The 56493-nt window shown below is 67.5% G+C and carries 51 protein-coding genes and 1 pseudogene (2 of these 52 running past the window's edge); 31 read left to right on the top strand and 21 right to left on the bottom strand.

All coding sequences use genetic code 11. The features are described from left to right. A protein-coding gene (locus AC1RRV_RS02855) for a hypothetical protein (protein WP_492858049.1) crosses the window boundary here: on the bottom strand, positions 1–590 show its 5' portion. It extends 79 nt beyond the left edge of the window; only the first 590 of its 669 coding nucleotides appear in the window; its start codon is at positions 588–590; the stop codon falls past the left edge of the window. Positions 591–702: 112 nt separating this feature from the next. Here AC1RRV_RS02855 and AC1RRV_RS02850 point away from each other — a divergent pair, with 112 nt between their 5' ends. The 4 genes from AC1RRV_RS02850 (at position 703) to AC1RRV_RS02835 (ending at position 6001) form a co-directional block, all read left to right on the top strand. Further along, complete coding sequence (locus AC1RRV_RS02850) at positions 703–1746, top strand: AraC family transcriptional regulator (RefSeq protein ID WP_492858048.1); 1044 nt, start codon at positions 703–705, stop codon at positions 1744–1746. A gap of 101 nt (positions 1747–1847) precedes the next feature. Continuing rightward, entirely contained in the window at positions 1848–2624 is a 777-nt protein-coding gene (locus tag AC1RRV_RS02845; RefSeq protein WP_492858047.1) for a hypothetical protein, read from the top strand. Positions 2625–2697: 73 nt separating this feature from the next. Further along, positions 2698–3042, top strand: coding sequence for a YciI family protein (locus tag AC1RRV_RS02840; protein WP_492858046.1), 345 nt, complete (start codon positions 2698–2700; stop codon positions 3040–3042). A gap of 283 nt (positions 3043–3325) precedes the next feature. Then, positions 3326–6001 carry a TonB-dependent receptor gene (locus tag AC1RRV_RS02835; RefSeq protein ID WP_492858045.1) on the top strand — a complete coding sequence of 892 codons (2676 nt, stop codon included), beginning with the start codon at positions 3326–3328 and terminating at the stop codon, positions 5999–6001. Between the two features lie 136 nt (positions 6002–6137). Here the strand turns inward: AC1RRV_RS02835 and AC1RRV_RS02830 are convergent, their stop codons facing one another. The 3 genes from AC1RRV_RS02830 to AC1RRV_RS02820 form a co-directional block, all read right to left on the bottom strand. Then, positions 6138–6359 carry an alkylphosphonate utilization protein gene (locus AC1RRV_RS02830; RefSeq protein ID WP_492858044.1) on the bottom strand — a complete coding sequence of 74 codons (222 nt, stop codon included), beginning with the start codon at positions 6357–6359 and terminating at the stop codon, positions 6138–6140. Between the two features lie 61 nt (positions 6360–6420). Beyond that, complete coding sequence (locus tag AC1RRV_RS02825; RefSeq protein WP_492858043.1) at positions 6421–7353, bottom strand: site-specific tyrosine recombinase XerD; 933 nt, start codon at positions 7351–7353, stop codon at positions 6421–6423. Further along, entirely contained in the window at positions 7350–8864 is a 1515-nt protein-coding gene (locus tag AC1RRV_RS02820; protein WP_492858042.1) for a hypothetical protein, read from the bottom strand. The genes AC1RRV_RS02825 and AC1RRV_RS02820 overlap by 4 nt, the downstream gene beginning before the upstream one ends. A gap of 60 nt (positions 8865–8924) precedes the next feature. On the opposite strand from AC1RRV_RS02820, the gene AC1RRV_RS02815 reads away from it, so the two are divergent. The 6 genes from AC1RRV_RS02815 (at position 8925) to AC1RRV_RS02790 (ending at position 17926) form a co-directional block, all read left to right on the top strand. After that, positions 8925–9515: a shikimate kinase gene (locus AC1RRV_RS02815; protein ID WP_492858041.1), complete on the top strand. Its 591-nt coding sequence runs from the start codon at positions 8925–8927 to the stop codon at positions 9513–9515. 11 nt (positions 9516–9526) lie between these two features. Then, positions 9527–10639: a 3-dehydroquinate synthase gene (gene aroB / locus AC1RRV_RS02810; RefSeq protein WP_492858040.1), complete on the top strand. Its 1113-nt coding sequence runs from the start codon at positions 9527–9529 to the stop codon at positions 10637–10639. A gap of 122 nt (positions 10640–10761) precedes the next feature. Next, positions 10762–12048 carry an HlyC/CorC family transporter gene (locus tag AC1RRV_RS02805; RefSeq protein ID WP_492858039.1) on the top strand — a complete coding sequence of 429 codons (1287 nt, stop codon included), beginning with the start codon at positions 10762–10764 and terminating at the stop codon, positions 12046–12048. Between the two features lie 91 nt (positions 12049–12139). Then, on the top strand, positions 12140–13735 hold the full coding sequence (locus tag AC1RRV_RS02800) for a sensor histidine kinase (protein ID WP_492858038.1): 1596 nt from the start codon (positions 12140–12142) through the stop codon (positions 13733–13735). A 3-nt stretch (positions 13736–13738) separates the two neighbouring features. Continuing rightward, positions 13739–14107, top strand: a complete 369-nt coding sequence (locus tag AC1RRV_RS02795) for a response regulator (RefSeq protein WP_492858037.1) — start codon at positions 13739–13741, stop codon at positions 14105–14107. Between the two features lie 537 nt (positions 14108–14644). Next, positions 14645–17926 carry a TonB-dependent receptor domain-containing protein gene (locus tag AC1RRV_RS02790; RefSeq protein ID WP_492858036.1) on the top strand — a complete coding sequence of 1094 codons (3282 nt, stop codon included), beginning with the start codon at positions 14645–14647 and terminating at the stop codon, positions 17924–17926. 132 nt (positions 17927–18058) lie between these two features. On the opposite strand, the gene cdd is transcribed toward AC1RRV_RS02790, so the two are convergent. Together cdd and AC1RRV_RS02780 are read right to left on the bottom strand one after the other, a co-directional pair. Then, a complete protein-coding gene (cdd, locus tag AC1RRV_RS02785; RefSeq protein ID WP_492858035.1) occupies positions 18059–18505 on the bottom strand; it encodes a cytidine deaminase in 447 nt (148 codons plus the stop codon). 108 nt (positions 18506–18613) lie between these two features. After that, a complete protein-coding gene (locus AC1RRV_RS02780) occupies positions 18614–18886 on the bottom strand; it encodes a BolA family protein (protein ID WP_492858034.1) in 273 nt (90 codons plus the stop codon). 58 nt (positions 18887–18944) lie between these two features. On the opposite strand from AC1RRV_RS02780, the gene AC1RRV_RS02775 reads away from it, so the two are divergent. Then, entirely contained in the window at positions 18945–19595 is a 651-nt protein-coding gene (locus AC1RRV_RS02775; RefSeq protein WP_492858033.1) for a J domain-containing protein, read from the top strand. A 281-nt stretch (positions 19596–19876) separates the two neighbouring features. On the opposite strand, the gene AC1RRV_RS02770 is transcribed toward AC1RRV_RS02775, so the two are convergent. After that, positions 19877–20395 (bottom strand): YybH family protein, encoded by a 519-nt coding sequence (locus AC1RRV_RS02770; RefSeq protein ID WP_492858032.1) that lies wholly within the window; start codon positions 20393–20395, stop codon positions 19877–19879. Between the two features lie 263 nt (positions 20396–20658). On the opposite strand from AC1RRV_RS02770, the gene AC1RRV_RS02765 reads away from it, so the two are divergent. After that, positions 20659–21114 carry a hypothetical protein gene (locus tag AC1RRV_RS02765; RefSeq protein WP_492858031.1) on the top strand — a complete coding sequence of 152 codons (456 nt, stop codon included), beginning with the start codon at positions 20659–20661 and terminating at the stop codon, positions 21112–21114. On the opposite strand, the gene AC1RRV_RS02760 is transcribed toward AC1RRV_RS02765, so the two are convergent. Then, the gene (locus AC1RRV_RS02760) at positions 21083–21817 is read right to left on the bottom strand and encodes a phosphatase PAP2 family protein (RefSeq protein ID WP_492858030.1); all 735 of its coding nucleotides are present in this window, start codon (positions 21815–21817) and stop codon (positions 21083–21085) included. The genes AC1RRV_RS02765 and AC1RRV_RS02760 overlap by 32 nt on opposite strands. A 135-nt stretch (positions 21818–21952) precedes the next feature. Between AC1RRV_RS02760 and AC1RRV_RS02755 the strand changes: the two genes are divergently transcribed. Both AC1RRV_RS02755 and cobS read left to right on the top strand, forming a co-directional pair. Next, positions 21953–22324: an RcnB family protein gene (locus AC1RRV_RS02755; protein ID WP_492858029.1), complete on the top strand. Its 372-nt coding sequence runs from the start codon at positions 21953–21955 to the stop codon at positions 22322–22324. Between the two features lie 77 nt (positions 22325–22401). After that, positions 22402–23412 carry a cobaltochelatase subunit CobS gene (gene cobS / locus AC1RRV_RS02750; RefSeq protein WP_492858028.1) on the top strand — a complete coding sequence of 337 codons (1011 nt, stop codon included), beginning with the start codon at positions 22402–22404 and terminating at the stop codon, positions 23410–23412. Positions 23413–23476: 64 nt separating this feature from the next. Here cobS and AC1RRV_RS02745 read toward each other — a convergent pair whose 3' ends face one another. Further along, positions 23477–23803, bottom strand: coding sequence for a HigA family addiction module antitoxin (locus AC1RRV_RS02745; RefSeq protein WP_492858027.1), 327 nt, complete (start codon positions 23801–23803; stop codon positions 23477–23479). Beyond that, positions 23778–24059 carry a type II toxin-antitoxin system RelE/ParE family toxin gene (locus AC1RRV_RS02740; RefSeq protein WP_492858026.1) on the bottom strand — a complete coding sequence of 94 codons (282 nt, stop codon included), beginning with the start codon at positions 24057–24059 and terminating at the stop codon, positions 23778–23780. Before AC1RRV_RS02740 ends, AC1RRV_RS02745 begins: the two co-directional genes overlap by 26 nt. Before the next feature lie 211 nt (positions 24060–24270). On the opposite strand from AC1RRV_RS02740, the gene AC1RRV_RS02735 reads away from it, so the two are divergent. The 3 genes from AC1RRV_RS02735 to AC1RRV_RS02725 all read left to right on the top strand — a co-directional run bounded on the left by AC1RRV_RS02735 (position 24271) and on the right by AC1RRV_RS02725 (position 25713). Beyond that, entirely contained in the window at positions 24271–24516 is a 246-nt protein-coding gene (locus AC1RRV_RS02735; protein ID WP_492858025.1) for a DUF2188 domain-containing protein, read from the top strand. 74 nt (positions 24517–24590) lie between these two features. Then, positions 24591–25262, top strand: coding sequence for a bactofilin family protein (locus AC1RRV_RS02730; protein WP_492858024.1), 672 nt, complete (start codon positions 24591–24593; stop codon positions 25260–25262). Positions 25263–25407: 145 nt separating this feature from the next. Further along, entirely contained in the window at positions 25408–25713 is a 306-nt protein-coding gene (locus tag AC1RRV_RS02725; RefSeq protein ID WP_492858023.1) for a hypothetical protein, read from the top strand. A 327-nt stretch (positions 25714–26040) separates the two neighbouring features. Here the strand turns inward: AC1RRV_RS02725 and AC1RRV_RS02720 are convergent, their stop codons facing one another. From AC1RRV_RS02720 to AC1RRV_RS02710, 3 genes are all read right to left on the bottom strand, one after another. Beyond that, positions 26041–26868: a hypothetical protein gene (locus tag AC1RRV_RS02720; protein WP_492858022.1), complete on the bottom strand. Its 828-nt coding sequence runs from the start codon at positions 26866–26868 to the stop codon at positions 26041–26043. A 208-nt stretch (positions 26869–27076) separates the two neighbouring features. Further along, positions 27077–27301 carry a hypothetical protein gene (locus tag AC1RRV_RS02715; RefSeq protein WP_492858021.1) on the bottom strand — a complete coding sequence of 75 codons (225 nt, stop codon included), beginning with the start codon at positions 27299–27301 and terminating at the stop codon, positions 27077–27079. A 204-nt stretch (positions 27302–27505) separates the two neighbouring features. Then, entirely contained in the window at positions 27506–27886 is a 381-nt protein-coding gene (locus AC1RRV_RS02710; RefSeq protein WP_492858020.1) for a hypothetical protein, read from the bottom strand. A gap of 194 nt (positions 27887–28080) precedes the next feature. Here AC1RRV_RS02710 and AC1RRV_RS02705 point away from each other — a divergent pair, with 194 nt between their 5' ends. Both AC1RRV_RS02705 and AC1RRV_RS02700 read left to right on the top strand, forming a co-directional pair. Next, the gene (locus tag AC1RRV_RS02705; protein ID WP_492858019.1) at positions 28081–28554 is read left to right on the top strand and encodes a chemotaxis protein CheW; all 474 of its coding nucleotides are present in this window, start codon (positions 28081–28083) and stop codon (positions 28552–28554) included. Positions 28555–28643: 89 nt separating this feature from the next. Continuing rightward, positions 28644–29744, top strand: coding sequence for a Zn-dependent alcohol dehydrogenase (locus AC1RRV_RS02700; RefSeq protein WP_492858018.1), 1101 nt, complete (start codon positions 28644–28646; stop codon positions 29742–29744). A 27-nt stretch (positions 29745–29771) separates the two neighbouring features. Here the strand turns inward: AC1RRV_RS02700 and AC1RRV_RS02695 are convergent. Continuing rightward, a pseudogene (locus AC1RRV_RS02695) lies at positions 29772–29868 on the bottom strand (hypothetical protein); the annotation flags it as partial. A 37-nt stretch (positions 29869–29905) separates the two neighbouring features. On the opposite strand from AC1RRV_RS02695, the gene AC1RRV_RS02690 reads away from it, so the two are divergent. Then, positions 29906–31216 (top strand): M20/M25/M40 family metallo-hydrolase, encoded by a 1311-nt coding sequence (locus AC1RRV_RS02690; RefSeq protein WP_492858017.1) that lies wholly within the window; start codon positions 29906–29908, stop codon positions 31214–31216. Positions 31217–31327: 111 nt separating this feature from the next. On the opposite strand, the gene AC1RRV_RS02685 is transcribed toward AC1RRV_RS02690, so the two are convergent. After that, complete coding sequence (locus tag AC1RRV_RS02685; RefSeq protein WP_492858106.1) at positions 31328–32194, bottom strand: DMT family transporter; 867 nt, start codon at positions 32192–32194, stop codon at positions 31328–31330. Between the two features lie 356 nt (positions 32195–32550). Here AC1RRV_RS02685 and AC1RRV_RS02680 point away from each other — a divergent pair, with 356 nt between their 5' ends. Continuing rightward, positions 32551–34113 (top strand): ATP-binding protein, encoded by a 1563-nt coding sequence (locus AC1RRV_RS02680; protein ID WP_492858016.1) that lies wholly within the window; start codon positions 32551–32553, stop codon positions 34111–34113. 6 nt (positions 34114–34119) lie between these two features. Here the strand turns inward: AC1RRV_RS02680 and AC1RRV_RS02675 are convergent, their stop codons facing one another. The 3 genes from AC1RRV_RS02675 to AC1RRV_RS02665 all read right to left on the bottom strand — a co-directional run bounded on the left by AC1RRV_RS02675 (position 34120) and on the right by AC1RRV_RS02665 (position 37659). Continuing rightward, positions 34120–35496 (bottom strand): M23 family metallopeptidase, encoded by a 1377-nt coding sequence (locus AC1RRV_RS02675; RefSeq protein WP_492858105.1) that lies wholly within the window; start codon positions 35494–35496, stop codon positions 34120–34122. Between the two features lie 259 nt (positions 35497–35755). Further along, positions 35756–36451 carry a response regulator transcription factor CtrA gene (gene ctrA, locus AC1RRV_RS02670; protein WP_047407858.1) on the bottom strand — a complete coding sequence of 232 codons (696 nt, stop codon included), beginning with the start codon at positions 36449–36451 and terminating at the stop codon, positions 35756–35758. A 374-nt stretch (positions 36452–36825) separates the two neighbouring features. Beyond that, positions 36826–37659 carry a LytTR family DNA-binding domain-containing protein gene (locus AC1RRV_RS02665; protein WP_492858015.1) on the bottom strand — a complete coding sequence of 278 codons (834 nt, stop codon included), beginning with the start codon at positions 37657–37659 and terminating at the stop codon, positions 36826–36828. Positions 37660–37816: 157 nt separating this feature from the next. On the opposite strand from AC1RRV_RS02665, the gene AC1RRV_RS02660 reads away from it, so the two are divergent. The 8 genes from AC1RRV_RS02660 (at position 37817) to AC1RRV_RS02625 (ending at position 47734) form a co-directional block, all read left to right on the top strand. Next, positions 37817–38842, top strand: coding sequence for an alpha/beta hydrolase family protein (locus AC1RRV_RS02660; RefSeq protein ID WP_492858014.1), 1026 nt, complete (start codon positions 37817–37819; stop codon positions 38840–38842). Between the two features lie 57 nt (positions 38843–38899). Next, the gene (gene fliI, locus AC1RRV_RS02655) at positions 38900–40234 is read left to right on the top strand and encodes a flagellar protein export ATPase FliI (RefSeq protein WP_492858013.1); all 1335 of its coding nucleotides are present in this window, start codon (positions 38900–38902) and stop codon (positions 40232–40234) included. After that, positions 40234–40653, top strand: a complete 420-nt coding sequence (locus tag AC1RRV_RS02650) for a flagellar export protein FliJ (protein WP_492858012.1) — start codon at positions 40234–40236, stop codon at positions 40651–40653. Before fliI ends, AC1RRV_RS02650 begins: the two co-directional genes overlap by 1 nt. Positions 40654–40692: 39 nt before the next feature. Further along, on the top strand, positions 40693–41772 hold the full coding sequence (locus tag AC1RRV_RS02645; protein ID WP_492858011.1) for an endo-1,4-beta-xylanase: 1080 nt from the start codon (positions 40693–40695) through the stop codon (positions 41770–41772). A 111-nt stretch (positions 41773–41883) separates the two neighbouring features. Continuing rightward, on the top strand, positions 41884–43932 hold the full coding sequence (locus AC1RRV_RS02640) for a hybrid sensor histidine kinase/response regulator (protein ID WP_492858010.1): 2049 nt from the start codon (positions 41884–41886) through the stop codon (positions 43930–43932). Positions 43933–44136: 204 nt separating this feature from the next. Further along, positions 44137–44643: a VOC family protein gene (locus AC1RRV_RS02635; RefSeq protein WP_492858009.1), complete on the top strand. Its 507-nt coding sequence runs from the start codon at positions 44137–44139 to the stop codon at positions 44641–44643. A 161-nt stretch (positions 44644–44804) separates the two neighbouring features. Beyond that, positions 44805–46103: a serine hydrolase domain-containing protein gene (locus tag AC1RRV_RS02630; RefSeq protein WP_492858008.1), complete on the top strand. Its 1299-nt coding sequence runs from the start codon at positions 44805–44807 to the stop codon at positions 46101–46103. Positions 46104–46171: 68 nt separating this feature from the next. Beyond that, positions 46172–47734, top strand: coding sequence for a long-chain-fatty-acid--CoA ligase (locus tag AC1RRV_RS02625; protein WP_492858007.1), 1563 nt, complete (start codon positions 46172–46174; stop codon positions 47732–47734). Positions 47735–47965: 231 nt separating this feature from the next. Here the strand turns inward: AC1RRV_RS02625 and rpoD are convergent, their stop codons facing one another. The 3 genes from rpoD to dnaG form a co-directional block, all read right to left on the bottom strand. Then, on the bottom strand, positions 47966–49921 hold the full coding sequence (rpoD, locus tag AC1RRV_RS02620; protein ID WP_492858006.1) for an RNA polymerase sigma factor RpoD: 1956 nt from the start codon (positions 49919–49921) through the stop codon (positions 47966–47968). 429 nt (positions 49922–50350) lie between these two features. Further along, positions 50351–51409: a glycoside hydrolase family 88/105 protein gene (locus AC1RRV_RS02615; protein WP_492858005.1), complete on the bottom strand. Its 1059-nt coding sequence runs from the start codon at positions 51407–51409 to the stop codon at positions 50351–50353. Between the two features lie 2 nt (positions 51410–51411). Further along, positions 51412–53340, bottom strand: a complete 1929-nt coding sequence (gene dnaG, locus AC1RRV_RS02610) for a DNA primase (RefSeq protein WP_492858004.1) — start codon at positions 53338–53340, stop codon at positions 51412–51414. A gap of 203 nt (positions 53341–53543) precedes the next feature. Between dnaG and AC1RRV_RS02605 the strand changes: the two genes are divergently transcribed. Together AC1RRV_RS02605 and AC1RRV_RS02600 are read left to right on the top strand one after the other, a co-directional pair. Beyond that, a complete protein-coding gene (locus AC1RRV_RS02605) occupies positions 53544–54503 on the top strand; it encodes a BON domain-containing protein (RefSeq protein ID WP_492858003.1) in 960 nt (319 codons plus the stop codon). A gap of 294 nt (positions 54504–54797) precedes the next feature. Next, positions 54798–56493, top strand: the 5' portion of a protein-coding gene (locus AC1RRV_RS02600) for a M61 family metallopeptidase (RefSeq protein WP_492858002.1). 248 nt of this gene lie beyond the right edge of the window; the window shows 1696 of its 1944 coding nt (coding positions 1–1696); the start codon lies at positions 54798–54800; its stop codon lies beyond the right edge, outside the window.

The following is a 56493-nucleotide window of genomic DNA, read 5'->3' as shown; positions in this document are numbered from 1 at the left end:
AGGACGGCCAGGGGCGGGATCGACAGGTGAGGCCCGCGCAGCGCGGCGGGGATCTCGTCGGCCTGGCCGACGAAGAACGACAGGGCGGCGATGGCCAGGGCGGCCAGCATGCGCCAGAGGTGACGCGCCAGGCGCGCGGAGCCCTCCAGGCCGCGACGACGCAGGAGGCGCAGATCGCACGCCGCGCCCAACCCGGCCAGGACGCCGAAGATCAGATAGAGCGGCGCCATGCCCACGCCGCGCCCCTCGGCGACGCGTCCCAGGGTCAGGGCCACGGCGCCGGCGGCGACCGCGCCGCCGAAGATCATCAGCAAGACCTCGATACGGCCGGACTGTCGCTCGGGGCGGCGAACCGTCATCCAGCCCGTCGCCACCAGATAGAAGGTCAGCGTGGCGGCCAGCACATTCAGCCTTTGCCCATTCTCGATCGCCATGACCGCCCCGCAGATCGTCATCAAGCTCATCGAGGCCGCGAAGACCGCGCCGGCGGCCCGGTGCAGCCGCTCGCCCTTGCGAAACGCCGAGGCCGCGAAGCCGGAAATGATCCCGAGTGCTCCGCCGAGGACATGGAGCCAAATCAAAAAACTCATCCAGGATCCCCTTGGCCCGCGCGTTGGTCCGCGCCTATGGCTAGGCTGGATGTCGGTGAGCGGCCATGACCGCCGGCGCCATCAACGTGATCCTTGGTGACAGGAGCGGCGCGTGCCTGACTTTACCGTAGCGGCCAGCCTGGCCAGGGGCTTGGTCGACTACGCCGTGAGCCAGGGCGCCGATCGGAGCGCGCTCCTCAATGGGGCCGCCATAGCCCCGGACAAGCTTGACGATCCCGATCTGCGGCTCGGCGGCGAGGCCTATATCCGCCTGATGAAGGCCGCCCAGGCCCTGACCGGCGATCCGGCCCTGGCGCTGCATTGGGCCAATGACGTCAATCTCTCGCGCCTCTCGATCGTCGGCCTTTTGAGCCAGGCCTCGCCGACCCTGATGGAGGCCTTCGCCCAGGTCCGCCGCTATGGCCGGCTCGTCACCGACCTGGGTCCCGACCGGCTGGGCCTGGAGATGCTGGACGGCCAGCTATGGGTCGTCGACCACCGCCCCGAGCCGAACGCCTTTCCGGAGCTGACCGAAACGACCTTCGGCTTCATGGTCTGCGGCTCCCGCGTCGCCGCGCCCTCATCCTGGCTGAAGGAGGTCCACGTCACCCACGCCGCGCCCAGCTACGCGGACGTCTACGAGCGGATATTCGGCGCGCCGGTCACCTTCGCCGCCCGGTGGAACGCGTTGCGGATCGATCCCGCCTTCCTGGCCATGCCGATCGAGGTGCAGCCTCGCTATGTGTTCGGGGTGCTCAGCCGCCACGCCGACCAGATGTTGGCCGCGCTGGAGAGCGCACAGACCACCCGCGCGCAGGTCGAAAGGCTAATCGCGCCGATGCTCCACACCGGCGAGACCTCGATGGACGCCGTGAGCGCGCGCATGGGCCTGTCGCGACGAACCCTGCAACGGCGGCTGAAGGACGAAGGCGTCACGTTCGAACAGGTCCTGGACAGCCTCCGCCATCGCCTCGCGCAGGCCTATCTGGAAGGCTCGAAGGTCTCGGTGAACGAGATCGCCTTCCTCGTCGGCTTCTCCGAACCGGCGGCCTTTTCCCGGGCCTACAAGCGCTGGACGGGGATCAGCCCCCGCGCCGCGCGGGTGCGGGGGCGACCGGACGAAGCGGTGGAGCCTAGCCCTGCTCGGCTAGGCTAGGCCTTCTTCGCCAAACGGCGCGCTCTACACCTATCCGGGGTAAATCCTCGTCACGCGCGCGTTCCCGCAGTATTGAGCCCGTAATGCGTGGGGGGCGTACGATGAACGCGGTCTGGTCGACGATATTGGAAAAGCTCTGGAGCAAGGACGGCCTCTTGCCGCCGCTCGAGCACAACCAGGGTCTGCTGACGCTGGTCGCGCTTCTCTTCGTGCTCGTCGCCTTCGCCCTGCAGGCCCGGCGCGCCAGGAAGGCCGAGCTTCGGGCGGAGAAGATCGAGCGTGATCGCAAACGCGACGCCGAAGCCGCCGAGGTCGTCCGCCGGCAGGAGGACGACGCCTTCCGCGCTCGCCACCAGGCCATCGCCGAGGAGGCCGAGCGGAACCGCCAGGCCAACCAGATGCGTCAGTTCGTCGGCGCGGCCGGCGGCATATTGAGCGCCATCCGCGCCGCCGTGATCGCCGACCAGCAACGCGCCGAGACCCACCGCGCCCTGGACCTGCCGCGCCCCTCCCAGGCCGTGAAGCGCCAGGCCATCGTCGCGGCCGCCAGCCTGAATTCCATCCTGCCCGCCGCCCCCATGAACCCCGCCCTGATCGCCTCGACCCGCGAGGTCGCGCTGATGCTGGAGACCCTGGCCAACACCCCGCCCACCCAGGGCGACAAGGCCGACACCCTGATGAGCGACTTCAGCCGCATCCTGACCGGGGCGCTGCACCATCTGAACGGCCAGCAGCAGCAGTTCCTGACCGGGCTTGGCCTGAGCAACGTCGACGCCGTGGTCCAGGCCCCGGTCGCTCAGCCCCCGGCGACCCAGGCCCCGGCGACCCAGGCCCTTGCGGACCAGCCCCCCGCGAACCAGGACGAGCTGACTTTCTAGGAACTCCGGCGCCTGCCGGTGACCCCGGAGGCGGTTTGCGAGAACCGCTGTCCGATCTCCGCGTTCAGGCCGCATGCCTAGGTTCATCACCATCGGTTATGGCGACAGGTCCGGCTACGACCGGACGGCGAAGGCGGTGCGGGACGCGGCGCACGCGGCCGACGCCGAACGGCTGCGCCAAGGCGACGTCATGGGCATTGCCGGCGAGCCCGTGCAGGTGCGCAATCACGACGCCGTCAGGGTGGAAGTGATGCAGGGGCCGTTCCTGTCCGCCGATCTGCCCCTTGCCGGCTTCGCCTTGATCGAAGCGCCCGACCTGGACGCCGCCATCGCCATCGCGGCCCGCAGCCCCTGCGCGGTGGCGCAAGGCGTCGTCGAGGTCTGGCCCCTTGATCCCGCGCCCGACGCCCAAAGCTAGACGCCCGAAGCCGGCGCTTTCAACACCCGCCACGGGTGGTTCGCGGCCCTTACTGCCGGCGGCGGTTTCGGACGACAGCGTCACCGCGCGATTCACTCGCCGAGGCGCCTTTCATAAAATATATTCCAATTATCTTGAAAGATAGAAAATTTGTTCCTAAGCTCCTCGGGACGCTGGGGGACATGGATGCCCCGGTGCGCTTCAGGGGGGTCCAATGGGAACATATGGTTTCGCTCGCGCCACACGACGCGTGCTACTTGGCGTGAGCACGGGGGCGCTGGCCTTGGCCTTGGCCAACCCGGCTTCGGCGCAAACTCAACCCGCCAAATCGGTGGATCCTTCTCAGGAAGTGTCCGAAATCGTCGTCACCAGCAGCCGGCCCATAGCTGAATCCGAAGCGGCGGCGCTCGCGGTGCAGTCGAGGTCGGACTCGCTCGTCAGCGTCGCCGCATCCGACTCGGTTGGACGCCTGCCTGACCAGAACATCGCGCAGGCCACGAGCCGGTTGCCGGGCGTCGCGGTGCAGCGCGACCAGGGTCAGGCGCGCTATATCAGTCTGCGTGGCGCGCCCATCAATTGGACGACCCTGTCGATCAACGAGATCACGATTGTCAGCCCCGAAGGGCGCGACACCCGTTACGACAGCATCCCTTCGGCCATCGCGGCGCAGATCATTGTCCAGAAGGCCGTGACGCCCGACATGACCGGCGAGACCGTTGCGGGCAACGTCAACGTCGTGACGCGCAGCTCCTTCGACTATCCCGGACTCCACATCGCCGGCAAACTTGGCGGCGGTTATGTCGAGCTGGGCGACCGCCGGGAATATGAAGGTCAGCTGGTGGTTTCCGACCGCTGGGACACCGGCATCGGCACGGTGGGCGTTGTGCTTTCCGCTAGCAACTACGTCCGCAACATGCTGACGGACAACTTCGAGAACGATTGGGAAGTCGTGCCTCAGGACGTCCAGCCCGGCGGCGCGAACCGGCTCTGGGCGCGTGAAAGCGAGAACAAGCTCTATCGCCTCAAGCGCCGCAACTACTCCTATTCCGGGCGCCTGGATTGGGAGCCGCGCCCTGGCCATCGACTCTTCGCGGAGACCATCACGACGGCGTTCCTCGACCGGGAAGCACGTGAGAACTATCTCTTCGATCTGGACGACCGTCAGGCCGACCTCAATCGTCCCGCCAATGCGCCCTGCACGATCGCCACCAACACCAACCCGTCGACCACAGGCTACGCTGACGTCTGCATCGGCAATACGCCGCTGAAGGGCGTTCTGTATGGCATCGACATCAACCAACGCGCGACGCTTCGCGAGCTGGAACAATCGATCCGAACGAGCACCCTGGGCGGCAATCACGAATTCGGCGCGGACTGGAATCTCAACTGGAGACTGAACTACACCCGAGCCGAGGACGACCGCGGCAACGTCGGCGAAGCGCGCTACGAGAGCCCGTCAACGCGCAACTTGCGGCCCACGATCGCCTACGACTTCACCGACCCGCAGCGTGCGACGTATCAATTCTATCGAACGATCGGCGGCAACAGCGGGCCATTCTCCGCTGGGGCGCAGGTCATGGACATCGACGGGTTTCAGCGAAACCTAGTGTCGCTGATCTCCAACGATTTCGTCGATGTGACCAAGGCCTATTCGGGCAAGTTCGGCTTGAGCCGGAAGTTGTCGCTGTTCGGCGGCGAGGGCACGATCACCTTCGGCGCCCAGTTTGACCAGCGTACGAAGGAAGCCAATGAGCGGCAGTTGTCGCTCAACGCCACGCAAGCGGCCGCGGCGGGCATCTCGTCCACCTTCCTTCCAGACTCCAGTGACGAGCCCTTCAAGGGCGAAATCCCGATGTCCTACACCTTCCGCTACCTCGATATGGCGAAGCTGCGCGGCAACGTGGACAAGGCGCGCACCGTCGCGACGTACAACACCCTGCCGGCGAACTTCTACAACGTGAAGGAACAGGTCTACGCCAGCTATCTGATGGGCCGCGTGGGCTATGATTGGGGCAGCATTCTCGCGGGTGCGCGTCTGGAGCACGTCAAGAACGTCGGCAATGCGTTCGCCAACGGGAACGTCAATATTCCGATCGAGGTGAAGAACGACCTGACGCTCGTCTATCCGAGCCTTCACGCGAACTTCAACGTGGCCGAAGACAAGAAACTGCGCTTGTCCTTCAACACCGGCGCCGCGCGGCCGGACTACGACCAGCTGCGCCCGAACTTCACCTACGACGACTCCAGCCGCACGATCTCTGGCGGCAACCCGCTCGCCAAGCCGGAGAGGGCGTACGGCGTCGACGGCTACTTCGAGTGGTATATCGAGCCGCAAGGCTACGCGATGGTCGGCTTCTTCTATAAGAAGGTCCAGGACGTCCTCTTCAACGACACGCGGACGTTCGGGCTCGATACGCTCGACATCGGCGGCGTCGATCGCTCGTCCTATCTCTTCTCGACCATCACGAACGGCGGAAGCGGACGCCTTTACGGCGCCGAGGCCGCGCTGCAGCTGCAGCTCGAACCCTACACCTCGGGGCTCGGTCTGCCGGATTGGATGGGAGGGTTCGGCCTGTCGGCGAACATCACGTTCAACAGAAGCGACGCGACGGCGCCGGATGGCTCCAAGGTCGACCTGCCGGGCACCTCGCCCGTCGTCTACAACCTCGGGGGCTACTACGAGAAGTACGGTTTCTCCGCTCGCCTGAACTATCAGAAGCGCACCGCCTGGCTCGACGGCATCGGCGCGGCGGTCGACGGCGGTCCTCAATACTGGGACACCGAGGATGAACTCGACTTCTCGGCGCGCGTCGAACTCACCAAGAACCTCGAGGTGTATTTCGACGCGTCCAACCTCCTCAACGGTCCAGGCCGCCGATATGTGCGCGAGTCCATCTACACGCTGGAATGGGAGAAGCAGGGGCGCCGGTATACCGGGGGCGTCCGGTTCACCTTCTGACGACCTCGCTGACGCGTGCCCCTCCGGGGTTTCGCGTCAGCACACTCGACGGCCAGGCGTCGACGCGACGAAGCGCGACCGCCATGCGCCCGAGATCCAAGGAGGGCTCCTTCCCCGCGGGAGGAGCCTTTCCCGCCTAGGCCTTCTTCACGAACTCGGTGCGCAGGACTAGGCCCTTCACCTTGTCGACATTGGCCTCGATCTCGTCGGAGTCGCCGGTCAGGCGGATCTTCTTGACCACCGTGCCGCGCTTGAGGGTGACGCCGCCCGAGCCCTTGACCTTGAGGTCCTTGATCAGGGTGACGGTGTCGCCGTCGGCCAGCAGGGTTCCGTTGGAGTCGCGGGTCTCTTCGCTCATGGCTCTTTCCTTTGTCAGCCTCCTGATCCGATCCCGATCAGGATCGTGATCGGGGAGGCTTCTAGCGCTTTCTTCCAAGCGGGTGCTTGGTCTGGACGATGTGGGCCAGATGCTCGCCGGCCACGTGGGTGTAGATCTGGGTGGTGGCGATATCCGCGTGGCCGAGCAAGGTCTGAATGACCCTCAGGTCCGCGCCGCCTTCCAGCAAATGGGTCGCGAAGGCGTGGCGCAGGACGTGCGGGCTGACCTTCTCGCGGTCGATCCCGGCGGCGATGGCGGCGTCTTCCAGCAGTTGCCCCACGCGGCGGGCGGTCAGGCGGCCCGAGGCGCCGCGCGAGGGGAACAGCCAGGGACTGTCCCCCCCTTTTTCTTTAGGCGCGCCCTTGGCCAGGAACTTCGGCCGCTCGACCAGATAGGCCTTCACCGCCGTCCGGGCCGCGTCGTTCAGCGGGGCCAGCCGCTCCTTGCCGCCCTTGCCCTTGACGATCAGGAAGGCCGGGTCGCGGGCCAGGGCGGTCAACGGCAGGGCCAACAGCTCGGAGATCCGCAGGCCCGAGGCGTAGATCAGCTCGATGATGCAGAACAGACGCAGGCCTTGGGCGCTGTCTTTCGCCGTCGCGACGGCGAGAAGCCGCTCGATCTCCTCGCGCTCCAGCACCTTGGGCAACGGCCGGCCTGCCTTGGGCGCGGCGACGCGGCGGGAGGGATCGTCGGTCCGCCAACTCTCGCCCAGCACGAAGCGATAGAACTGGCGCACGGACGAGCGGCGGCGCGCGGCGGTGGCGGGCGACAGGCCGCGCGCGCCGAGTTCCTGGAAATAGGCCTCGATGGTCTCGGCGTCGGCGTCGTCCAGGTCGTGGCCCGTGCGGCCCAGATAGGCGCGGGCGTCGTCCAGGTCCTTACCGTAGGCGGTCAGGGTGTTGCGGGCGGCCGCGCGCTCGACGGCCATCATCTCGAGGAAGGCGTCGACCCAGCCGGCTCCCTTCTCGCTCATTTGGTGAAGGCGAGCGACAGCAGCCCCTCGACGACGATGGCGCGGGCGTCGACCGAGAGACCCGCACGGTTCAGGGCCTTGGCGATGCGGGCGCGGTCGACCGGCGCGGGACCGGCGGCGCCGTTGTCGACGGCGATCGACAGGGCCAGCAGACCCGCCTCGCCCTTGCGCTTGGCGGTCCCCGCGTCGTCCAGCAGTTGCAGCCGGGCCGGCGAGGCGGCGGGCTTGCCGGCGTCGAAATTGGCGAACTGGGCGCGGGCGTCGGCGTCCATCGTCCCACCCAGGCTGGACAGCAGCACCGCCGCGCTCTGGACCGGGGAGCGGGCGCCCGCCGCGGCCCCGCGGGCGATCAAGGCGCCCAGAACCTGGTTGTCGACCTTCTCCGAAGCCGCCGCGATCAGGGCGTCGAGAATGGCCAGATCGGCGGGGGTCCCGCCGGGAACGCTGTCGCCGGTCAGCCGGCCGCGAATGGCCTGGGCGCTGGCCACGTCGCCCGAGGCCAGCGCCGCGCGAGCCAGCAGCACCGGATCCTGCAGCGGGCCGCCGGCATGGGCCAGGACCGCGATCGAGGCGGCCGAGGCGCGCGCCGCCTCGACGAAGGCCGGCAGGGTCTTGGCCTGGCGCAGGAAGGCCAGGTCCGAGGCCTCGGCGGCGGTCAGGTCCGCCCCCGGCGCGACGCCGGAGAGATCGCCGCTGGCCGGCTTGAGGACAGGCTTCAGGGCCGGCGAGGCCGAGGCGACGGCGGCGGCCGACTGGGTGTCCAGGCCCAGGCGGCGCGACAGGGCGTAGTTCACCCCGGTCTTCAGATTGGCCGCGCCAGTCTTGAGGTTAGAGGGGGCCGGCGTCCCGGCCAGGGCCGCGCCCATCAGCCGGGCGTAGTCGGTGTCCTTGGTGGCTTGTTGGGCCAGCTGGAAGGTCAGCTGGGCGGCGTCGATCTGGCCGGCCTTCAGCTGGCAAAAGGCCCGCAGCCGCAGCCAGTAGGCCGCGCCGCGATCGACGGTCAGGGCGTCGTGGACCCGGCAGGCCTTGTCGTCGTCGCCGCTGATCAGGGCCGCCTCCGCCGTCGCCATCGACAGGGCCGCGTTGCCCGGCGCGCCGGTCGCGCGGTCCAGGATGGCGTTGGCGCCCTTGGCCTCGCCCAGGGCGATCAGGGCCAGGCTGCGCTGAGCGGCCATCTCGGCGTTGTCGCCCACGCCGGCCGGGCCGTTGGCCCCGGTCGAGAGCAGGCGGCGAGCCAGGTCGGCGAAGGCCGGCGACAGCGCCTTGGCGCCGGCGACCTTGGGCAGCACGTCGCGCATGAGCTCGGGGGCCGTATCCTTCCAGAGATCGGCGGGCAGGCCGGTGTCGGCCACCGCGCTGGAGAAGTAGTCGGGCGCGACCAGGCTCTTGACCTTGACGTCCTCCTGGGCGGCGGCGAACCCCGGCGCGATCAGGGCGAGGAGCAGGGCGGCGGGCAGCGAAAGAGGGCGCGAGAGACGCATCGAAGGGACCATGGACCGGTTATGACGCATGACGTGGTTCTCGCAAACTTGGCGGTTTGGCCAAGCCTCGTGTAAACCCGCGACCGCATCATGACCGAGTCTGACCAGACCCCCGAAGACGTTTCGCCCGCCCCCGTCGGCGTGAGGGAGGACCTCGCCCCGCTGCGCGAGAAGACCCTCGTGCTCGTCGGGCTGATGGGCGTGGGGAAATCCAGCGTCGGACGGCGCCTGGCGACCGTGCTGGATCTGCCGTTCCGCGACGCCGACAACGAGGTCGAGGCCGCCGCCGGCCGGTCGATCTCGGAGATCTTCGCCGAGCTGGGCGAGTCCGCCTTCCGCGACGGCGAACGCCGGGTGATCGCCCGTCTGCTGGACGACCCGCCGCACGTGCTGGCCACCGGCGGCGGGGCGTTCGTCAGTCCCGAGACCCGCGCCCTGATCAATCAGAAGGCCATATCGGTCTGGCTGAAGGCCGACATCGAACTGCTGGCCCGCCGCGTCTCGCGCAAGGACAACCGGCCTCTGGTGCGGGGCAAGGACCCGATCCAGGTGCTGAGCCAACTGGCCGAGGCGCGCTATCCCGCCTATGCCGAAGCCCAGGTGCATGTCGAAACCGGCGACACGCCGCACGGGGTGGCGGTCGACGCCATCCTGACGGCGCTGCGCCAAAATCTCGCGTAAGGAGTATCGCCATGATCCGCACCGTTTCCGTGGGCCTGGGCGATCGCGCCTATGACGTCGTCATCGGCCCCGGCCTGATCGACCGGGCCGGCGAGCGGATCGCTCCGGTTCTGGGCAAACGAAAGCGCGTGGCCATCGTCACCGACGCCAATGTCGGCGAGCACCACGGCGAGCGCCTGGCGGTCTCGCTGGAAAAGGCCGGGGTCGCCGTCGACGTCATCACCGTGCCCCCGGGCGAGGAGACCAAGAGCTTCGAAGGCCTGGCCGACCTGTCCGATCGCCTGCTGGCCCTGGGGCTGGAGCGCGGCGACCAGATCGTGGCCTTCGGCGGCGGCGTCGTGGGCGATCTCGCCGGCTTCGCGGCCTCGATCTACAAGCGCGGCATCGACTTCGTGCAGGTGCCGACCACCCTGCTGGCCCAGGTCGATAGCTCGGTCGGCGGCAAGACCGCCATCGACACCCCGCGCGGCAAGAACCTGATCGGCGCCTTCCACCAGCCGCGCCTCGTCCTGGCCGACCTCGACGTGCTGTGCACGCTGCCCGCCCGCGAGCTGTCCTGCGGCTATGCCGAGATCATCAAGTACGGCCTCCTGGGCGATTTCGCCTTCTTCGAGTGGCTGGAAAAGAACGTCCACGCGGTGCTGGAGCGCGACGTCGACGCCCTGGTCCGCGCCGTCGGCCGCTCGGTCGAGATGAAGGCCGAGATCGTCGCCGAGGACGAGAAGGAAGTCGGCCGCCGCGCCCTGCTGAACCTTGGCCACACCTTCGGCCACGCGATCGAGGCCGAGATGGGCTTCGGCGACGCGCTCAAGCACGGCGAAGCCGTGGGCGTGGGCATGGCCCAGGCGTTCCGCTTCTCCGCCAAGCTGGGCTTGTGTCCCAGCCAGGACGCCGTCCGCGCCGAGGCCGCGATCAAGGCCGCCGGCCTGCCGACCCGCTTGTCGGATGTCCGTCCCGAACCGTTCGACGCCGCCGCCCTGGTCGCCCACTGCGGCCAGGACAAGAAGGCCGAGGGCGGCAAGCTGACCTTTGTTCTCGTGCGCGGCATCGGCGACGCCTTCGTGGCCAAGGACGTGGACCGGGACGTGCTGAAAGCGTTCCTGGTCGAAGAGGGCGCGGTCTAAATACGCCTCCCCTTTCGGGGAGGTGGCCCGGAGGGCCGGAGGGGGCCTTCGTGGCCTTCGCCGAGCTGCCCCCTCCGTCGCTTCGCGACACCTCCCCCGAAAGGGGAGGAGAAAGAGGAACCATGCTCGCCGCCCTCCTGGGCCTCGCGCCCATCGTCATCGCCCTGCTGACCCTGTCGGCGATCTTCTCAGCCGCCGAGACGGCGATGACCGGGGCCAGCCGCGCGCGGATGCACCAGCTGGAGCGCGAGGGCGACCGTCCCGCCCGGCGCGTCAACAAGCTGCTGGCCGATCAGGAGACGATGATCGGGGCGGTGCTGCTGGGCAACAACCTGATCAACATCCTGGCCTCGGCCCTGGCGACCCAGGTGCTGACGACCCTGATCCCCGGCCCGTGGGGCGTCGCCGTGGCGACCGCGGCCATGACCGTGCTGATCCTGGTCTTCGCCGAGGTGCTGCCCAAGACCGTGGCTATCGTCCGCTCCGACGACGTGGCCCGGGCCTTGTCGGCCCCGACCCTGTTCATCGTCCGCCTGTTCGGCCCGGTCATCTACGCCATCCAGTGGATCGTCCGCCGCACCTTGCGACTGTTCGGCGTCAAGCTGGACATGGCCGTCGACGTGCTGGCCGCGCATGAGGAGATCCGCGGCGCGGTCGACTATCACCACTCCGAAGGCCTGGTCGAAAGCGGCGACCGCCGGATGCTGGGCGGGGTGCTGGACCTGTCGGACATGGACGTCTCGGAGATCATGGTCCACCGCAAGTCGATGGTGCTGCTGGACGCCGCCCTGCCCGCCCGCGAGCTGGTCGACGAGGTGCTTGAGGCCCAGCACACCCGCGTGCCGGTCTATCGCGACGACCCCGACAACATCATCGGCGTGCTCCACGCCCGCGACCTGCTCACGGCCCTGGCGCAGGCCAAGGACGGCGTCGAGGGGCTGGATATCGCCGCCATCCTGCGCGAGCCGTGGTTCATCCCCGACACCACCAACCTCAAGGACCAGCTCAACGCCTTCCTGAAGCGCAAGAGCCACTTCGCCCTGGTCGTCGACGAGTACGGCGCGCTGCAGGGCCTGGTGACGCTGGAGGACATCCTCGAGGAGATCGTCGGCGAGATCGAGGACGAGCACGACACCACGCTGGAGGGGGTGCGCCGCCAGGTCGACGGCTCGGTCAATGTCGACGGCCACGTGACCGTGCGCGACCTGAACCGCGCCATGGACTGGCGCCTGCCGGAAGGCGACGCGGTGACCATCGCCGGCCTGGTCATCCACGAGGCCCAGATGATCCCGGAGCCGGGCCAGACCTTCATCTTCCACCGCCACCGGTTCCAGGTCTTCCGTCGCCAGCGCAACCAGATCACCGCCCTGCGGATCAGCGCTCGGCTGAACGACGATGACGAACTCTAAACCCTTTCCGCGAGAGGATCGCGGAACCGGATCGGAATAGGCGCGTTAACCGCCATTACCGGCCAGGGGCGGTCCGGTAGAGGGGGACGGTTTGGCCACTACGGCTGAGAGCAAGGTTCGCGACGGCGGCGACGCCGACGCGCGCGCGCGTCTCGCCGAGGTCGAAACCGCCCTAGCCGAAGAAATCCGCAAGTCCCAGACCCTGGCGCGGGTCACCGAGGCGGTGGCCTCCAGCACCGAGGTCGACGAGGTCGTCCAGGTGGTGATCGACGGCGCCCGCGAGTTGATCGGCGCGGCCTTCGGGGCCTTCTTCTACAATGTGGTCGACGCGGCGGGTGACTCCTACACGCTCTATCGGCTGTCCGGCGCGCCGCCCGAGGCGTTTTCCAGCTTCCCCATGCCGCGCAAGACGGCGATCTTCGCCCCGACCTTCGACGGGGTCGGGCCCGTGCGCTCGGACGACATCACCCAGGACCCCCGCTACGGCCAGAACACGCCAAATCGCGGCATGCCCGAGGGCCATCTGCCGGTTCGCAGCTATCTCGCCGTTCCCGTCGCCTCCCGCGACGGCGCCGTCCTGGGCGGGCTGTTCTTCGGCCATCCAGAGGCGGGGCGCTTCTCGCCGCGTGACGAGAGCCTGCTGGTCGGCCTCGGCGCCCAGGTCGCGGTGACTCTGAACTCGGTCAAGGTCAACGCCGCCGCCCTCGAGGAACTGGCCGAACGCCGCAGGGCCGAGGAGCGCCTGAAGTTCGCCTTGGACTCTGGACGCATGGGCTCCTGGGACCTCGACATGGCCACCAAGGCCTACGAGGCCTCGGACCTGTGCAAGAGCAACTACGGCCGCCGCCCCGACGAGGTCCTCACCTTCGCCGACCTGATCGCCACCATCCATTCCGAAGACCGACCGCGCGTCCTGGCGGCGATCGAGAGCGCCATCCGCGACGGCGGCGACTACGACATCGAATATCGTGTGGTGCATCCCAACGGCGACCTGCGCTGGCTGCACGCCCGCGGCCGCGCGGCCCAGACCGCCGATGACGGCGGCGCCCGGCGCCTGGCCGGCGTCTCCCTGGACATCACCGGCCGCAAGCGCGCCGAGGAGCGCCAGAGGCTGCTGGTCAACGAGCTGAATCACCGCGTGAAAAACAGCCTGGCCACGGTCCAGTCGATCGCCGCCCAGACCCTGCGCTCCAGCGCCTCGCCCGAATTCTTCCGCGAGGCGTTCGAGACCCGGCTGATCGCCCTGTCCCATACCCACGACCTTCTGACCCGCGAGAGCTGGGAAGGCGCCAGCCTGCGCGAGGTGTTCGACGTCGAGCTGGCGGCCATGGCCGAAGAGGATCGGATCACCTTCGACTATGGCGTCGACATACGCCTCAATCCCAAGGCGGCCGTGGCCTTGGGGATGGGAATCCACGAGCTCGCCACCAACGCGGCCAAGTACGGCGCGCTGTCCGCATCGGCCGGCCGGGTCACCGTGACCTGGACCGTCGAGCAGGATCTGCTGCGCCTCATCTGGACCGAACGAGGCGGTCCGACGGTCTCTCCGCCGGCCCGTCGGGGCTTCGGCGCGCGGTTGTTGGAACGCGGCCTCGCGGCCGAGCTATCCGGCGGGGTCGAGCTGACCTATGATGCTCTCGGCCTCGTCTGCCATATGGCGTTGCCGTTGCGCGCGCTGGAGCCCTGAAACATGAAGACACTGTCGTCCCTGAAGGTTCTGGTCGTCGAAGACGAGGCGTTGGTCTCGATGCTGGTCGAGGACATGCTGACGGATCTCGGCTGCGCCATCGTCGGGCCGGCGGCTGAGATCGAGGAAGCCCTACGCCTGGCGACTTCGGCCGACATCGACGCGGCCCTGCTGGACGTCAATCTGGGCGGCCGACCGATCTTCCCGGTCGCCGACGCCCTGAAGGCGCGCGGCGTGCCGTTCGCCTTCGCCAGCGGCTATGGCGAGGCGGGCCTCACCGAGGACCACAAGGGGGCGGCCGTCCTGCAGAAGCCCTTCCGCGAGGCCGATCTGCGCCGCGTGCTCGAGGGCCTGGTGGGCCAGACCGCCTAGCGTCTGTCGGGTTCGGAGGGAATCGTCCGAACCCGATGACAGGCTCCATCGTCAAACGTCTTGAGCGTTGGGCGGGCGCGCGCTTGGCGGGCGAAACCGCCCCACGTCGCCCAGCGCGGTCCCGCCCCTGATCAACAAAACGGCGGGCGTCGCCCAAATTCCGACCATCCCCTCGGCGCGCGCCCGGCGCCGAGGCAAAAAATGGGCTCAGCGCCGGAGGGCTTTTTAGGCCTTTTTTCCCTTGGAGCGCGATATTCCTGCGCGAACGGCGGTTTTGAAAAGGCATAAATTGCCCCGCCAGGGGGTCCGTCGACTGGTAGACCAAGGGTCCCGGCGACATGAATTTTCCAATTTTGACGTTTGCGCACCGGAATCGTGACTTTTTGGTAACGCAGCGCCATCAACACGACCCATTTCGGCCATGATCGCTTCTAGCGCCGCCGAAAGGCTTTAACGTTCACCGTTGAGGAATGGCCCTCTTGCTCCCGCGCGCGGCTGGCGTGTCGGGTGCTTGTACTTTTGAGGACAACGAAAAACATGGCGTTGAAAACCAAGGTTCTCCTAGCGACGACGATGCTGGGAAGCCTCGCGGCTTTCGCTCCGACCGTGACGCTGGCGCAGACCGCCGCGGCTCCGGCTCAGGATGCGACGTCCGTTGAGGAAGTCGTGGTCACGGGTTCGCGCATTCGCCGCGACCCGACCAACTCCCCGACCCCGCTGATCCAAGTCAGCCGCGACGACGTCGTGTCGACCGGTCAAGCCAGCGTCATCGACGTGCTGGCCGACATCCCCGCCCTGTCGGGCTCGCTGGTGCCGGAAGACACCACCGGTTCGGGCCTGAACGACGGTGGTCTGTCGCTGCTGAACCTGCGCGACCTGGGCACCTCGCGCACCCTGACCCTCGTTGACGGCCGCCGTCACGTCGGTTCGAACGGCGCCGGCCTGTCGGTCGACGTCGACACCATTCCGCGTCTGCTGATCCAGAACGTCGAAGTCATCACCGGTTCCAACTCGGCGCTGTACGGCGCCGACGCCGTCTCGGGCGTGGTCAACTTCGTTCTGCGCAAGGACTTCGAAGGCATCGAAGTCGACGGCACCGCCGCCCAGATCAACCAGGACGGCCAGCTGAACAAGCGTCTGTCGGCCCTGGTCGGCAAGAACTTCCTCGACGGTCGCCTGAACGTCTACGCTTCGGCCGAATACGAAAAGAACGACGAAGTCCTCGACAGCCAAGTCGACTGGCGCAAGAAGGCCTGGGTGCTGCTGAACAACGACACCGACGTGTCGAACAGCCAGCCCGACGGCGTGATGGACAACATCCTGATCCACGACGTGCGCACCCTGTCGATCGGTCCGGTCGGCGGCATCACCGTCCTGGCCACCTCGACCCGTCCGTCGGCCAACCCGGGCGACCCGGACATCCCGTTCCAGAGCTGCACCACCTCGGTCGCTCCGATGAGCGCGAACTGCTTCGCGATCGAGCCGGGCAATTCGTTCATCTACGACCAGGCCGGCGCCGCTCGTAACCCGTCGTTCGGCACCTTCCGTGACGAAAACGGTTTCCAGCGCGTCAGCAACATCGGCGGCGACGGCCTGAACCCGAACACGGACTTCAGCCAAGCCAGCCGTCTGCCCCGTTCGGAAAACTATCGCTTCCAGGGCGGCCTGAACTTCAACATCACCGAAGACCTGCAGTTCTTCAGCGAAGCGAAGTACGTCAAGGAACAAACCTACGACGGCAGCCAGCAGACCTTCTTCGACATCGGCATCCTGCCGGTGGCCGCTGGCGTGAACCCCACGTGGTTCGCCACCAGCTCGTTCAACGTCGGTCTGGACAACGCCTACCTGCCGGCCAACGTCCGCGCCGCCATCCAGGCGAACATGCGCACGCCGATCACGGCGTATGACGCCACGACGGGCAACATCACGACGACCGCGACCGTCAACGACGTCCGCGGCCGCCACAGCCTGTTCGGCCCGGCCCGCACCCAGCTGAACGAGAAGGAACTGGTCCGCTACGTGGCCGGCCTCCGCGGCAGCAAGGATGACGTCGGCTTCATCCACAACCTGTCGTACGAACTGGGCTACACCTACGGCGAACTGAAGAACAAGAACTTCGAGCGCGGCGTTGACGCCCCCCGCTACAAGTTCGCCGCCGACGCCGTCGTCGACACCGCCGGCATCGTCAACGGCAAGCCGGGCGAAATCGTCTGCCGCGTCAAGATCCTGGACAAGCAAGGCGCCACGATCCGTGACGACGCGCGTTCGGCTCGCGACCTCAAGACGGTCAACTACGTCAAGGGCACCAAGGCCTACGAAGAAATCACCAACTGCCAGCCGTTCCGCGTGTTCGGCCCGGGCGGCTTGAATCAAGCCGCGGCGGACTACCTGCTGGCCGAGATCAACGTCCAGGAAAAGAACGTCCAGCAGGACGCCCTGGCCTTCGTCTCGGGCGAGCTGTGGGACTTCTGGGGCGCGGGCCGCATCGGCCTGGCCGTCGGCGCCGAATGGCGTCGTGAAGAAACCGAAGCGATCGGCCGTTCGGCCTCGACCGGCGACCGTGTCCTGTTCATGAACACGGGCCCGGACTTCGCTCCGGCGTCGTACGAGACCAAGGAATACTTCGGCGAATTCCGTCTGCCGCTGCTGCGTGACCTGCCGTTCGCCAAGAGCCTGGAAGTCGGCGCCGCCTACCGGAACTCGGAATACACGACGATCGGCAAGACCGAGACGTACAACTTCAACGTCATCTGGCGCCCGATCCAGGACATCACGTTCCGGGCCACCTCGGGTAAGTCGGTGCGCGCGCCGACCCTGGGTGAAACCTATCGTCCGCCGACGCAGACCTTCGCCACGATCACCGATCCTTGCGACCGTCAGGTCATCACCAACCTGACCGACGCCAAGATCAAGGCGAACCGTGAGAAGAACTGCGCCGCCCTGGGCATCCCGGCCGGCACGAACATCATCTACACGAGCACGCCGGCTGGTAAGAACGCCGGTAACCCGTTCCTGAAGCCCGAGAAGTCGTTCTCGATCACCGGGTCGATGATCATCACGCCGCGCTTCTGGCCCAAGGCCACGTTCGTCGTCGATTACTACGAGATCGACATCAAGGACGTGATCGCCTCGGTCACCGCTCAGACGGCGGCCAACCAGTGCGTCAGCGGCGACGTGCTGAACACCTCGATCTGCGCGACCCTGACCCGTATCGGCGGCACCGCGGTCAACACGACCCCGGCGTACGGCATCATCGACTTCATCCAAGGCGCGGTGAACTACGCCCGTACGACCAACCGCGGCATCGACTACCAGTTCCTGTACCACACCGATGTTCAAGACATCATCGGCAAGGACTGGGGTCGCCTGAACTACCGCCTGTCGGGCAACTACCTGTTCGAGCAGCACGACTTCGTCAACATCGCCAACCCGAACGAGCACACCGACAACGAAACCGGCCTGGGCCTGCCCCGCGTCCGCTTCTCGTCGAAGCTCACCTGGGAAGTGAACGACAAGCTCGCCATCGCCTGGGACGCCGACTGGCAAGCCTCGCAATGGCTGGCCAACGGTACGCGCCCGTACGACGTCGACGATATCAAGATCGACCCGGACAACCGCGATCCGCGCTACTACCGCACCCGCCCGTTCGTGCAGCACGACTTCACCGTGAAGTATGCCGCGCGTGAGGACCTGATCATCCGTGGCGGCGTGGTCAACGCGTTCGACCGCGAGCCGGATCGTTGGCTGGGCAACACCACGCAGGACAACTTCGACCTCTTCGGTCGTCGCTTCTTCGTGGGCTTCAACTACAAGATGTAAGCCAAGATCCTCGGATCGAAGCTGGAAGGGGGCGGTCTTCGGACCGCCCCCTTTTTCTTGGCCCGAACGCCAAAGAAAAACGCCGCCGCTGGAGCCAGCGACGGCGTCTTGGTTTCGGGACGGAAGCCGACTTCAGTCCAGGTCGCGCGGCCCGAACGAGTGCGGCAGCAGGCTCCAGAACGGAATGCGTTCGGTCATGGCCCCGCCCTGCACCGAGACGATCTCGCAGGTCTCGCCCGCGAATTCCGCGATTCGCTGGCGGCAGGCGCCGCACGGCTGGACCACGGCGTCGGAGCCGGCGGCGATCAGCACCTTGTCGATCCGCCGGGCGCCGCCGGCCGTGATCATCGCCCCGATCGCCGTCTGTTCGGCGCAGGTGCCGACCGGATAGGCCGCGTTCTCGACGTTGACGCCGTAGTGGACCCGGCCCTCGTCATCGATCACCGCCGCGGCCACCGTGAACTTCGAATAGCGCGCATAGGATCGCGACAGCAGCCCCGGCAGCGCGCGCGCGGCGTCCTGTTCGAGGGAATCAGCCTGATCGAGAGACTGAATAGGGGTGGTGACGTCGGCGTTCATGCTTGTCCCTGCCTCCCGGCGGGATCGCGCCGGGGAGAGAGGCAATCAGCCGCAGCGCCCCAAATCAAGCAACAAAACGGGCGCGCGGGCAAAAAAGTAAGCGCCGTCTTACCCCTCTCCAGGGGCCGTCGCGACGATCGAAAGGGCGTGAACAGGCCCCGCCAGCTCGTCGGCCAGGACCTTCATCACGAGGCGCTGACGCATCACCCGGGCCTTGCCCGCAAAGGCTTGCGCCTCGATACGCAGGTTGAAATGGCTCTCGCCCGAGCCGGTGTGGCCAGCGTGGCCGTGGTGGCGGTCGCTATCGTCGACCAGCTCCAGGCGCGTGGGCGAAAATGCCTCCTCCAGCTTGCGAAGAATGATGTCCGTGACGTCGCCCATGTCTCTCTCTTGCTTGTCAATCCTTGAACGGAAATAGCGCGGGCTTACTCTAGACGCCATGAACCGGCCGTTCGAGTACCGACCAAAATTCACAGACATCCGGGTCCGGCCGCCCAAGCAGGGCGAGGACGACCCGGTCCACGACGTCCTGGGCCTAAAGCCGGGCGAAAAACGCTGTGACCATCCTGACTGTCGCCTGCCGGGTTCGGCCAAGGCGCCGAAGTCGCGCGACATGCCGAACCAGCACTACTGGTTCTGTCAGCAGCACGCGGCCGAGTACAACAAGAACTGGAACTTCTACGCGGGCATGAGCGAGGCGCAGATCCGCGCCGCCCAGGAAAGCGAGCGCCAGACCGGCGGCCGTCCGACCTGGAGCTTCAAGGCCGACGCCAATTCGCGCGAGGCCGCCGCCGCCGCCGCCCGCGACGCCCGCGCCTTCGCTGATCCGTTCGGCATCTTCCGCGCCCAGCAGCGCAAGGCCGAATCGCAGCGCTCCGCCGCCGAACGCAGCCTGGGCAAGCTGGAACGCCAGGCCCTGGCCGACCTCGACCTGGAGGCCGGTGTCGACAAGGCCGCGATCAAGGCGAAGTACAAGGAACTGCTGAAACGCTGCCACCCCGACGCCAACGGCGGCGACCGCAGCGCCGAGCACAAGCTCCAGCGGGTCATCAAGGCGTACAAGACCCTGCAGAAGGCCGGGATGGTCTAGACTCCGAGGCCATTGTTCGCGCGCCCCTGAGCCCCCCTGCCTTCGCCGATTGGGGAACCAGGAACGGACCGTTCGAATGTCCGTGGTGGGTGGGGAGTCGGATGTTCAGTGCGTCCTTCGAGGCTCGCCTTCGGCTCACGCCTCAGGATGAGGATCTCCTTGCGCTGACCACCTCATCCTGAGGTGCGCGCTCCTGAGCGCGCCTCGAAGGACGCAGTGAGCCAATGTCCGACTGGGGTCGTGAGCGGACCTTGGCGGCGTGACCGCGTAGTAGGAGCGAGCTATGGCGCGGGACTGGCTGGCATGGGAGTGTCAGCGACGATGTCCGTACTCAACCGCATCACGCCATCTGGTTGACGCTTGAATACGGCCACCCAGTTACCGACCTCAACAAATGGTTGGTTGTCTGCGGGGTTGGTGAAGCTGAACCGATAGGTCGCATGATAGACCGCCAGATCGCCAGATGCCGCGACGTCTACAGTCTCGTCCGAAACTTCTAGTTTGACGTTCGGAAGCGCCATCTGCGCCTGAACCGCTGCCTTCGCGGCGGCCGTGCCGACGACGTTCGGCTCGCCGTGGAAGAAGGTCTTGATGTCGGGCGCCAAGATGCTTGCCGCCTTCGCCGGGTCTCGGACGGTATAGGCTTCGACCTGAGTGTGGATGGCTGCCTTGACCTCCGAGGTGACCGCATCCGTGGAAGGTCTGACCGGCGCCGTTGCTTGAGGACTGCATCCAGCAATCCCAATCACCACAAAACAGGCCAGCGGCCCGCGCGTAAATCCCACAGATTTCATGATCATCACCCCATTCAACAGCGAAGTTTGCGCCTGATCACCTATTCGCAAACCAGTGATCTCCGCAACGGGTCGAAAGCCGACCGTGGTCGGTGCGATCCTTCAATCTCTTGGAGGCTGCAGCGTGGAGGGCTGATCAGGTCGGTCAAGAAGCGGCGACACCCCCGGCGCTTCGTTCCGAGAGGGCGTAACCACTCGCCCCCGCCCTTGCGAAACAGACCGCGCATGAGCCATGCTCCCGCCGCCTTTGGGCGAGGGACAGACTTTCAATGACCGCCATCGATCCCGCCTCGCCCAATCAAGCGTGGCGCGCGCCGACCGATCCGCCGACGCCGGTGACGCCGGTGCCGTTCGGCAAGCCGTGGAGCATCTGGTTCTGGGGCGGCCTCGTCTCGACCGCCGGTCTGGCCCTGGCCGTCGTCCCGGCCCGCGTCCTGGACCTGCTGGACTCGCCCGCCCACGACTCGGTCCTGCCGTGGGTGCGCTTCGCCGGCCTGCTGCTGCTGGCCTACGGCATGGGCTATCACGTCGCCGGCTGGACCGGGCAGCGCACCTATATGCGGGCCTCGGTGGTGCTGCGGGTGTTCTCGCTGGTGGTGCTGGGCGCCTTCGTCCTGCTGGACTGGCTGCCCAAGGCCTGGCTGGCCGTCGGTCTCGGCGATTTCGTCGGGGCGGTTTGGACCGCCCTGGAGCTCAGGTGGCGTCCAAAGCCGAAGGCGGCCTAGCCGGAGCGGACCCGAACCGGCGCTTGACGAAGAAGCCCGCCAGCCAACAGGCCATCGCCCAGGTCGCGCCGACGCACCAACCCGCCAGCACGTCGCTGGCCCAGTGGACGCCCAGATAGACGCGGCTGGCGCCCACCAGCAGGCTGACCAGCACCGCGGCGCTGACCGCCAGCACCTTGACCCGTCGCCGGTCGGCGAACCGCGCGGCCAGCACCCCCAGGGTCAGGAACACCACGGCCGACATCATCGCGTGGCCGGACGGAAAGCTGGCATTGACCGCCTCGACGGCGCGATAGGCCAGTTCCGGCCGCTCGCGCTCGAACACCCGCTTCAGCGTCTGGCTGAGGATCAGGCCGCCGCCGGCCCCGACGATCAGCAGCAGGCCCTCCGCCCACCGGCGCAACGACGCCAGCAGGGCGAACGCCAACAGGATCAAAAGTCCCAGCACCGCCACCGAGCCCAGGGCGGTGATGTCGGTCGCCGCGATGTGCAGCCACTTGGGCCCGATCAGGACATTGGGCTGACCATCGACCCGCAGGGCTTGCAGCACCGTCAGGTCCAGCGCCCGCGTCTCGCCTTCGGCCACCTCATCGGCGATCGATAGGAAGCCCCAGCCGCCCAGGCCGGCGATCAACAGGGCGCAGGTCGCGCCCAACTCGCGTCGGGCGGCCGTCAAAAGTCCTTGAAAGGCGATACGGATCAAGCGGATAGCTCCTTCAGAGCAAAGCCTTCGCTACAACATTTCTCTTTTGAAACATGAACTTAAGCCGAACAAGCCCGTTCAGCCTGCGACCATGTCGAACCCGCTAGGTTCGAGCTCTGTTCAAAGGAGACCGAAATGAAACGCCTTCTGACCGCTTCCCTCGCCGTGCTGATGCTGGCGGGCGCCGGCGCCGCCTCCGCCCAAGACTATCGTCACGACGGCCGTCACGACAGCCGCCATGACAGCCGCGACCGTGGCTATGAGCAAGGCCGCCACGACCAGTCCAAGTACGAGCGCAAGCAAGACCGCCGCGAGTACCGCCGCTGGGCCAAGGGCCAGCGCCTGGACGCCCGCTATCGCGGCAACGGCTACTATGTCAGCGACTATCGCGCCCGCGGTCTGCGCCAGCCGCCGCGCGGCTACCGCTGGCAGCGCGTGGACGACCAATACGTCCTGGCCGCCATCGCCACGGGCCTGATCGCCTCGGTGATCATCGCCAACCGCTAAAAAAACCGGCCTGGAGAGGGCGTCGCGCTGCGGCGCCCTCTTCCCTCCCCTGGGGTCAAGGCTATATCGGGTAGGACATGCCCGAGTTCGCCGAAAACAGCTCCGCCAAAGATCCGCTGATCACCCTGGTCCCCGACAAGTGGGTGACGCTCCGCGACGCGTTCGGCGTGGACAGCGACATGAAGGTCCCGGCCTTCTCGCACCGCGACCCCCACGTCCCCGAGATCGACACGGCCTACAAGTTCGATCCGCAGACGACCAAGGCCATCTGCGCGGGCTTCGCCAAGGACCGCCGCGTGATGGTCCAGGGCTATCACGGCACCGGCAAGTCGACCCACATCGAGCAGATCGCCGCGCGCCTGAACTGGCCGCTGGTCCGCGTGAACCTCGACAGCCACGTCTCCCGGATCGACCTGGTCGGCAAGGACGCCATCGTCCTGAAGGAAGGCAAGCAGGTCACCGAGTTCCGCGAAGGCATTCTTCCGTGGGCCCTGCAGCGCCCGATCGCCCTGGTGTTCGACGAATATGACGCCGGTCGTCCGGACGTGATGTTCGTGATCCAGCGCGTGCTGGAGGCCGGCGGCAAGCTGACCCTGCTGGACCAGAACCGCGTCATCCGCGCCAATCCGTATTTCCGGCTGTTCTCGACGACCAACACCATCGGTCTGGGCGACACCACCGGCCTCTATCACGGCACCCAGCAGATCAACCAAGGCCAGATGGACCGCTGGTCGATCGTCACGACGCTGAACTACCTCGACCACGACGTCGAGGCGGCGATCGTGCTGGCCAAGAACCCGTCGTACGACACGGCCGACGGCCGGCGGACCCTGGCCGCCATGGTCCGCGTCGCCGACATGACCCGCAACGCCTTCATGAACGGCGACATCTCGACCGTCATGAGCCCGCGTACGGTGATAACCTGGGCCCAGAACGCCGAGATCTTCGACCACGACGTGGCCCTGGGCTTCCGCCTGACCTTCCTGAACAAGTGCGACGAGCTCGAGCGCCCCACGGTGGCCGAGTTCTTCCAGCGCGCCTTCGGGACGGACCTGCCGGAAAGCGCCGCCCGGGTGAAGGTGGCCTAAGGCCGGGGCGCGGCCGCCTGTCCGCGCTCACGCCTGGCGACCGCCCTCTGAGGACTTCGGGACACTAGGCCGCCCGCGGCGTGATCTTCGCCAGTTCGGCGCCCATCTTCCGGCGCTGCTCCATCAGATCGTAGTCCATCTGGAGACCGAGCCAGAAGCCCTCGGACATGCCCCAGTAGCGCGCCAGCCGCAGATCGGTGTCGGCCGTGACCGATCGCTTGCCCAGAACAATCTCGTTGATGCGGCGCGGCGGCACGCCGATCGCCTTGGCCAAGGCCGTCTGGCTCATGCCGATCGGCTTGAGGAAGTCTTCCAGCAGAATGTCGCCCGGCGTGGGATTGGGCAGCCAGTCGCTTGGATCGATCTCAGTGGTAGTCGCAGATCTCGACATCCTCGGCGTCTCCGTCGCGCCAGCGGAAGCAGATGCGCCACTGGTCATTGATGCGAATGGAATGTTGCCCGGCCCGGTCGCCTTGCAACGCTTCCAACCGGTTGCCCGGCGGCGCGCGTAACTGGTCCAGGCGCGCCACGCGATTGAGAATACGCAGCTTCCGCAGAGCCGGCGCCTGGATGTCGCCCGGCAGCCGGCGCGACCGCGCGCCTTCCCAGATGCGCTGGGTTTCGCGACTGGCGAAACCTCTGATCATCCGAAAGCTTCATAACGCATAACGTTATGCGGATCAAACAAGGGCGGCTCCTCCATAACCGACGGCTCACGACGCGACACCGCACCATAGGGCGCATAATACGCCATAAATCTACCTAAGGTTACATAGCGCATCACTTAGCGGGATGTTCTGATCGGAACCGCTCCAGCGGGCGGCCCGTTCGATCCGGTGCGCCATTCGGAGACACAAGATGACCGACGTCACCTACACCATCGTCCAGCATGACGGCGGCTGGGCCTACAAGGTCGGCGAGACGTTCTCCGAGACCTTCCCGACGCACGACGCCGCCCTGGCCGCCGCCAAGCGCGCGGCCGGAGAGCAGGAGCAGCCTGGCGAGACCGAAGGCATCAGCTACGAGGACAAGAACGGCCGCTGGCGCGAGGAGACCGCCTCCGGCGACGACCGGCCCGTCACCCACGTTCGGGACGCCGACTAGACTCCGCGCCAAAAACGGCCCCGATCTTGCTGCAAACGGCCTATTGAAGCCCATTTTGAGACAAGGCCGCCGCGATGTTCACCCGGAAGAAAGAGACCCCAGCCCAGCTGGCCCTGGCTCCCTTGGAAAACATGCGACCCGCCGCGCCGCTGGCCCAGGCCGAAACCCAGGCGCAAGCCCAGGTCCAGCCCCAGCCCCAGCCCCAGGCGCAACAACCCGCGCCGCAGCCCGCGCAGGCTCCGCGTCCCAAGCCGGCTTCGCTGTTCACCCAGGGCCTGACTGTTCGCGGTGACATCATCGGCGACATCGAAGCCCATGTTGACTGCGTGGTCATGGGCGACGTGAAGGTCGGCAAGCTGGTGGTCGGGGCCAACGCCCGCATCGAGGGCTCGATCGTGGCCCAGGTCGTTGAGATCCACGGCCTGGTGATCGGTTCCGTCACGGCCCCGGCCGTGCGCCTCTACAGCACCGCGCGCGTCGACGGCGACATCACTCACGAGCAGCTGGGCATGGAAACCGGCGCTGTCTTCGAAGGCCGCAGTCAGAAGTTCCGTCGCCCGATCGTCCAGCCGCAACCGCAGGCCCAGCCCGTACAGGCGCAGCAGCCCGCCCAGATCCCGGCGCCCCAGCCGCAGGCTCCCCAGCCTCAAGCGCAAGTCGCCCCCCAGGCCCAGGCGCCCCAGGCCCAGCCCGCTCCGGTCGCGCCGCCGGTGGCTCAAGCGCCGCTCAGCCAGGTCGCGCACTGACCCTTTTCCAGGCCCCGCGCCGCCCTCTGTGGCGCGGCGGCCACGTTGTCCGCTTTTGAGAAAAGACGCGGAACGCTGGCGCTAAGCCGGGCTTTGTTATGGTGTGGGTTGGCGCATGCCGGCCCCTATCGAGGAGCCCTTATCCATGGCCGGCAAGCCGTTGCACATCGTGCCGCCCGTCTCGGGCGTGGCGGAAATCTACGACCTCGGGCGCGGTCCCGAGACCACCAGCCAGCGCGTGAAGCGCCTGCAGGAAGAAGCCCGCCTGCTGGCCCGCGAAGAGATCGAGCGCCTGGACCGCGAAATGCGGCGCCTGGCCGACCAGGCCAGAGCCATCGCCGATGGCGGCGAGGCCTATCCGGCCGGTATCCGGGAACTGACAGGGCGGATCTCGGTCGACACCGCCCAGCGCGCCGAAATGCTGCGCGCCCTGCTCGAGCGCAAGCTTTAGGGCGGACAGGCCTTCAACAAATCCTCTTCGTCATTCTCGCCCTCGTGGCGGGAAGTCGCTATCCGCCGCAAAGCGTGAGGTACGAGCGACCTGCCGAGCAGGTCGCTCGTACCTCACGTGTCCGCTGAACCAGGGGTTCCCGCCACAGGGGCGGGTGTGATCCGAGACCGACAATTGCTGGCAGTCGCGATCTAGGCCGACCTAGTAGACGCCGGCATGGGGTGGAAGTAGGAACTTGGCACCGGCGCTGGATTTGGACCCAGGCAAGATCCGCCCTTCAGCGTGATCCTGATGGCAAGCATCTCCCGCAAATGTAACAAGAGAACGTCAGGATTTAGGCTCTGCCCGCTCCTTGATCGGCATGTAAACTGGAAAAACGGTTGCCTTCGTGCTCCACAGCTTACCGCTGGAAGATGTGAAGAGCAGTACGAGAGACGGTTGATAGATAGTGGAGGGCCACTGGGCGCCAAGCAATCGATCCCCGTCGCGGATCAGCTCCAACTTGTTTCCGAAAATGTCCGTACCAGTATTTATAGCGCATTGATTGAATTCAGCGGGCGTCGCGCCTTTGAACAAGCACTTGGCCTGTGCCTCGAAAGTCAGGAATCCCGGCAAGTATCCCCTTACTAACAGCACCCGGCTTTCATATGGAGGAACCACAAACGGAAAAGCGGCCGCAGTCTCCCCTTCGACAGCTGCGCCATCGTACTGGCCGCTGATATAGTATTGCCCGGCTCGCGCATCTTCGAGACGAGTTTCGAGATGAGTAAATGATACGGCGCGATCGGACTCATTCGAGACCGTGACCCGCCATACAAAAGGGCCGACAAGGGAGTGGCTGCCCGAGGGAAGACGACCAACGCGCCGTGTATTAAATGCGTCGCTCGTCGCTATTAGCTCTGGCACCTCAATTGAGATGCGCTCTGCCTTGGGACGTAGCTGCAGAGTCAAACTTGTAGCCGCGACCCCAAGGCTGATAAGCGCGACAAGCACGCTTGCAATAACGCCAGCCGATCGGATGGTCTCATGTGGCCAATCTGTTTTTATATCCTTCCGTTTCGCTCGACGGCGTACCCTTGCGGCTGGATTGCCGTACTTCCGCGCCAGTTTTGCGAGCTTCAAGCGAAATCTACGATCGTCCGGCAGATTGGGCATTGCCTGTCATTTTCAATGTTTGCCTAACCTTGACCATGACGCATCAGAACGACCTCGCCAACAACAGGTGAGGGTCGAAAAATTCGCTGTGGACTTCACGCACCTGAGCTGAACTTCAGATCGTCACCGCCAGCCACAGGGCGGGAATGACGGAAGGAATGGTAAGTCGCGCTGACTGCCGCGCCGTCGCCGTAAAATACGAACAGCCTCAAACCGCCGCGTTGGCCATCTTGCGCAGGCGTCGCGCCAGGTCCTCCGGACGGTCGGCGATCTGGTCGAACAGGGCCTGCACCTCGGCCTCGCCGAACCCTGCCGCGCGCAGCGTGCGCCAAGCCCCGGCCAGCACGGCCTCGGCGATATCCAGCCGATCATCGGACACATGAAGGCCCGCGCCAAACGGGCTCTGATAGGCGGCATTGGCGAGCGGCGACATGTCGGACCCTCCGGCGGTTCGCAATAATGTTCCTTTTTTGTTCCTATTTTCCGGGAGAGTCGAGTCCCTCCCGCGCCGGGCGCACAAAATAGCCCCGAGGTCGGGGGACGACCTCGGGGCTGGAAGCGCCGACGGGGCGGTCGGCGCCGTATCGGGCCGCCGGCTCACAACGGCGACCCAATTCTTGGAAAGCCTGGGGAAGGCTTAGCGGCAGACGGTCCGCTCGTAGTACGAGCCGCTGCGGCGGTCGTACTCTCGGGTCGTCCAGCACTCGCGGTCGCCGTAGTAGGGACGCGGAGCGTAGCCGTAGCTGTAGCCATAGCCCTGGCCGTAACGCGGCGGGGGCGCGTAGCGGCGGTCATAGCGATCGTCATAGCGGCGGTTATCGCCGTCCGAGATGGCCGCGCCGATCGCCAGGCCGATCACGCCGGCGGCGATGGCCGCGGCGGCGACATCGCCGTTCCTGCCGTTGTTGTGGTGGCGATAGTGGCGCGGATCGGCCGAGGCCGAGGTCGCGGCGACCAGCGAAAGGGCGGCCACGCCAGCGGCGACCCGGCCCACCGTGTTGATCAGTTTGTTGGCCATGGCGGCCTCCTTGGGTCTGTCGCTCACGGCGCGCATCGCGTCGTCTCAAGCGTCACGAAGACGATCGGACTTTCCGCCTGAACGGCGCCTGAACGGATTTTCCGAACATGTCTCGGAACCGGTTTGTTCATCTTTTTGCGTGAAAGTGATCAGGAACGAGGCCCTAGACGGCCTTCGCGTCTACGGAGACCGCCATGACGAGCACCGTGTCTTACGCCCAAGGCCAGGCCCTGCAGGTCCTGTCGTTTGAAGTCGGCGCCCAGACCTATTGCGTTCCCGTCAGCGCCGTCCGCGAGATCCGCGGCGTCACCCCGCCGACCCCTCTGCCCGACGCGCCGCCCTATGTGCGCGGCGTCATCAACCTGCGCGGCCAGGTCATGCCGGTCATCGACCTGTCGTGGCGCCTGGGCAAGGGCGTGGCTCAGGACGGTCCGCGCCAGGTGATCATCGTGGTCGAGAACCACACCGACGTCGCCGGCCTGCTGGTCGACGCCGTGTGCGACAGCTTCACGGTCGAAGCCGAACAGATCAACGCGCCCCCGGCCCTGGGTGACGGCGAGGACTCCCCGCTGGTCGCCGCCGTGATCACCGCCGGCGAAGGCTCGATGACGGTCCTGCTGGCCGTCAGCCGCATCCTTCCGGAACGCCCGGTCGCGCTCGCGGCCTAGCAGCCGACCTTTCGAACATTTGTTCGAATAGCCCCTTCCGCTCGGCCCTGACCGAACGCTAGTCTCCCCCTCAACACAGGGAGACGAGCATGAAGGCCGCTGTTCTGCGCGAGGTGGGCAAGCCCCTCGAGATCGAGACCGTGGCCATCGGCAAGCCCGGCCCGCGCGAGGTGCTGATCCGCACCAAGGCCGCCGGGGTCTGCCACTCCGACCTGCACTTCATCGAGGGCTCCTACCTTCACCCCCTGCCCGCCGTGCTGGGCCACGAGAGCGCCGGGATCGTCGAGGCAGTCGGCGACGAGGTGCGCACGGTCAAGGTCGGGGATCATGTCATCACCTGCCTCAACCCCTATTGCGGCCACTGCGAGGTCTGCCTCACCGGCCACATGAACCTGTGCATAAGCCCGGAGACCAAGCGTCCGAAGGGCGGCGAGCCGCGCCTGTTCAAGGAAGACCTGAACGGCGGGACCGGGCCGATGGCCCAGTTCCTGAACCTGTCGTCCTTCGCCGAGATGATGCTGGTGCACGAGCACGCCTGCGTCGCCATTCGCAAGGACATGCCGTTCGACCGCGCGGCCCTGATCGGCTGCTCGGTGATGACCGGCGTCGGCTCGGTGATGCACACCTCCAACGTCCGGCCGGGCGAGACCGTGGCGGTGATCGGCTGCGGCGGCGTCGGCCTGGCCACGATTAACGGCGCGGCGATCGCCGGCGCGGGCCGGATCATCGCCATCGACCGCGTCGCCTCCAAGCTGGCGCTGGCCAAGACCTTCGGCGCGACGGACGTGATTGACGGCTCGGCGGTCGACGACATCGCCAAGGCCGTGGTCGAGCTGACCGGCGGCGGGGTGCACCACAGCTTCGAGGCTATCGGCCTGAAGGTCACCGCCGAGGCCTCGTTCAAGATGCTGCGCCGGGGCGGCACGGCCAATGTGATCGGCATGATCCCGGTGGGCACCAAGATCGAGCTGCATGGCGTCGACTTCCTGGGCGAGCGCCGGATCCAGGGCAGCTATATGGGCTCCAACCGCTTCCCCGTGGACATGCCGCGCCTAGTGGACTTCTACATGTCGGGCCGGCTGAAGCTGGACGAGCTGATCTCGCGCCGGATCAAGCTGGAGGACGTCAATTCGGCGTTCGACGAGCTGAAGCGCGGCGAGTTGGCGCGGTCGGTGATCGTGTTCGACTGATCCTTCCCCATGCCTCAAGAAAGCGCGTCATCCCGGGCGGCTGCGGGCCGATCCGGGACCCAGGGGCCAAGCCCGGCGGGTTAGCCCCTGGGTCCCGGCTCTCCGCTTCGCCGCGGCCGGGATGACGAGATAGGGTGGGTGGTGAGTTTGAAGGATTCGCCATGACTGTCCGCCACACCGCCTCCCTGATCGCCCTCGCCGCCGCCCTGGTCGCCCTGCCCGCGACCGCGGCGCCCCCCATGGCCGGCAAGGCCGATCCGACCAAGGCGGTGGCCAGGATGGTCGCCTCGCCTGCGTTCCAGAAGGCGGCCGCCAAACTGGACGCCGACTACGAGCGGACGGTCGCCGACATCGTCACCTTGACCGAGATCCCGGCCCCGCCCTTCAAGGAAGAGGCGCGGGCAAAGGCCTATCTCGACATGCTGAAGGCCCACGGCCTGACCCAGGTCGAGATGGACGCCGAGGGCAATGTCATGGGCGTGCGGACCGGGACGGCCACCAAGGGCAAGGGCCCGTTCGTGGTCATCGCCGCCCACCTCGACACCGTCTTCCCGGAAGGCACGGACGTGAAGGTCAAGCGCGAGGGGACCAGGCTGATGGCCCCCGGGATCGGCGACGACACCCGCTCGCTGGCCACGCTGCTGGCCTATCTGCGCGCGCTCGACACGGCGGGGATCAAGACCAAGAGCGACATCCTGTTCGTCGGCAATGTCGGCGAGGAGGGCCCCGGCGACCTGCGCGGCGCGCGGTTCCTGTTCAACAAGGGGCCGTACAAGGGCCGGATCAGCGCCTTCTTCTCGATGGACGGCTCGGACCCGTCGCGGATCGTCGACAAGGGCGTCGGCTCCAAGCGCTATCGCGTCACCTTCAAGGGCCCGGGCGGCCACAGCTACGGCGCGTTCGGCATCGTCAATCCGATGGCGGCCATGGCCAGGGCGGTGAGCGACCTCTACGCGGTCGAGACGCCCAAGCATCCCAAGACCACCTATTCGGCGAGCGTCACGGGCGGCGGCACCTCGGTCAATTCGATCCCGAACGCGGTGTTCATGGAGTTCGACATGCGCTCGGAGAGCGCGGCCGAGCTGGCCAGGCTGGACCAGACCCTGGTCGGCATCCTCGACAAGGCCGTGGCCGGCGAGAACGCCGCCCGCTCCACCAAGGACGGCAAGATCAGCTACGAGGCCAAGGTGATCGGCGAGCGGCCGGCCGGCGAGACGCCGCGGACGGCCGACATCGTCGTGCTGACGGCGGCGGCGATCACCGCCTTGGGCTTCAAGCCCGAGCACGAGGACAGCTCGACCGACTCCAACGTGCCGATGAGCCTGGGCATTCCGGCGGTCACCATCGGGGCCGGCGGCAAGGGCGGCCGCGCCCACGCCCTGGACGAATGGATCGACATCGAGAAGGCCCCCACCGTGAAGGGCATGCAGGTGGGTCTGGCGGCGCTGCTGGCGGTGGCGGGGGTGGACTGAAAATCCTCCCCCTCTGGGGGAGGTGGCCCAGAGGGCCGGAGGGGGCAGCACGGCCTAAGCCGCATTAGCCCCCTCAGTCGCTCCGCGACAGCTCCCCCGGCAGGGGAGCATCTACTTCCGCGTCACCAGCCAGATCCCCGCGCAGACCAGGGCCAGCGCCAAGGCGTTCTTCCAGGCCAGCACGGGCTCGCGCAGGAACAGCGCCGACAGCAGCACCCCGAACACCGGGATCAGGAAGTTGAACACCGCCAGGAAGCCCACGGGGTTATGCTTGATCAGCAGGCTCCACAGGGCGAAGGCGGCCGCCGACAGGCCGGCCATATAGGCCAGCAGGGCCAGCGAGCGGGCGTCGAAGCCGCCCAGATGACCGCCCGCCACGGCGCCGATCGCCAGCAAGGCCACGCCGCCGATCGCCAGTTGCCAGCCGGTCATCACCATCGGGTCGATCTTGCTCGAAATGCCCCGGCCCCAGATCGAGCCGGCGGCCAGCACGAAGGCGGCGACGACCACGAAGCCTTCGCCCAGCAGGCTGAATTCGAAGTCCAACCCCTTGCCCCCCAGGTTCACGGCGACGACGCCCGCGAAGCCCAGCAGGCAGCCCACGACCTTGCGCGGGGTCAGGCGATCATTGGCATAGAGGAAGTGGGCCAGGATCACGCCGAAGAACGCCCCGGTGGCGTTCATGATCGACGACTTCACCCCGGTGGCGTGGGCCAGGCCGACATAGAAGAACACGTACTGCACCGTGGTCTGGAACAGGCCCAGGCCAATCAGGCGCGGGACCTGGTCGCGGGCCAGGACGATGCGCTTGCGGGCCAGCACCGCCAGGACCAGTAGGATCACCCCCGCCGCCAGGAACCGCCAGCCGGCGAACAGCATCTGGGCGGCCGTGTCGGTCTTGGCCACCTGCAGCAGGGCGTAGCCGGCCTTCACCGCCGGAAAGGCGCTGCCCCACAGCAGGCAACACAACACCGCCATGCCGACGACGAACCGCCTGTCTCGATAGAGGTCGGCGCGAGGGAGGTCGGGAGAGGACAAGGCGAACTCGCTGCGGGCGGGCGAAACGGAGCTTCTAGGCCCTGGGTCCTCGCGCTTCAATCTCGGCCGCCCCCCGCCGCCCAAGGCCTTGGAAATATTCGCAGGCAATCACAAATAACGTCGTTATTCAGGGGCGACTTTTCATCGAATTCGAGAGGCATTTCGACACACGCGGCAAGTCTTTCCCGAAATTCCTCCCAGGGTTGTTCCCAGCCTCTCTGCGGCGCTGATATCCGTGTTCGGCCCCGGCGCGTCGACGCCAAGACTTTTCGGCGCCAGTAAGGATTTCGGTCGCGATGACCCAGGACATCACCCACGAAGACCTGTCCGAGGACATCAATGCCTTCTTCGAGGTCTCGCTGGACCTGCTGGTGATCCGCGACATCGACGGCCGGGTGCTGAAGGCCAGCCGCTCGTGGCAGACCCAGCTTGGCCATCGTCCCGAGGACATGAAGGGCCGACTGCTGCTGCGCCTCGTCCATCCTGACGATCTCCCCGGCACGCTGAACAGCGTGGACGAGGTCGAGAACCGCAAGGAGGGCGATCCGGTTCTCGGCTTCATCAACCGCTATTGCCACCGCGACGGCTACTACCGCACGCTGGAATGGCGCGCCCAGCGGCACGGCGACCGCATCTATGGCGTGGCCCGGGACGTGACCGAGCGCGTGGCCGCCGAACGCGCGCTGATCGAGGCCAAGGCGGCGGCCGAAGCGGCCAATCGCGCCAAGACCGACTTCCTGGCCAATATCAGCCACGAAATCCGCACGCCGCTGAACGGCGTCATCGGCATCGTCGACGCCCTGTCGCGCACGCCGCTGAACGCCGACCAGGCCGAGATGATCGGCCTGATCCGCGACTCCGGAGCGACGCTGGAACGGCTGGTCTCCGACTTCCTGGACGTGGCCAAGATCGAGGCCAGCGAGCTGCACCTGGAGCGTCGGCCGTTCGACCTCGACCAGGCGCTTCGCCCGGGCATCGAGGTCATGCGCCATCGCGCCGAAGAGAAAGGCCTCACCCTCCGGGTCGAGCACGCCGACACGGCGCGAGGCCGCTATCTGGGCGACGGCGCCCGGATCGGCCAGGTGGTCGGCAACCTGCTGTCGAACGCCATCAAGTTCACGGAAGCCGGCGGGGTGACGCTGCGCATCGCGGCCGAGCCCGCGCCGGGCCAAGGTCCAGACGGCGACGACGTCCGCCTGACGCTGGCGGTCGAGGACACGGGCATCGGCTTCGACGCCGACCATGCCCAGGGCCTCTTCCGTCGCTTCCATCAGGCCGACGCCTCGATCAGCCGCCGGTTCGGCGGCACCGGTCTTGGCCTGTCGATCTGCCGCTCACTGGTGGAGATGATGGACGGGGAAATCTCGGCGACCTCGACGCCCGGCGCCGGCAGCCGCTTCGTCGTCTCGCTGCGCCTGCCCCGCGCCGAACCCGAGATCACGGAGGTCCGCGACGCTCAGGCCGCGCCCCTCCCGCGCGCGGGCGCGCCCTTGCGGGTGCTGCTGGTCGAGGATCATCCGACCAACCAGCGCGTCGCCCAGCTGATCCTGGCGACCCAGGGCGCGGAGGTCGTCACGGTCGGCGACGGGCTCGACGCCCTCGACGCCTTCAAGGCGGCGACCTTCGACGTCGTGCTGATGGACATGCAGATGCCTCGGATGGACGGCCTGGCCGCCACGCGCGCCATCCGCGCGCTCGAGGCCGACAGCGGCGTGCGGCGCACCCCCATCATCATGCTCAGCGCCAACGCCCTGACCGCCCATCAGGAACAAGCCCTGACCGCCGGCGCCGACCTGCACGTGTCGAAGCCGATCACCGCCGCCAACCTGCTGGCGGGCATCCAGGCGGCGATGGGTTAGGGGAGCCTAGCGCAGGCTGCGTCCGGCCTTTTCGAGGTCGGCGGCGGCCAGCTTGGGGGTGTCTTCGTTGCTGACCGGCGAGCCGCCGTCGGCGAGCATGCGGTCGATGCGGGCCTTTTGCGACTTGAACGCCGCCAGCTCCGATCCGCCCAGGATCGTGCCCTGCGGGACCTTGGCGCCGATCGGATTGACGCGCTGGCCCTTCAGCCAGACTTCGTAGTGCAGGTGCGGGCCGGTCGACATGCCCGTGGAACCGACATAGGCCACCACCTGTCCCTGGCGGACGCGCGACCCGGCGCGGACGCCCGGCGCATAGCGCGAGATGTGGGCGTAGCCGGTGTCCCACTGGCCCGAATGGCGGATGCGCAGCCAGTTGCCGTAGCCGGCCCAGCGGCGGGCCTCCAGCACGACGCCGTCGCCGGCGGCCAGGATCGGCGTGCCGCTGCCGGCGCCGAAGTCCACGCCCTTGTGCGCGCGATTGTAGCCCAGGATCGGGTGGCGACGCGCGCCGAAGGTCGAGGTGATCCGCGCGCCGTCCACCGGGGTGCGCAGCAGGAAGCCTTTGATGTTCTTTCCCATTTCGTCGAAGAACTGGGACTTTCCCTCATCGTCCTTGCGGTCGAAGGCGTAGAACTTCTGGCCCTTGACCTCGGCGTATTCCAGGTCTCCGGCCTCGATGGTCCGGCCGCTCTCGGTGACCTTGCGGTCGAAGACCAGGCAGAAGCGGTCGCCCTCGTGGATGTCCCGCGAGAAGTCGATCTTGTGCGAGAACAGCTTGGCCGCCTGGCTGATCACCGCCGGGGTGCCGCCGACGCTGGCCACGCTCTCGTAGAACGAGCCGTTCATCTCGCCGCACGCGACCTTCTGCTCGTCGCGGACCTTTTCCTCCAGCTCTCGCAGGCGCAGAGCGCCGTCGAAGGTGCGCGAGACGGTCAGGGTCGAGGACGGGCTGGTGCGCATGGACAGGCCGATCAGGCGGGCCGGGCCACGCTGGCTGCGGCGCTGGGCGATCGCGGCCTCGAAGGCCATGCCGGCCTTGATATTCACGGTGTCGATCGCGCCCTGCAGCGTGGCGACCACCTGGCGGGCCTCTTCCGGGGCGACGCCGGCGCGCTGTACGGCGCCCAATAGGGTCTCGCCCGGGCGGACCTTGACCGCGACGTTCTCGGGACGCTGGAAACCGGGCTGGGCCTCGGCGCTGGCGAAGGCGACATGTTGCAGGGCCACGAGGGCGGCGGGATCCAGCGGCGCTTTCTCGGACGGCGTCTTGACGTCGTCGGCCGTCAGCTTCCAGCCCAGGCCCAGGGCGGCGAGCCCGGCCACGGCGGTGAAAACCCTCGGCGCCCAGCGCGTCGCGCTGCGTCGCGGATCAAATTCCTGCATCGGTCCCCCGTCGGTGTCGATGCCGCGCTCGTCAAAATGACACGGCTGGGTAGCCCCCCAGCAATCGTCGGGCCGGAACATGGCCATCCCCGCCCGTAGCGGCAAGGACTATTCGGCGCTTTGGTCGTTTTGTCACGGCATGGTTAGCGGTCGCCAGGTCGCGAAGCGTAACCATATGATCCAAAAGAGAAAACGCCCACCTTTGCAGGCGGGCGTCTTGGGTACGCTCTTACTGTTACGCTTACTAGAACTCGTCGACTCAGGCCGCGTTGACCTGCTCATTCGGGTCCCGGAGCACATAGCCGCGGCCCCAGACAGTCTCGATGTGGTGCTTGCCATGCGCCGAAGCGGCCAGCTTCTTGCGCAGCTTGCAGATGAAGACGTCGATGATCTTCAGTTCCGGCTCGTCCATGCCGCCGTACAGGTGGTTCAGGAACATCTCCTTGGTCAGGGTCGTGCCCTTGCGCAGGGAGAGCAGCTCCAGCATCTGGTATTCCTTGCCGGTCAGGTGAACGCGGTTGCCGTTCACTTCGACCGTCTTGGCGTCCAGGTTCACGATGATGTCGCCGGTCTTGATGACCGACTGGGCGTGACCCTTCGAACGACGGACCACCGCGTGGATACGGGCGATCATCTCGTCCTTGTGGAACGGCTTGGTCATGTAGTCGTCGGCGCCGCCCGAGAAGGTCTTCACCTTCGTGTCGATCTCCGACGAACCCGACAGGATCATGATCGGGGTGTTGATCTTCGCGACCCGCAGGGTGCGCAGAACATCGATGCCGCTCATGTCAGGCAGATTGAGGTCGAGAAGGATCAGATCGTAGTCGTAGATCTTGCCAAGATCGACGCCTTCTTCGCCCAGATCCGTCGTATAGACGTTGAAGCCTTCAGACTTCAGCATCAGTTCGATGGTCTGCGCAGTCGCGCTGTCATCCTCGATCAACAGTACGCGCATGAGCCCCTCCACGCCAAATCTGGCGTATTCGACGTCTTAGGCGGAAATCCGCCGGTTAAACCCTACGGTCACTGTGCCGGAGAGTTAATTTAAGACTGGTTAATGGTGAATGTTTCCGTTGGCAGAATGGTTAATCTGATTTGCGAATCGGGTGCAAGCGGGCGCACCGCCCTTGGACACATTGGTCGCAGGCGTCGCAGGCCCCCTTTCCAGGTCCCTAATTCGGGTCCGGAAATCCCTAAGATCCAAGCCAGGAAAGCGGTGCGAACATCGTTACGCCGTTAAGGCCGGATGTGGGCGCGTTCATAGGTGAGTCGCGATTGCGGCGTTCTGTCGCGAGAATTTGAAGCGGCCAAGTTCGCCCGTCGCGTGTGTCAGGCGCTCGACCTAACGAGAGGGCGCGACGCCCCGCCGCAGGGCCTAGGCGACGTTTTCTTCGGCCAGCCAGCCGGCGGCTCGAAGCTTGGCCACGGAGCGCGGCTGACGGGGGCGGTTTCGCCGTCGGTGAGCAGCAGGCGCAGGTTCCGGCCGTCCCGCTCGACGCCGACGATGGCGCGCCGCGCCACCCACCACGAGCGATGGGTCTGCAGCCCCTCGACGCCGGACAGGCCCGCCGTCACCCGCGCCAGGGGCCCCATCTCCAGCCGCGAGCCGCGCTCGGTGCGGACCCGGACATAGTGGTCCTCCATCCTGAGGTAGAGGACAGCCCCGGGATCGGTAGCGGGCTTGACGGCCTCGACCGGGACAAGGCCCTCGTGCGCGTGCGTACGTGAGCGCTTACGGGCGCGCACGCGCAATAGGTAGTAGACGATGACGATCGGGGTCGTGGTCGCCACGCACTGGCCGTACCACTCCAGCCACGGCACGGCGCGCTCCAGGTGCGGCCAGATGGCGATCGCCACGACTCGGGACAGCGCGCCCTGGATCGCCCCGCCGACCAGGATGACGACCGGGATCGGCGCCCAGTCCGGCGCGCGCAGCTTCTGGGCCAGGGCCACCGAGATCCGCGTAAGCAAGCCGAACAGCACCATCCCGACCACGATGCTACCGGTCCAGTAGGCGATCCGCAGCGGCGGCCTGTCGTTGAAGAAGCTTCCATAGGGGCCCATCACCCCCAGCAGCGCGCCGATCGCCGTGCCGACGGCCAGATCGATCGCCCATTCGCGGGCGGTCCCCAGAAGCGGCGCTCTCGAAGCGTTGGCGGTCATGCCCTTCCTATAGAGCGCCGTTATGCGGAGTCGCTAGCCTTCCGCCCGTTCGCCGCGCCACGAACCCATTCGCCCATTCGCGCAGCGGCGCTGGCGACGGCGGAACACCGGCCCCACAGCGAGGCATCGTCATCCTCAAGGGACCGTCCAGACCATCATGTCGCTTCGTGCTCTTCTCTCCGCCGCCGCCCTCGCCGCGGCCGCCCTCGCCTCTCCCGCGCTCCTGCCTTCACAGGCTTGGGCCGCCAACGCCGGCTTCATGGTGCTGAGCCAGCCCCGGGCCGAGGGGCCGCCGGTCGAGGTCGGGATCTGGTACCCGACCGACGCCACGCCCTCGCCCATGGCCCTGGGCTCGTGGGGCCACACCGTGGCGGCCGGCGCGCCGATGGTCGGCGATCGCCTGCCGCTGATCGTCATGTCGCACGGCAACGGCGGCTTCTTCGGCGGTCACGCCGACACCGCCCAGGCCCTGGCCGAGGCCGGCTTCGTGGTCGCCGCCCTCACCCATCCGGGAGACAACTATCGCGATCAGAGCCGCGCCACGGCCATGGCCGACCGCCCGGCGGCCCTGTCGGCCCTGATCGGCTGGATGCTGGACGCCTCGCCGATGAAGGCGAAGCTGGACCCTGCCCGGGTCGGCGCCTTCGGCTTTTCGTCGGGCGGCTTCACCGTGCTGGCGGCCGCCGGCGGCCAGCCCGACATCCGCAAGGTGCCCGAGCACTGCAAGGTCCATCCGACCAACTATGACTGCAAATTGACCGCCAGCAATCCGCCGCCCGCCGACGCCTTGACCGCCAGATGGGTCCACGATCCGCGCATCAAGGCCGTGGTCTCGGCGGCGCCTGCCATGGGCTATTCGTTCGGCGCCAGCGGTCTGAAGGGCGTCACCATCCCGGTCCAGCTGTGGAAGGCCAGCGACGACGAGATCCTGCCCGGCGACGACTACGCCGAGTTCGTGCACAGGAACCTCGGCCGGCCGCACGACTACCGCGTCGTGCAAGGGGCGCGGCATTTCGACTTCCTCACACCCTGCAACGCCGCGCCGGTGGGCGGGACCGCGGTCTTGTGCGCCAGCGCGCCGGGCTTTGACCGCCGGGCCTTCCACCGCGACTTCAACACCGCCGTGACCCGGTTCTTCACCGACCAATTGGTCGCACCGGGGAAGCCGCTTCCGAAGGGCTGACTTCACACCCGGTTAACCACGATGGCGGAGTCTGACGCTTCAGTTTCAGGAGCCGCTTTGCGTAGCCTCATCGCCGCCGTCGAACGTATCGATCCGCTGACCGTCTATGGCCGCGTCGCCGCCGTGAATGGTCTGCTGATCGAGGTCCGGGGCGGCCTGACGCGGCTGGCCGTCGGCGCTCGAGTCGAGATCGAGCGCCTCGGCCAGAAGGCCCTGCCGGCCGAGGTCGTCGGCTTCCGCGAGACCCGCGCCCTGCTGATGCCCTTCGGCCCCGTCGAGGGCGTGGCCCCCGGCGCGGAGATCCGCATCGTGCCGGAAGGCGCGACCGTCCGTCCGACCAAGGCCTGGCTGGGCCGCATCATCAACGCCTTCGGCGAGCCGATCGACGGCCTGGGCCCGCTGCCGCAAGGCGAGGTTCCCTACCCGCTGAAGACCCCGCCGCCGCCGGCCCATGCCCGGGGTCGCGTCGGCGAGCGCCTGGACCTGGGCGTGCGCTCGATGAACGTCTTCACCACCACCTGCCGCGGCCAGCGCCTGGGCATCTTCGCCGGCTCGGGCGTCGGCAAGTCGGTGCTGTTGTCCATGCTGGCCAAGGAAGCCACCTGCGACGCCGTCGTGGTCGGCCTGATCGGCGAACGGGGCCGCGAGGTCCGCGAGTTCGTCGAGGAGACCCTGGGCGAGGAAGGCCTGCGCCGCGCCGTCGTCGTGGTCGCCACCTCGGACGAGCCCGCCCTGACCCGCCGCCAAGCCGCCTACATGACCCTGGCGATCAGCGAGTATCTGCGCGACCAGGACCAGGAAGTCCTGTGCCTGATGGACTCGGTGACCCGCTTCGCCATGGCCCAGCGCGAGATCGGCCTGGCCGCCGGCGAGCCGCCGACCACCAAGGGCTATACGCCCACCGTCTTCACCGAGCTGCCCAAGCTGCTGGAACGCGCCGGCCCCGGTCCGATCCGCCCGGACGGCACCACCGCCGCGCCGATCACCGCCCTGTTCACCGTCCTCGTCGACGGCGACGACCACAACGAGCCGATCGCCGACGCCACGCGCGGTATTCTGGACGGCCACATCGTCATGGAGCGCGCCATCGCCGAGCGCGGCCGCTTCCCCGCCATCAACGTCTTGAAGTCGATCAGCCGGACCATGCCCGGCTGCCAGCACGAGCACGAGCGCGCCATCGTCAAGGGCGCGCGCCAGGTCATGTCGGCCTACGCCAACATGGAAGAGCTGATCCGCATCGGCGCCTATCGCGCCGGGGCCGACGCCGTCGTCGACCGCGCCATCCGCCTAAATCCGGCGATCGAAGCTTTCCTTAGCCAAGATAAGGAAGAAGCAACGTCTCTGGACGACTCTTTCGCCTACCTGGGGCAGATCCTCGAGAGTGAGTACTGATGACCAAGTGGGCCGCCTCGTTGATCCGCATCTCGACCCACGAGGTCGAGACCCTGCAAAAACGCCTCGCCGAGATCGTCGAGCGCCGCATGGCCGCCGAGCTGCGCATCGCCATGCTGGACGCCGAAGCGGAGGTCGAGACCAAGAACGCCGAGGGTGACGCCAACGCCGGCTGGTACATGATCGGCTATCTGGAAGGCCACAAGCGCCGCAAGGCCGACATGCTGGTCCAGATCGACCAGTGCCATCAGGAAGAGGTCGGCGCCCGCGACGCCCTCTCCGAGGCCTTCGAGAACCTCAAGAAGTACGAACACGTCGCCGAACAGGCCAAGATCGTCGCCACCAAGAAGCTGGATGCCTACGAAGCCGCCCAGATGGACGAAGTGAGCATCCGCCGCGTCGCCATGGGCGGGCGGTAAAATGCCCCTCCAGGCTGTCATTCTGGGTCTTCGCCCAGGATGACAATTAGAAACACCCTCACGCGCCGCGCCGCCATCACCTCGGCCCTGGCGCTGAGCGCCTGCGGTCAGGGCGCCAAGAGCCAACCCCAACCCGCGGGTCCCCCGCCGCCCCCGCTGCGCGGCCTGGTCAACTTCCCGGTCGGCTGCTGCGTGCAGGAACGCTGGCTGGGGCTGCCCGAATACGCCGACCTGCTGGGCGAGCAGTTCTCCCAACTCACCGCCGAGTGGGAGATGAAGATGGAGTACATCCTGCGCGATAACGGGAACCTCCTGTTCGATCGCCCGGATTCCATCGCCTCGTTCGCCAAGGCGCGCGACATGCGCCTGCACGGCCACTCGCTGATCTGGTTCGCCAATGAGATGGGGCCGTTCAAGCGCCTAGACGGCCAGAAGCCCGCCTTCGCCAACGCCTATCGCAACTACATCGAGACCGTCGTCGGCCGCTATCGCGGCGTGGCCAACGGCTGGGACGTGGTTAACGAGCCGATCGCCGACGACGGCGAACGCCTGCGCGACTGCCTGTGGACCCGCAATCTGGGTGTCGACGACCACATCGCCCTGGCCCTGGAGCACGCCCGCGCGGCGGACCCGAACGCGGTGCTGTTCATCAACGACTATCACCTCGAGCTGAAGCCCAAGAAGCGCGCGACCTTCATGCGGCTGGTCGAGCGCCTGTTGAAGCGCGGCGCGCCGCTGACCGGCATCGGCACCCAGACCCACATCGACTACGACCTGCCCGCCGGCGCGGTTCGCACGGCGATCCAGGAGCTGGCCAGCTTCGGCCTGCCGATCCATCTCTCGGAACTGGACGTCTCGCTGGGCGACCGCTTCAACCCCGCCTTCCCGGGCGACCGCTACGAGCGCCAGGCCGACAAGGTGCGCGAGGTCGCCGAGGCCTTCATGGCCCTGCCGGCCCGCCAGCGTCACGCCTTCACCGTCTGGGGTCTGCGCGACAGCGACACCTGGCTGCGCGGCTCATCGGGCCAGCGCCCGAAGGACGAGCCGCTGATGTTCGACGAGGCCGGCCGTCCCAAGCTGACCGGCCGGACCTTGGCCGAGGTGTTTCAGCATCGCTGATCACCCGCCCCTTAACTAAACGCCGACCTTTTGCCGATCATAGTTCAGCGATCGTCGGGAGGGGTTCGGGTGACGGCCAGTGCGTTGAGTGGGGATGATGCGAGGGGCTGGATGAGGCCCGTCGTCCTGACCTGCGTCTATTTCGCGGGCCTGGCCTACAGCCTGTTCCTGGCCGGGGCCACGCACAACATCCCCACGATCTGGACGGCCAACGCCGTCGCGATCGCCGCCATGATGGTGCTGCGCCGTCGTGAGGCCATCGGCTTCCTGGTCGCCACCAGCCTGCTTCACGTCACCCTGGAATCCCTGATCGGCGCGCCGCTGCGCTTCGTGCTGATCGTGACGGTGCTGGACACGATCCAGACCGTCGGCACCGCGGCCCTGCTGGGCTGGTTGCGCGTGCCGGCCAGGGTGCGCGACCCGCGCGGCCTGATGATGGTCATCGCCGTCGCCTCGGCCTTGACCGCGGTCGGCGCGGTCGGCGTCAACGGCCTCCTGGCGCTGAGCGGCGGACGGCCGTTCTTTCTAGGCTGGAGCGAGTGGACCACCTCCAACGTGCTGGGCGTGGCCATTATCCTGCCCGTCGTGCTGATCCTGATGGACCGCCGCCATCTGCAGGGCTTCCACGTCCGCTCGCTGGAGGCCAGCGCGACCCTGCTGCTGGTGCTGGCGACCTCGGCCGTGGTGTTCGTCACCGACGCCGACTACCAGGTAATGCTGTTCGCCCCCGCCCTGCTGGCCGCCTTCCGGGGCGGGCCGCGCGCCGTGGCCGTGGTGGTGACGGCCTCGATGGCCATGGCCATCCCCGCCGTGCTGCAGCGAACGGGCCTCGACATCAAGGTCGCCCTGCCGCCGCTGCGCCACGCCCTCGTCTTCCACGTCGTGCTGTACGCCGTGAGCATGGTCGCCGCCCTGGCCCTGGGTCGCCAGGCGCGCCTGCAGGCCCTGCTGGTCCGCCGCCAGGCCGCCGCCCGCGCCGCCCAGGCCCGCGCCCAGGCCGCCAGCCAGGCCAAGTCCGACTTCCTGGCCACCATCAGCCACGAGATCCGCACCCCGCTGAACAGCATCCTGGGCTTCGCCGGCCTAGTGGCCGACGATCCCCACCTGTCCGTCGAGAACCGTCGCCGCCTGGCCCTGGTCGGCAGCGCCGGCCGCTCGCTGGCCGAGATCGTCGGCGACCTCCTGGACTTCGCCAAGGTCGAGGCCGGGCGCCTGGACCTGGCCCTGACGCCGACCGCGCCCGCCGCCCTGCTGCGCGACGCCGTCGCCATCATCGCCCCTGAGGCGGCCGCCAAGGGCCTGCGCCTGCGCACCGAGCTGGACGCCACCGGCGACGGTGATCTCGAGACGCCCCTGGCCCTGGACGAGACCCGCCTGCGCCAAGTGCTGCTGAACCTGCTGGCCAACGCCCTGAAATTCACCCGCGAGGGCGAGGTCACCGCCCGCCTGACCGTCGGCCCCGCCGTCGGCGAACTGCGGTTCGAGGTCATCGACACCGGCATCGGCATCGCGTCCGAGGTGCAGGCGCGACTATTCCAGCGCTTCTCCCAGGGCGACAGCTCGATCAGCCGCAGCTACGGCGGCACCGGCCTGGGCCTGGCGATCAGCAAGGCCCTGGTCAGCCGGATGGGCGGCGAGATCGGCGTCGAAAGCCAGCTGGGCCATGGCGCGCGCTTCTGGATCACGCTGACGGCCGAACCCTGCCCCGAGGTCGATCTCACCGCCGGCCGCCCCAGCGCCGCGCCCATCCCCGACCGCGCCGCCCGCGTGCTGCTGGTCGACGACCATCCGATGAACCGCGAGCTGGGCAAGGCGCTGTTGACCCTGGCCGGCTGCGAGGTGGTCACCGCCGACGACGGCGCCCAGGCCGTGGAAGCGGTCCAGGCCGACGCCTTCGACCTGGTGCTGATGGACGTCCACATGCCTCGCATGGACGGTCTGGCCGCCGCCCGCGCCATCCGCGCCCTGCCCGGCCCGCTCAGCGCCATCCCGATCATCGCCCTCAGCGCCGACGCCCTGCCCGAGCAGATCGCCCGCTGCCGCGCGGCCGGCATGAGCGACCACGTCGCCAAGCCGATCCGCCGCGAAGACCTGATCGCCGCCGTCGCCCGGGCCCTGACGCCCGGCGAGGCCGCGTCACGAGAACAGGCCCAAGGTTAAGCCCAGGTCATACTGGCCCCACTCAGGGTTAAATCGGCGTCATGACGGTCTTGTAAGTTGAGGCGGCCCCGCCACGACCGTAAATCGCCCCACCTCGGCGCGTAACGCCGATCAGTGAACAGCAAAAGGTGAGCTTAGAACCCGTGCGCGGCGGTCGTCGCGCGCCATGGGAACGGCTGCGCCTCAACAACAGGGAAGACTACAATGATCCACCACCTGTCCGTCAGCGCCGCTGACCCCAAGGGCGCCGCCGAATTCTTCGCCGACATCATGGAAGGCGTCGTCGTCGACTTCCCGCCCAACCCGGGCAGCTACATGGTCTTCAAGGCCGACGGCATGGGCACCGCCATCGAGATCTATCCGGCCGGCAGCGTCATGGTTCCCAACGGCGAGCCCGGCGCGGCCTTCGTCATGCAGGCCGAGGGCGCCGACCGCCGCTCGCCGACCCACTTCGCCCTCAGCGTCTCCATGTCCCTGGACGAGGTCATCGCCCGCGCCGCCGCCAAGGGCTGGGAAGCCCGCGTGTGCGACCGCGGCGGCCACTTCCACGTCATCGAGGTGTGGATCGAGAACACCTGGCTGGTCGAGGTTCTGCCGCTGAACTTCGCCGCCGAATATCTAGGCTTCGCCAACGCGGTTTCGGCCCTGGCCGATCCGAACAGCGCGCTGGACTCCCACCAGCCGCAAGCCAAGACGCTGGAACATGCCTGACCTAGGCTTGGGGGGATCCTCGGGGGCGATCTCGTGTGGATCGTCTCCGGCATCCCCTCGGTTTGGCGTTTGCTTCGGGGCGGGGTTGGGCCAATAAAGGCCCGCGACGCAAGGCTCGCCGCGTCGCAGCGCCCCAGCCATCCCGAAGAGTTCTATCGCCAGTGCCGGAAGTGGAAGACCAGGTTCGCGGAGCGTCGAAGCCGCGCCTGAAATGGATCGTCGCCGGTGTCGTCGGCCTGGCCCTCGTGATCGGCGGCGTCGCACTCTTCCACCCCAAGCCGGACGGCTCGAAGGCCACGGCTGGAGCCACGCCCCGGGCCGTCAAGCTGCCGACCGAGCCCGCCGACTGGCGCGGCAAGATCGACTATCGCGGGCTGGACGCCCGCTTTCACGCCATGATGACCGACCGCTCGATGGAGGGCCTGGCCGTCGCCGTGGTCGAGGACGGGCGGCTGTCGTTCGTGCGCGGCTACGGCCTGACCTCGGCCCAGAACGGCCGGCCGGTCGACGCCCAGACCGTCTTCCGCTGGGCCTCGCTCTCGAAGACCGTTTCGGGGACACTCAGCGCTCGCCTGGCCGCGGACGGGGTCTTCTCGCTGAACGATCCGCTGGCGATCTTCCACACCAGTCTGCGCCTGCGTGGCGAGGCTCAGAACACCCTGACCGTCGAGCAACTGCTGGCCCAGCGCACGGGCCTGCCCAAGCACGCCTATGACGATCGACTGGAGGACGACAAGGACCCGGTCGAGATCCGCCAGGCCCTGGGCGCGGTGCCGCCGGCCTGTCCGCCAGGGACCTGCCACAGCTACCAGAACGTCGCCTACGACGCGATCACCGAGGTCATCCGCGCCCGCACCGGCGAGGCCTACGCCGATACCGTCCAGAAGCGCCTGTTCGGACCGCTGGGCATGACCAGCGCGACCATCGGCATGGCCGGGATCGAGGGCGCCAAGGACTGGGCCCGGCCGCACGGCGACCGGCGGGTCCTGCCGATGTCGGAGGCCTACTACCGCGTGCCCTCGGCCGCGGGGGTCAATTCGACGATCGTGGATCTGGCGACCTGGATGCAGGCCCAGATGGGCCTGCGCCCCGACGTCCTGCCACCGGCGGTGCTGAACGACATCCAGCGGCCGCGCGTGGCCACCGCCCGCCCCTACGGCCAGTCCTCGATCGGTCGGGCCCTGAGCAACGCCGGCTACGGCCTGGGCATGCGCAGCTTCACCTTCAAGGGCCACCGGCTGATCGGCCACAGCGGCGGCATCGCGGGCTACCGCTCGACCATGATGTTCGACCCGGCCACCAAGACCGGCATCGTCATGCTGTGGAACAGCAACGCCAACCTGCCCTTCCGCTTCCAGGGCGAGTTCTTCGACCGCGCCTATGGCCTGCCGCAACAGGACTGGCTGGAGCTGAAGCGCGAGACCGCGGTCGGCGCGCCGGAGGCGGCGGACGCGGGGTGAGCGTCGGCGCGGCTTGACTGTACGGAAGTCACGCATACCGTCGTTCTTCGAAATGACGGGGGATGGCGATGTACGGCTTGACCGGGATGCTGAACAGCGCCGCCGGGGGACGCCCCGGGGCGCGGTCGACCGTGTGCGACGGACGCGAGCGCACCTGGGCCGAGACGCGGGATCGGGTGGCGCGGCTGGCCGGCGCCCTCCACGCGCTCGGGATAAGCCGGGGTGACCGGGTCGCCATCCTGGCCCTGAACAGCGACCGCTACACCGAGTTCCTGCTGGCCGTCTGGTGGGCGGGGGCCGTCGTGGTGCCGATGAACATCCGCTGGACGGTGGTCGAGAACGCCTACTCCCTGCGCGACAGCGGGACCCGGATCCTGTTCGTGGACCGCGCCTTCGCCGGCGCGGCCGCCGAGGCCCGGGTCGATTGTCGCGACCTGGAGCACCTGGTGTGGTGCGACGACGGCCCCGCGCCGGACGGCATGCTCGGCTACGAGGCCCTGATCGACGGCCACGCGCCGGCGCCGGACGCCGAGGCGGGGGCTGAGGACCTGGCCGGCCTCTACTACACCGGCGGCACCACGGGCTTTCCCAAGGGGGTCGCGCTTCCGCACCGAGCCCTCTGGTACAACAACCTGGTCTGCGCCCAGCTGCTGGGGGTCGGGCCAGACGACGTCGTGCTGCACGCCGCGCCGATGTTCCACATGGCCGACAGCTGCCTGGGCGGCGCGGGCTCGATGATGGGCGCGGCCCACGCCTATGTGCCCCGCTTCGACGCCGAGGCGGTGATGGCCGCCATCGAGAGCCAGGGCGTCACCCAGACGGTCATGGTGCCGACGATGATCGGCATGCTGCTGCAACATCCGGCCTTCGCGACCGAGCGGCTGCGCTCGCTGCGGACCATCGGCTATGGCGGCTCGACGATCTCGCGCGGCGTCCTGGCCGAGGCGCTGGCGAAGCTGCCCCATGTCCGGTTCGTGCAGATCTATGGCCAGACCGAGATGGCCCCGGTGATCACCTTCCTCTCGCCCGCCGAACACGTTCTGGACGGCCCGCGCTCGGCCAGGCTGGCCTCCGCCGGACGGCCGGCGCCGGGCTGCGAGGTGCGGATCGTCGATGAGGCGGGAGCGGATCTGGGCGTCGGCGAGGTCGGCGAGATCATCACCCGGGGACCCGGCATGATGCACGGCTACTGGAAGCAGCCGGAGCAGAGCGCCGCGACGATCCGCGACGGCTGGGTGCATACCGGCGACGGCGCCTATCGCGACGCCGACGGCTTCGTCTACATCGTCGACCGGCTGAAGGACATGATCGTCACCGGCGGCGAGAACGTCTTCAGCGCCGAGGTCGAGAGCGCGATCTCCACCCATCCGGCCATCGCCCAGGTCGCCGTCATCGGCATCCCGTGCCCGCGCTGGGGCGAACAGGTCCACGCCATCGTCGTCCCCCGCCCCGGTCACGCGCCGACCGAGGCCGAACTCCTGGCCCACTGCGAACCGTTGCTGGCCAACTACAAGCGCCCGCGCGGCGTGACGCTGAGGGCCGAGGCCCTGCCGTTGTCGGGGGCCGGCAAGATCCTGAAGCGGGAGCTCCGCGCGCCGTTCTGGGAGGGCCAGGCGCGGGGGGTGAACTAGGGAGCCAAACAACCAATGCGCCTCGTCATCCCGGAAGCCTCGCAGAGGCTATCCGGGACCCAGGGGCAAGCGGCGACGAGGCGGCCCCTGGGTCCCGGCTCTCCGCTTCGCTGCGGCCGGGAGGACGATGGGGTAGAGTTTTCAGTGGACTGCTGATCCACGCCGAGTTCGCAACGAAAAACGCCCCGGCCTTGCGACCGGGGCGTCTTGTTTCGAACCGGAGGCTCGCGATTAGGAGTCCAGGAAGCTCCGCAGCTTCCGCGACCGCGACGGGTGCTTCAGCTTCCTCAGGGCCTTGGCCTCGATCTGGCGGATGCGTTCGCGGGTGACCGAGAACTGCTGGCCGACTTCTTCCAGGGTGTGGTCGGTGTTCATGCCGATGCCGAAGCGCATGCGCAGCACGCGTTCTTCACGCGGCGTCAGCGAGGCCAGCACGCGGGTGGTGGTTTCCCGCAGGTTGCTCTGGATCGCGGCGTCGATCGGCAGGATCGCGTTCTTGTCCTCGATGAAGTCGCCCAGGTGGCTGTCTTCCTCGTCGCCGATCGGCGTTTCGAGCGAGATCGGCTCCTTGGCGATCTTCAGGACCTTGCGGACCTTTTCCAGCGGCATGGCCAGCTTTTCGGCCAGCTCTTCCGGGGTCGGCTCGCGGCCGATCTCGTGCAGCATCTGGCGGCTGGTGCGGACGATCTTGTTGATCGTCTCGATCATGTGCACCGGGATACGGATGGTCCGCGCCTGGTCGGCGATCGAGCGGGTGATCGCCTGACGGATCCACCAGGTGGCGTAGGTCGAGAACTTGTAGCCGCGGCGATACTCGAACTTATCGACGGCCTTCATCAGGCCGATATTGCCTTCCTGGATCAGGTCCAGGAACTGCAGGCCGCGGTTGGTGTACTTCTTTGCGATCGAGATCACGAGACGAAGGTTGGCCTCGACCATTTCCTTCTTGGCCTGACGGGCCTCGCGCTCGCCTTTCTGGACCGTCTGGACGATGCGGCGATAGTCGTCGATCGGCACGCCGGTTTCGGTGGCCAGGGCGGCGATCTCGCCACGGATGTCGGTGACCGACTGGCTGTCGTTCTCGACGAACTTGGTCCAGCGCACGCCCATGGCCTTGACCTGATCCGACCAGGTCGGGTTCAGCTCGGAGCCGAAATAGGCCTTCAGGAACTCGCCACGGCTGATGCCGTAGCTGTCGGCCAGGCGCAGCAGGCGGCCTTCCAGGCCGATCAGGCGCTTGTTGATCGCATAGAGCTGCTCGACCAGAGCCTCGATGCGGTTGTTGTTCAGCTTCAGCGTCTTCAGGTGCTGGATGATCGTCTGCGACAGGCCTTCGTAAGCCTTACGATCAGCGTCGGTCAGGTCCTCGCCCTTCAGGCGGCTGCCGACCAGCTTGTCCTGCAGCTTGCGGAAGCTTTCGAACTCGCTGGCGATGGCGTCCAGGATGGCCATCACGCCTTCGCGCAGTTCGCCTTCCATGGCGCTGACGGTCGGACCGGCGCCGTCGTCGAAGTCGTCGTCGTCCTCCCCCTCGGCGCCCTCGGGCTTGGCTTCGCCGGCTTCCTCGTCGACCGGCTCGGCCGGTTCGGCGTCCTCGGCGGCCGGCTGGGCGGCGACGCCGTTGATGGCGGCGTAGGTGCCTTCCAGGTCGATGACTTCGCGCAGCAGGATGCGGCCCGTGCCCAGTTCCTCGCGCCACACCATGATGGCTTCGAAGGTCAGGGCGGACTCGCAGAGGCCGCGGATCATGGTGTCGCGGCCGGCCTCGATGCGCTTGGCGATGGCGATTTCGCCCTCGCGCGACAGCAGCTCGACCGAACCCATTTCGCGCAGGTACATGCGGACGGGGTCGTCGGTGCGGTCATAGGCGGCCGGCTTGTCGCTGGTGATGACCGTGGTGTTCTCGTCGCGGGTCGCGACTTCGCCACCTTCCGAGCCCTCGGCGTCCTCTTCGGCCTCAACGACGTTGACGCCCATCTCGCTGAGCATCGCCAGGGTGTCTTCGATGGCGTCGGGGCTGACTTCCTCTGACGGCAGCACCTTGTTCAGCTCGTCCATCGTGACGTAGCCGCGGGCTTTCGCCTGCTTGATGAACTTCTTTACGCCGGCGTCTGTCAGGTCGAGCAGGGGGCCGTCACCACCGGTGGTTTCTGGCGCTTCCGTCTCGGCCGAGGAATTGTTGCTCATCAAGCTCTCCGAAATCGACACCGCCGTCTGTGCAAGAGCGGCGCCGAAAAAATCCGTTTCGAAAAGGCCTTGCCTACCCGGTCACGCGCGCTTCTTAAGTCAGCGCTTTCCCAAGGATCACGTTCCCGTCAGATGCCGCCAAATCGCGCCCGGCTCGCCATGTAGAAGTGCTCCGCGAGAGACCCGGCGGAGACCATATGGCGTAGGCGCGGCCTGGCGCTTTCCCTGATCGGGTCGGCGACCGCTGGGGACCTGGGGCCGCGGCGAGGGTGACATCCTGTTTCGATGAGGGCGCGCGCTACGGCGGCCCGAGCGATGTCAATCAGCTGCTTGGCAAATCCTTGAGTCGGCAAATGGCTTTGGGTGACGCCGGTGTCAAGACGATACACGCGGTTGCGGTCACATATATTGACAGCGACCGCGCCGCTTTTATCGCCCCCAGGCGCCGGCGCGGGCCGCGGCGAACCACATGACGGGCGCCTGGCCGTGCAGATCGCCGACCGCGCGGGGCCTTTGCAGATAGTAGTCGGCGTCCTTCGACTGGCCCGTGCCGACGCAGATTTCCGACACCCGCCCGTCCGCGCCGACATAGGGCGCCAGCCCGTCCCAGGCCCACTCGGCCGCCTTGTGATAGGCCCCGCCCAGGATCCCGCGCCGCACACCGACCGTCATGGCGAAGCCGAACATGGCCGTGGCCGAGGTCTCCTTCCAGGCGTCAGGGCGGTCGACAAGCTGGCGCCACATGCCGTCCCCGGCCTGATGCTCCAGCAGGGCGGCCATCATCTTGCGGAAGCCGGCCTCGATGGGCGCGCGGCGCGGATGGCTCGCCGGCAGCTCCGACAGCACCTCGGCCAGGCCCGCCGCCACCCAGCCGTTGCCGCGTCCCCAGAAGAACGGCGCCTCGGGCCCGTGGTGGATCAGGCCGTTCGGCTGTTGCAGCCGCTCGACATAGGCCTGGGCCGTATGGGCGGCGCGATCGAGATAGACCGCTCGCCCCGTCGTCCGCCAGGCTTGCAGCTGCAAGGTGCCGATCATCCAGATGTCGTCGATCCAGAACCGGGTCTGGGCGCTGAGCCCGTCCGGGCGCGGATCGCGCCACTGGCCGTCGGCATAGGCCAGGCCCCGCGCCAGGTCCGCCGGCGACTTCGTGCGGCGATGAAGCTCCAGCGGCCAGGCCCCGTAGACATTGGCGTCGACATGGTTGGCGCTGTTGCCGATGCCCGAGGCCAGCAGGCGCTCATGCCGCTGGGCCACGCGCTCGAACAGGACCTTGTCGCCGGTCGCCGCCGCCAGCCGGGCCGCGCCATAGGCGCTGGCGACCTCGGCATAGTGGACGGCCGTCACGTCGCCGACCTCGTACAGCATGAAGTCCGGACGGTTCAGGAAGGCGTCGGCGGCGCGGTGGCCGAGGCCCTTCGGCGCGGCGGAAGCGGCGAGCGGAGCGGTCAGCCCCAGCACCAAGCCGCCGATCGCCGCGCGCCGGTCCATCCCTAGTGCAGGACCTGGGAGACCTGCTCCGGGTCGGTCCAGCCGCCGCTGTCGATCAAGCGCTTGACCGCGTCGCGCTCGGTCTTCAGCCGCAGCAGCGTCTGGAAGTCGCTGTCGTCGACCAGGTCGGTCTTGGCGTCGTCGACCGCGCGCTCCAGGGCCGTCAGCCGCAACAACAGGTCGAAGGCCTGGGACCACAGGGTGCGGATCGCCTCGCCCGGGCTCTGGTCGGCGCTTTGGCCGACATCCAGCGCCTTCACGTGCGCCGCCGAGCGTTCCAGCGCAGCCAGGCTGGCCTCGTCATAGCCGGCCGAGGCCAGGCGGCCACGCAGCATGCCGGTCTCGACGTGGTCGGCGTCCATGCGCAGATTGACCAGCTCATGAGCGATGGCGTCCAGCCGTTGGTCGCCGAAGCCCTGGTTCATCAGCACCTCGATGCGGTCGTCGACGACCTTGGGGTCGCGGATCGCGGCGATCAGCAGAGCGGCCGAGAACGGGCGCGGCGCTTGCTGGAGGGCCTGGGCCGCCGCGCGGCCCTCGGCCGTGGAGCCCTCGATCCGGGGCTTGCCGAACTTGCGAGGCGTGTTGTCCCAACGCTGGCGCGACAGCTGCCGACCCGCGTCGCTGGCGTCCGGCTTGGCCCGTCGCGCCGCCCGCATCTCGTCGAGGCGGTCCAGCAGCTCTTCCTTGTAGGCGTGGGCCAGGTCCTTGTCGGCGATGGTCGCCGCCAGGGTGCGCAGCCGGACCTTCAGATTGGTGCGCTGCTCGGGCGTGTCGAAGGGCTCGATCTCCCGCTCACGCTCGAACAGGGCCTCGACGAAAGGCTTGGTGTCCGAGAGCTGGGCCTTCAGGGCCGCCGGTCCCTGCTCGCGCAGCACGTCGTCGGGGTCCTTGCCGCCGACCGGCATCGAGAACAGGAACGAGCGGCCAGGCTTCAGCAGCGGCAGGGCGCGGTCGATCGATCGGTGGGCGGCGCGCTGGCCGGCCTTGTCGCCGTCGAAGCACAGGGTCGGGGTCGGATGCAGGCGCCACAGGGCCTCCATCTGCTCCTCGGTCAGGGCCGTGCCCATGGCCGCCACGGCCGGCACGCCCGCGCGCTGGCAGGCGATGACGTCCATATAGCCCTCGACCACCACCATCGGCGGCTTGCCGCCGCCGCTCTGGCCGGCGTGCAGCAGCTTGCGGGCCTCGAACAGGCCGTACAGCACTCGCCCCTTGTGGAAGAGGCCGGTCTCGGGGCCGTTCAGATATTTGGCGCGCGCCGCAGGATCCATGGCCCGGCCGCCGAAGGAGACGACCTTCCCCCGGCCGTCGGTGATCGGGAAGATGATGCGGTCGCGGAAACGGTCATAGGGCGCGCCGCCGTCCTCGGGCGCGATCAGCACCCCGGCGTCGACCAGATCGCCCGGCTTGGCGCCCTTGGCGATCAGATAGTCCTTCAGCCCCGTGCGGTTGTTGGGCGCGAAGCCGATGTGGAAGCGGGCCCACTCGCTCTCGGGCAGGCCGCGCTTTTCCAGATAGGCGCGGGCGGCCTGGCCTGCGGGCCGGCGCAGCTCGCTCTCGAACCAGGCGGTCGCCAGGTCCATCCAGTCGTTCAGGGACGAGCGCTTCTGCTCCTCGCGGGCGGCGCGGGGGTCGATTTCGGGCAGGCTCATGCCCGCCTCGGCCGCCAGCCGCTCGACCGCCTCGGCGAAGGTCAGCCGCTCGGTCTCCTGCAGAAAGCTGATGATGTCGCCGTGCTTGCCGCTGGAGAAGCAGTGATAGAAGCCCTTTTCGTCGTTCACGAAGAAGGACGGGCTCTTCTCCTTGGTGAACGGCGACAGCCCCGCATATTCGCGCCCCTGCCGCCGCAGCTTCACCGACTTGCCGACGACGTCGGACGGGCGAAGGCGGGACTTGAGTTCTTCGAGAAAGCGGTCGTCGAAACGCATCTAAGGGGTGGGACTTCGCGAGCTTGAGGTGGGCACCTTATCTGGCGGAAGACCTCGCCATAACCGGACGTGGGTCGATCCTCACAGGTTACCCACAGATTAACGGATCAAGCGCCGCCTTAGGAACACCCCTCCTCCGCCACCCGTTTTGAAAGCTGGAGCGCCTCGACGCGCCCGTCGTCCAAGAAACGCGGAGAAGACCCATGCCCGAGAGCAGATGGAATGATCGCGAAGGCCGCTTCGAAGTCGATCCGGAGCGCGACCTTGGCCGCGATTTCGACCGCGAGCGCGGCTACGGCTATGACGCCTCGCGCCGACACGATCCCCCGTACGACAACACCTATCGCGGCGACGGCGGCTATCGCGCCGAGCCCTCGCAACCGCCCCCGTATCGCGGCCGCCGCCGTGGCGGCGAGTTCCTGCGCGCGGCCCAACAGGGCGGCGACATCGGCTATGGCCGCGTGCGCTCGGGCGCCGACTACGCCGCGGGCGCGACCGGCTATCGCTCGCCCGGCGACTGGGGCCGCGTCGGCGGTCACAACTTCGGCGCGGCGACCGGCGACTACGGCTCCGGCGGCTATGTCAGCCCGACGGCCGACTATGGCGACGAGCGCTATTTCCATCCCGACGACCACCGCCGCCGGGAGGCCTATGACGGCGCCTATGGCGACCCCGCCGCCGATCGCGGCTACCGCGCCTTTGGTCCGCGCCGCCGTCGCCCCTCGGCGCACGAGGCTCACCCCGAGCCCAATTACGAGGCCAATTACGAGGAACGCACCTGGTTCGACCGGGCGCGCGACGAGGTCTCGTCCTGGATGGGCGATCACGAGGCCCTGCACCGCAGGGAATATGACGCCGCCCATCGCGGCGAGCACGGCGGGCGGGGCCCCAAGGGCTATCGCCGCTCGGACGAGCGCATCCGCGAGGATGTCAGCGACCGCCTGACCGACGATTCCTGGCTGGACGCCCATGGCATCGAGGTCTCGGTGAGCCACGCCGACGTCACCCTGTCGGGCACGGTGCGTTCCCGTGAGGACAAGAAGCGCGCCGAAGCCCTGGCCGAGCGCGTCTCGGGCGTCGACAACGTCCAGAACGACCTGCGGGTCGATAACGGAACCGACCGACCGGCGCCGGTCGTGCCGATGTCCGATCCGATGGGCTAGGCGAGGACAGTGAGCTCGATCCTCCCCCGCTCGCGGGGGAGGTGGCCCAGAGGGCCGGAGGGGCCAAATCGGCCGACGTCCAGCCTGCCCCCTCAGTCGCTCCGCGACAGCTCCCCCGCTCGCGGGGGAGCATCCCATTTCGGTTGCCGTTTCGTCGCTAAGTTTCAGCCCCGAAACCAAAACCCGCCCACATACCCATGTTCTGCACGCCGAGGCCAACTTGCCCTCGACAAGTGGATATTAACGCCACAAACATCCCGGCTTCTCGTCGCGGGAGGGAACCCGCGCGCCGCATTGGGGTGTTTCGTGAAAGCGCTGTTCTTCTCCGTCTCCGTCCTGTCCCTGGCCGCTACCGCCGCGTTGGCGCAAAGCCAGCCGATGCCGGAGTCGGCCCCGCCGACCCCGTCGATCGCGGCCCCGCGCGACGTCCCCTACGCCGGCGCCCTGAAGCTGGCCGTCGACGCCACCGACCTGGACCGCAAGATCTGGAACGTCACCACGACGATCCCGGTCAGCAAGGCCGGCGACTTCGTGTTCCTGTATCCGCAGTGGGTCCCGGGCGGTCACTCGCCACGCAACGATCTGGACAAGCTGGCCGGCCTGGTGGTCACCGCCGACGGCAAGCGCATCCCCTGGGTCCGCGACGTCGTGCAGGTCTACGCCTTCCACGTCGACGTGCCGGCGGGGACCAAGGAACTGAAGATCAGCTACCAGTTCCTGACCGCCGTCGAGGCCAAGGTTGGCCGCACCGAGGTCACGCCCGAGATGCTGAACCTGCAGTGGCTGCAGGTGGCGATGTATCCGGCCGGCTACTACACCCGCCAGATCCCGGTCGAGGCCAGCGTCAAGCTGCCCGAGGGCTGGAAGCTGGCCACCGCTCTGGAGACCGCCAAGACCGACGGCCAGGTCACGACCTTCAAGACCACCACGGTCGAGACCCTGGTCGACTCGCCGATCTTCGCCGGCAAGTATTTCAAGTCGATCGACCTGGACCCGACCGGCCCGGCCCCCGTGCGCCTGAACATGGTCGCCGACAGCCCCGAGCTGCTGGAGGCCAAGCCCGAGCAGATCCAGATCCACAAGGATCTCGTGCAGCAGGCCTACAAGCTCTACGGCTCGCACCACTACGATCACTATGACTTCCTTGTCGCCCTGTCGGACAAGATCGGCGGCATCGGCCTAGAGCACCACCGTTCGAGCGAAAACCGCGTCGCCCCGAAGTACTTCACCGAGTGGGACAAGAACTTCGTCGGCCGCGACCTGCTCAGTCACGAATACACCCACTCGTGGAACGGCAAGTTCCGCCGCGCCGCCGACCTGTGGACGCCCAATCTGAACGTGCCGATGCGCGACAGCATGATGTGGGTCTATGAGGGCCAGACCCAGTACTGGGGCAACGTCCTGGCCGCGCGCTCGGGCCTGCTGACCAAGCAACAGGCGCTGGACTCCATCGCCGCCACCGCCGCCACCTACGACAACCGTCGCGGCCGCGACTGGCGTCCCGTGCAGGACACCACCAACGACCCGATCATCGCCAACCGCAAGCCGCTGTCGTGGCTCTCCTACCAGCGTAGCGAGGACTACTATTCGGAAGGCCTGCTGGTCTGGCTCGACGCCGACACGCTGATCCGCGAGAAGACCGCCGGCAAGAAGTCGCTCGACGACTTCGCCAAGGCCTTCTTCGGCGTCGACAACGGCTCGTACGTGCCGCGCACCTACACCTTCGACGACGTGGTCAGCACGCTGAACGGCGTGGTGGCGCACGACTGGGCCAGCTTCCTGAAGACCCGCATCCAGGAGGTTCAGGAAAAGGCCCCGTTGGATGGCCTGGAGCGCGGTGGCTACAAGCTGGTCTACACGACCACCCCGACCGAGTTCATGAAGTCGGCCGAGACCAAGGCCAAGAATACGCCCCTGCCCTACTCGCTGGGCCTGACGGTGGGTTCGGACGGCGTGCTGACCGACGTGCAGTGGGGCGGCCCGGCGTTCA

This window comes from Caulobacter sp. GW821-FHT11E10 (assembly GCF_058808375.1).
Note: the sequence above shows the minus strand (reverse complement) of the source record. Positions and strands in the feature narration are given on the sequence as shown.

Coding starts and splice junctions, on each gene's coding strand:
- AC1RRV_RS02845 (WP_492858047.1), top strand. CDS start 1,848: ATGAACGCGGTCTGGTCGACGATATTGGAAAAGCTCTGGAGCAAGGAC.
- AC1RRV_RS02840 (WP_492858046.1), top strand. CDS start 2,698: ATGCCTAGGTTCATCACCATCGGTTATGGCGACAGGTCCGGCTACGAC.
- AC1RRV_RS02830 (WP_492858044.1), bottom strand. CDS start 6,359: ATGAGCGAAGAGACCCGCGACTCCAACGGAACCCTGCTGGCCGACGGC.
- AC1RRV_RS02825 (WP_492858043.1), bottom strand. CDS start 7,353: ATGAGCGAGAAGGGAGCCGGCTGGGTCGACGCCTTCCTCGAGATGATG.
- AC1RRV_RS02820 (WP_492858042.1), bottom strand. CDS start 8,864: ATGCGTCATAACCGGTCCATGGTCCCTTCGATGCGTCTCTCGCGCCCT.
- AC1RRV_RS02815 (WP_492858041.1), top strand. CDS start 8,925: ATGACCGAGTCTGACCAGACCCCCGAAGACGTTTCGCCCGCCCCCGTC.
- aroB (WP_492858040.1), top strand. CDS start 9,527: ATGATCCGCACCGTTTCCGTGGGCCTGGGCGATCGCGCCTATGACGTC.
- AC1RRV_RS02805 (WP_492858039.1), top strand. CDS start 10,762: ATGCTCGCCGCCCTCCTGGGCCTCGCGCCCATCGTCATCGCCCTGCTG.
- AC1RRV_RS02795 (WP_492858037.1), top strand. CDS start 13,739: ATGAAGACACTGTCGTCCCTGAAGGTTCTGGTCGTCGAAGACGAGGCG.
- AC1RRV_RS02790 (WP_492858036.1), top strand. CDS start 14,645: ATGGCGTTGAAAACCAAGGTTCTCCTAGCGACGACGATGCTGGGAAGC.
- cdd (WP_492858035.1), bottom strand. CDS start 18,505: ATGAACGCCGACGTCACCACCCCTATTCAGTCTCTCGATCAGGCTGAT.
- AC1RRV_RS02780 (WP_492858034.1), bottom strand. CDS start 18,886: ATGGGCGACGTCACGGACATCATTCTTCGCAAGCTGGAGGAGGCATTT.
- AC1RRV_RS02775 (WP_492858033.1), top strand. CDS start 18,945: ATGAACCGGCCGTTCGAGTACCGACCAAAATTCACAGACATCCGGGTC.
- AC1RRV_RS02770 (WP_492858032.1), bottom strand. CDS start 20,395: ATGATCATGAAATCTGTGGGATTTACGCGCGGGCCGCTGGCCTGTTTT.
- AC1RRV_RS02765 (WP_492858031.1), top strand. CDS start 20,659: ATGACCGCCATCGATCCCGCCTCGCCCAATCAAGCGTGGCGCGCGCCG.
- AC1RRV_RS02755 (WP_492858029.1), top strand. CDS start 21,953: ATGAAACGCCTTCTGACCGCTTCCCTCGCCGTGCTGATGCTGGCGGGC.
- cobS (WP_492858028.1), top strand. CDS start 22,402: ATGCCCGAGTTCGCCGAAAACAGCTCCGCCAAAGATCCGCTGATCACC.
- AC1RRV_RS02745 (WP_492858027.1), bottom strand. CDS start 23,803: ATGTCGAGATCTGCGACTACCACTGAGATCGATCCAAGCGACTGGCTG.
- AC1RRV_RS02740 (WP_492858026.1), bottom strand. CDS start 24,059: ATGATCAGAGGTTTCGCCAGTCGCGAAACCCAGCGCATCTGGGAAGGC.
- AC1RRV_RS02735 (WP_492858025.1), top strand. CDS start 24,271: ATGACCGACGTCACCTACACCATCGTCCAGCATGACGGCGGCTGGGCC.
- AC1RRV_RS02730 (WP_492858024.1), top strand. CDS start 24,591: ATGTTCACCCGGAAGAAAGAGACCCCAGCCCAGCTGGCCCTGGCTCCC.
- AC1RRV_RS02725 (WP_492858023.1), top strand. CDS start 25,408: ATGGCCGGCAAGCCGTTGCACATCGTGCCGCCCGTCTCGGGCGTGGCG.
- AC1RRV_RS02720 (WP_492858022.1), bottom strand. CDS start 26,868: ATGCCCAATCTGCCGGACGATCGTAGATTTCGCTTGAAGCTCGCAAAA.
- AC1RRV_RS02715 (WP_492858021.1), bottom strand. CDS start 27,301: ATGTCGCCGCTCGCCAATGCCGCCTATCAGAGCCCGTTTGGCGCGGGC.
- AC1RRV_RS02710 (WP_492858020.1), bottom strand. CDS start 27,886: ATGGCCAACAAACTGATCAACACGGTGGGCCGGGTCGCCGCTGGCGTG.
- AC1RRV_RS02705 (WP_492858019.1), top strand. CDS start 28,081: ATGACGAGCACCGTGTCTTACGCCCAAGGCCAGGCCCTGCAGGTCCTG.
- AC1RRV_RS02700 (WP_492858018.1), top strand. CDS start 28,644: ATGAAGGCCGCTGTTCTGCGCGAGGTGGGCAAGCCCCTCGAGATCGAG.
- AC1RRV_RS02690 (WP_492858017.1), top strand. CDS start 29,906: ATGACTGTCCGCCACACCGCCTCCCTGATCGCCCTCGCCGCCGCCCTG.
- AC1RRV_RS02685 (WP_492858106.1), bottom strand. CDS start 32,194: ATGGCGGTGTTGTGTTGCCTGCTGTGGGGCAGCGCCTTTCCGGCGGTG.
- AC1RRV_RS02680 (WP_492858016.1), top strand. CDS start 32,551: ATGACCCAGGACATCACCCACGAAGACCTGTCCGAGGACATCAATGCC.
- AC1RRV_RS02675 (WP_492858105.1), bottom strand. CDS start 35,496: ATGCAGGAATTTGATCCGCGACGCAGCGCGACGCGCTGGGCGCCGAGG.
- ctrA (WP_047407858.1), bottom strand. CDS start 36,451: ATGCGCGTACTGTTGATCGAGGATGACAGCGCGACTGCGCAGACCATC.
- AC1RRV_RS02665 (WP_492858015.1), bottom strand. CDS start 37,659: ATGACCGCCAACGCTTCGAGAGCGCCGCTTCTGGGGACCGCCCGCGAA.
- AC1RRV_RS02660 (WP_492858014.1), top strand. CDS start 37,817: ATGTCGCTTCGTGCTCTTCTCTCCGCCGCCGCCCTCGCCGCGGCCGCC.
- AC1RRV_RS02650 (WP_492858012.1), top strand. CDS start 40,234: ATGACCAAGTGGGCCGCCTCGTTGATCCGCATCTCGACCCACGAGGTC.
- AC1RRV_RS02645 (WP_492858011.1), top strand. CDS start 40,693: ATGACAATTAGAAACACCCTCACGCGCCGCGCCGCCATCACCTCGGCC.
- AC1RRV_RS02640 (WP_492858010.1), top strand. CDS start 41,884: ATGAGGCCCGTCGTCCTGACCTGCGTCTATTTCGCGGGCCTGGCCTAC.
- AC1RRV_RS02635 (WP_492858009.1), top strand. CDS start 44,137: ATGATCCACCACCTGTCCGTCAGCGCCGCTGACCCCAAGGGCGCCGCC.
- AC1RRV_RS02625 (WP_492858007.1), top strand. CDS start 46,172: ATGTACGGCTTGACCGGGATGCTGAACAGCGCCGCCGGGGGACGCCCC.
- rpoD (WP_492858006.1), bottom strand. CDS start 49,921: ATGAGCAACAATTCCTCGGCCGAGACGGAAGCGCCAGAAACCACCGGT.
- AC1RRV_RS02615 (WP_492858005.1), bottom strand. CDS start 51,409: ATGGACCGGCGCGCGGCGATCGGCGGCTTGGTGCTGGGGCTGACCGCT.
- dnaG (WP_492858004.1), bottom strand. CDS start 53,340: ATGCGTTTCGACGACCGCTTTCTCGAAGAACTCAAGTCCCGCCTTCGC.
- AC1RRV_RS02605 (WP_492858003.1), top strand. CDS start 53,544: ATGCCCGAGAGCAGATGGAATGATCGCGAAGGCCGCTTCGAAGTCGAT.